Source organism: Burkholderia ubonensis subsp. mesacidophila (assembly GCF_002097715.1).
GTDB lineage: Bacteria > Pseudomonadota > Gammaproteobacteria > Burkholderiales > Burkholderiaceae > Burkholderia > Burkholderia mesacidophila.
This window is the reverse complement of sequence record NZ_CP020738.1, coordinates 3,196,405-3,252,898: the sequence shown is the minus strand read 5'-3', so window position 1 is coordinate 3,252,898 and position 56,494 is coordinate 3,196,405. Positions and strand designations below refer to the sequence as shown.

At 67.4% G+C, this 56,494-nt stretch carries 52 protein-coding genes and 2 pseudogenes (1 of these 54 cut by a window edge); 30 read left to right on the top strand and 24 right to left on the bottom strand.

All coding sequences use genetic code 11. The features are described 5' to 3' along the window. Positions 1-43 precede the first annotated feature (43 nt). The 3 genes from B7P44_RS32185 to B7P44_RS32175 all read left to right on the top strand — a co-directional run bounded on the left by B7P44_RS32185 (position 44) and on the right by B7P44_RS32175 (position 3,315). On the top strand, positions 44-1,360 hold the full coding sequence (locus B7P44_RS32185; RefSeq protein WP_084909844.1) for a lipase family protein: 1,317 nt from the start codon (positions 44-46) through the stop codon (positions 1,358-1,360). 226 nt (positions 1,361-1,586) lie between these two features. Further along, positions 1,587-2,717 (top strand): 3-deoxy-7-phosphoheptulonate synthase, encoded by a 1,131-nt coding sequence (locus B7P44_RS32180; RefSeq protein ID WP_084909843.1) that lies wholly within the window; start codon positions 1,587-1,589, stop codon positions 2,715-2,717. Between the two features lie 169 nt (positions 2,718-2,886). Next, on the top strand, positions 2,887-3,315 hold the full coding sequence (locus tag B7P44_RS32175) for a PRC-barrel domain-containing protein (RefSeq protein WP_084909842.1): 429 nt from the start codon (positions 2,887-2,889) through the stop codon (positions 3,313-3,315). A gap of 69 nt (positions 3,316-3,384) precedes the next feature. Here the strand turns inward: B7P44_RS32175 and B7P44_RS32170 are convergent, their stop codons facing one another. Both B7P44_RS32170 and B7P44_RS32165 read right to left on the bottom strand, forming a co-directional pair. Further along, positions 3,385-3,765: a hypothetical protein gene (locus tag B7P44_RS32170; RefSeq protein ID WP_084909841.1), complete on the bottom strand. Its 381-nt coding sequence runs from the start codon at positions 3,763-3,765 to the stop codon at positions 3,385-3,387. An 89-nt stretch (positions 3,766-3,854) separates the two neighbouring features. Continuing rightward, positions 3,855-4,130, bottom strand: coding sequence for a hypothetical protein (locus B7P44_RS32165; RefSeq protein ID WP_084909840.1), 276 nt, complete (start codon positions 4,128-4,130; stop codon positions 3,855-3,857). Between the two features lie 562 nt (positions 4,131-4,692). On the opposite strand from B7P44_RS32165, the gene B7P44_RS32160 reads away from it, so the two are divergent. Together B7P44_RS32160 and B7P44_RS32155 are read left to right on the top strand one after the other, a co-directional pair. Continuing rightward, entirely contained in the window at positions 4,693-5,457 is a 765-nt protein-coding gene (locus B7P44_RS32160; RefSeq protein WP_084909839.1) for an alpha/beta fold hydrolase, read from the top strand. 113 nt (positions 5,458-5,570) lie between these two features. Next, a complete protein-coding gene (locus B7P44_RS32155) occupies positions 5,571-6,050 on the top strand; it encodes a hypothetical protein (RefSeq protein ID WP_084909838.1) in 480 nt (159 codons plus the stop codon). A gap of 67 nt (positions 6,051-6,117) precedes the next feature. On the opposite strand, the gene B7P44_RS32150 is transcribed toward B7P44_RS32155, so the two are convergent. Both B7P44_RS32150 and B7P44_RS32145 read right to left on the bottom strand, forming a co-directional pair. After that, positions 6,118-6,819 (bottom strand): hypothetical protein, encoded by a 702-nt coding sequence (locus tag B7P44_RS32150; protein WP_084909837.1) that lies wholly within the window; start codon positions 6,817-6,819, stop codon positions 6,118-6,120. Positions 6,820-6,970: 151 nt separating this feature from the next. Beyond that, the gene (locus B7P44_RS32145) at positions 6,971-7,354 is read right to left on the bottom strand and encodes an SH3 domain-containing protein (protein ID WP_084909836.1); all 384 of its coding nucleotides are present in this window, start codon (positions 7,352-7,354) and stop codon (positions 6,971-6,973) included. 316 nt (positions 7,355-7,670) lie between these two features. Between B7P44_RS32145 and B7P44_RS32140 the strand changes: the two genes are divergently transcribed. The 3 genes from B7P44_RS32140 (at position 7,671) to trhA (ending at position 10,790) form a co-directional block, all read left to right on the top strand. Continuing rightward, positions 7,671-9,749, top strand: coding sequence for a carbon starvation CstA family protein (locus tag B7P44_RS32140; RefSeq protein WP_084909835.1), 2,079 nt, complete (start codon positions 7,671-7,673; stop codon positions 9,747-9,749). Between the two features lie 12 nt (positions 9,750-9,761). Further along, on the top strand, positions 9,762-9,968 hold the full coding sequence (locus B7P44_RS32135; RefSeq protein WP_059598899.1) for a YbdD/YjiX family protein: 207 nt from the start codon (positions 9,762-9,764) through the stop codon (positions 9,966-9,968). A gap of 201 nt (positions 9,969-10,169) precedes the next feature. Then, positions 10,170-10,790 carry a PAQR family membrane homeostasis protein TrhA gene (trhA, locus tag B7P44_RS32130; protein WP_084909834.1) on the top strand — a complete coding sequence of 207 codons (621 nt, stop codon included), beginning with the start codon at positions 10,170-10,172 and terminating at the stop codon, positions 10,788-10,790. 33 nt (positions 10,791-10,823) lie between these two features. Here trhA and B7P44_RS32125 read toward each other — a convergent pair whose 3' ends face one another. The 9 genes and pseudogenes from B7P44_RS32125 to B7P44_RS32085 form a co-directional block, all read right to left on the bottom strand. Next, a complete protein-coding gene (locus B7P44_RS32125) occupies positions 10,824-12,212 on the bottom strand; it encodes an MFS transporter (protein ID WP_167389834.1) in 1,389 nt (462 codons plus the stop codon). Positions 12,213-12,316: 104 nt separating this feature from the next. Then, positions 12,317-12,682: a DOPA 4,5-dioxygenase family protein gene (locus tag B7P44_RS32120; RefSeq protein ID WP_084909832.1), complete on the bottom strand. Its 366-nt coding sequence runs from the start codon at positions 12,680-12,682 to the stop codon at positions 12,317-12,319. Between the two features lie 160 nt (positions 12,683-12,842). Next, complete coding sequence (locus tag B7P44_RS32115; RefSeq protein WP_084909831.1) at positions 12,843-13,271, bottom strand: hypothetical protein; 429 nt, start codon at positions 13,269-13,271, stop codon at positions 12,843-12,845. Positions 13,272-13,320: 49 nt separating this feature from the next. After that, a complete protein-coding gene (locus B7P44_RS32110) occupies positions 13,321-14,808 on the bottom strand; it encodes an efflux transporter outer membrane subunit (RefSeq protein WP_084909830.1) in 1,488 nt (495 codons plus the stop codon). A 9-nt stretch (positions 14,809-14,817) separates the two neighbouring features. Continuing rightward, entirely contained in the window at positions 14,818-15,732 is a 915-nt protein-coding gene (locus tag B7P44_RS32105) for an HlyD family secretion protein (protein WP_084909829.1), read from the bottom strand. A 16-nt stretch (positions 15,733-15,748) separates the two neighbouring features. Continuing rightward, the gene (locus B7P44_RS32100; RefSeq protein WP_084909828.1) at positions 15,749-15,943 is read right to left on the bottom strand and encodes a DUF1656 domain-containing protein; all 195 of its coding nucleotides are present in this window, start codon (positions 15,941-15,943) and stop codon (positions 15,749-15,751) included. After that, a complete protein-coding gene (locus B7P44_RS32095; protein WP_084909827.1) occupies positions 15,933-18,038 on the bottom strand; it encodes an FUSC family protein in 2,106 nt (701 codons plus the stop codon). The genes B7P44_RS32100 and B7P44_RS32095 overlap by 11 nt, the downstream gene beginning before the upstream one ends. A 111-nt stretch (positions 18,039-18,149) precedes the next feature. Then, a complete protein-coding gene (locus tag B7P44_RS32090; RefSeq protein WP_084909826.1) occupies positions 18,150-19,073 on the bottom strand; it encodes a LysR family transcriptional regulator in 924 nt (307 codons plus the stop codon). A 249-nt stretch (positions 19,074-19,322) separates the two neighbouring features. Next, positions 19,323-19,538: pseudogene (locus tag B7P44_RS32085) on the bottom strand (nuclear transport factor 2 family protein); the annotation flags it as partial. Between the two features lie 419 nt (positions 19,539-19,957). Here B7P44_RS32085 and B7P44_RS32080 point away from each other — a divergent pair. Together B7P44_RS32080 and B7P44_RS32075 are read left to right on the top strand one after the other, a co-directional pair. Then, on the top strand, positions 19,958-20,332 hold the full coding sequence (locus tag B7P44_RS32080; RefSeq protein ID WP_084909825.1) for a hypothetical protein: 375 nt from the start codon (positions 19,958-19,960) through the stop codon (positions 20,330-20,332). Positions 20,333-20,335: 3 nt separating this feature from the next. Next, positions 20,336-20,842, top strand: coding sequence for a hypothetical protein (locus tag B7P44_RS32075; RefSeq protein ID WP_084909824.1), 507 nt, complete (start codon positions 20,336-20,338; stop codon positions 20,840-20,842). Between the two features lie 111 nt (positions 20,843-20,953). On the opposite strand, the gene hpnH is transcribed toward B7P44_RS32075, so the two are convergent. Together hpnH and ispH are read right to left on the bottom strand one after the other, a co-directional pair. Then, complete coding sequence (gene hpnH, locus B7P44_RS32070; protein ID WP_084909823.1) at positions 20,954-22,114, bottom strand: adenosyl-hopene transferase HpnH; 1,161 nt, start codon at positions 22,112-22,114, stop codon at positions 20,954-20,956. A 12-nt stretch (positions 22,115-22,126) separates the two neighbouring features. Next, on the bottom strand, positions 22,127-23,068 hold the full coding sequence (gene ispH, locus B7P44_RS32065) for a 4-hydroxy-3-methylbut-2-enyl diphosphate reductase (protein WP_084909822.1): 942 nt from the start codon (positions 23,066-23,068) through the stop codon (positions 22,127-22,129). 435 nt (positions 23,069-23,503) lie between these two features. On the opposite strand from ispH, the gene B7P44_RS32055 reads away from it, so the two are divergent. After that, positions 23,504-24,691 (top strand): glycosyltransferase, encoded by a 1,188-nt coding sequence (locus B7P44_RS32055; RefSeq protein ID WP_084909821.1) that lies wholly within the window; start codon positions 23,504-23,506, stop codon positions 24,689-24,691. Between the two features lie 76 nt (positions 24,692-24,767). Here B7P44_RS32055 and B7P44_RS32050 read toward each other — a convergent pair whose 3' ends face one another. Next, a complete protein-coding gene (locus B7P44_RS32050; protein WP_084909820.1) occupies positions 24,768-26,192 on the bottom strand; it encodes a phage tail protein in 1,425 nt (474 codons plus the stop codon). 108 nt (positions 26,193-26,300) lie between these two features. Next, a complete protein-coding gene (gene hpnA, locus B7P44_RS32045; protein WP_010090176.1) occupies positions 26,301-27,308 on the bottom strand; it encodes a hopanoid-associated sugar epimerase in 1,008 nt (335 codons plus the stop codon). Between the two features lie 154 nt (positions 27,309-27,462). Here hpnA and B7P44_RS32040 point away from each other — a divergent pair, with 154 nt between their 5' ends. The 3 genes from B7P44_RS32040 to B7P44_RS32030 all read left to right on the top strand — a co-directional run bounded on the left by B7P44_RS32040 (position 27,463) and on the right by B7P44_RS32030 (position 30,139). After that, on the top strand, positions 27,463-27,759 hold the full coding sequence (locus B7P44_RS32040; protein ID WP_084910143.1) for an acylphosphatase: 297 nt from the start codon (positions 27,463-27,465) through the stop codon (positions 27,757-27,759). Between the two features lie 7 nt (positions 27,760-27,766). Beyond that, positions 27,767-28,663, top strand: coding sequence for an EamA family transporter RarD (gene rarD, locus B7P44_RS32035; protein ID WP_084909819.1), 897 nt, complete (start codon positions 27,767-27,769; stop codon positions 28,661-28,663). 354 nt (positions 28,664-29,017) lie between these two features. Then, the gene (locus B7P44_RS32030; protein ID WP_084909818.1) at positions 29,018-30,139 is read left to right on the top strand and encodes an OpgC domain-containing protein; all 1,122 of its coding nucleotides are present in this window, start codon (positions 29,018-29,020) and stop codon (positions 30,137-30,139) included. A 70-nt stretch (positions 30,140-30,209) separates the two neighbouring features. Here the strand turns inward: B7P44_RS32030 and B7P44_RS32025 are convergent, their stop codons facing one another. Further along, entirely contained in the window at positions 30,210-30,419 is a 210-nt protein-coding gene (locus tag B7P44_RS32025) for a hypothetical protein (RefSeq protein WP_084909817.1), read from the bottom strand. A 113-nt stretch (positions 30,420-30,532) separates the two neighbouring features. Then, positions 30,533-32,050 carry a peptide MFS transporter gene (locus B7P44_RS32020; protein WP_084909816.1) on the bottom strand — a complete coding sequence of 506 codons (1,518 nt, stop codon included), beginning with the start codon at positions 32,048-32,050 and terminating at the stop codon, positions 30,533-30,535. Positions 32,051-32,551: 501 nt separating this feature from the next. Between B7P44_RS32020 and B7P44_RS32010 the strand changes: the two genes are divergently transcribed. From B7P44_RS32010 to B7P44_RS31980, 7 genes are all read left to right on the top strand, one after another. Then, positions 32,552-33,133 (top strand): cupin domain-containing protein, encoded by a 582-nt coding sequence (locus tag B7P44_RS32010; protein WP_084909815.1) that lies wholly within the window; start codon positions 32,552-32,554, stop codon positions 33,131-33,133. A gap of 178 nt (positions 33,134-33,311) precedes the next feature. After that, a complete protein-coding gene (locus tag B7P44_RS32005; RefSeq protein ID WP_084909814.1) occupies positions 33,312-34,925 on the top strand; it encodes a peptide ABC transporter substrate-binding protein in 1,614 nt (537 codons plus the stop codon). Between the two features lie 11 nt (positions 34,926-34,936). After that, positions 34,937-35,875, top strand: coding sequence for an ABC transporter permease subunit (locus B7P44_RS32000; protein ID WP_084909813.1), 939 nt, complete (start codon positions 34,937-34,939; stop codon positions 35,873-35,875). 13 nt (positions 35,876-35,888) lie between these two features. Continuing rightward, entirely contained in the window at positions 35,889-36,791 is a 903-nt protein-coding gene (locus B7P44_RS31995; protein WP_084909812.1) for an ABC transporter permease, read from the top strand. Position 36,792: 1 nt separating this feature from the next. Further along, positions 36,793-37,785, top strand: a complete 993-nt coding sequence (locus tag B7P44_RS31990) for an ABC transporter ATP-binding protein (RefSeq protein ID WP_084909811.1) — start codon at positions 36,793-36,795, stop codon at positions 37,783-37,785. Next, the gene (locus B7P44_RS31985; RefSeq protein ID WP_084909810.1) at positions 37,782-38,801 is read left to right on the top strand and encodes an ABC transporter ATP-binding protein; all 1,020 of its coding nucleotides are present in this window, start codon (positions 37,782-37,784) and stop codon (positions 38,799-38,801) included. Before B7P44_RS31990 ends, B7P44_RS31985 begins: the two co-directional genes overlap by 4 nt. Positions 38,802-38,955: 154 nt before the next feature. Next, on the top strand, positions 38,956-40,395 hold the full coding sequence (locus tag B7P44_RS31980; protein ID WP_084909809.1) for an OprD family porin: 1,440 nt from the start codon (positions 38,956-38,958) through the stop codon (positions 40,393-40,395). 60 nt (positions 40,396-40,455) lie between these two features. Here B7P44_RS31980 and B7P44_RS31975 read toward each other — a convergent pair whose 3' ends face one another. The 3 genes and pseudogenes from B7P44_RS31975 to B7P44_RS38000 form a co-directional block, all read right to left on the bottom strand. Continuing rightward, positions 40,456-41,448 (bottom strand): DedA family protein/thiosulfate sulfurtransferase GlpE, encoded by a 993-nt coding sequence (locus B7P44_RS31975; protein ID WP_084909808.1) that lies wholly within the window; start codon positions 41,446-41,448, stop codon positions 40,456-40,458. Positions 41,449-41,608: 160 nt separating this feature from the next. Continuing rightward, positions 41,609-41,881 carry a hypothetical protein gene (locus tag B7P44_RS31970; protein WP_084909807.1) on the bottom strand — a complete coding sequence of 91 codons (273 nt, stop codon included), beginning with the start codon at positions 41,879-41,881 and terminating at the stop codon, positions 41,609-41,611. A 269-nt stretch (positions 41,882-42,150) separates the two neighbouring features. Next, a pseudogene (locus tag B7P44_RS38000) lies at positions 42,151-42,351 on the bottom strand (hypothetical protein); the annotation flags it as partial. A gap of 149 nt (positions 42,352-42,500) precedes the next feature. Between B7P44_RS38000 and B7P44_RS31960 the strand changes: the two are divergent. The 3 genes from B7P44_RS31960 (at position 42,501) to B7P44_RS31950 (ending at position 48,132) form a co-directional block, all read left to right on the top strand. Next, positions 42,501-43,028, top strand: a complete 528-nt coding sequence (locus B7P44_RS31960) for a GNAT family N-acetyltransferase (protein ID WP_084909805.1) — start codon at positions 42,501-42,503, stop codon at positions 43,026-43,028. Positions 43,029-43,513: 485 nt separating this feature from the next. Beyond that, positions 43,514-46,543, top strand: a complete 3,030-nt coding sequence (locus tag B7P44_RS31955) for a YadA-like family protein (RefSeq protein ID WP_084909804.1) — start codon at positions 43,514-43,516, stop codon at positions 46,541-46,543. A gap of 545 nt (positions 46,544-47,088) precedes the next feature. After that, positions 47,089-48,132 (top strand): helix-turn-helix domain-containing protein, encoded by a 1,044-nt coding sequence (locus B7P44_RS31950; RefSeq protein WP_084909803.1) that lies wholly within the window; start codon positions 47,089-47,091, stop codon positions 48,130-48,132. Between the two features lie 252 nt (positions 48,133-48,384). On the opposite strand, the gene B7P44_RS31945 is transcribed toward B7P44_RS31950, so the two are convergent. Further along, positions 48,385-49,407, bottom strand: coding sequence for a helix-turn-helix domain-containing protein (locus B7P44_RS31945; RefSeq protein WP_084909802.1), 1,023 nt, complete (start codon positions 49,405-49,407; stop codon positions 48,385-48,387). Positions 49,408-49,865: 458 nt separating this feature from the next. On the opposite strand from B7P44_RS31945, the gene B7P44_RS31940 reads away from it, so the two are divergent. Together B7P44_RS31940 and B7P44_RS31935 are read left to right on the top strand one after the other, a co-directional pair. Next, positions 49,866-51,434, top strand: coding sequence for a thioredoxin fold domain-containing protein (locus B7P44_RS31940; protein ID WP_084909801.1), 1,569 nt, complete (start codon positions 49,866-49,868; stop codon positions 51,432-51,434). Between the two features lie 143 nt (positions 51,435-51,577). Further along, a complete protein-coding gene (locus tag B7P44_RS31935; protein ID WP_084909800.1) occupies positions 51,578-51,943 on the top strand; it encodes a 5-carboxymethyl-2-hydroxymuconate Delta-isomerase in 366 nt (121 codons plus the stop codon). Between the two features lie 126 nt (positions 51,944-52,069). On the opposite strand, the gene B7P44_RS31930 is transcribed toward B7P44_RS31935, so the two are convergent. After that, the gene (locus tag B7P44_RS31930) at positions 52,070-53,473 is read right to left on the bottom strand and encodes a GntP family permease (protein ID WP_084909799.1); all 1,404 of its coding nucleotides are present in this window, start codon (positions 53,471-53,473) and stop codon (positions 52,070-52,072) included. Between the two features lie 327 nt (positions 53,474-53,800). On the opposite strand from B7P44_RS31930, the gene B7P44_RS31925 reads away from it, so the two are divergent. The 4 genes from B7P44_RS31925 to B7P44_RS31910 form a co-directional block, all read left to right on the top strand. Beyond that, entirely contained in the window at positions 53,801-55,267 is a 1,467-nt protein-coding gene (locus B7P44_RS31925) for a sigma-54 interaction domain-containing protein (RefSeq protein ID WP_084909798.1), read from the top strand. A 40-nt stretch (positions 55,268-55,307) separates the two neighbouring features. Next, entirely contained in the window at positions 55,308-55,835 is a 528-nt protein-coding gene (locus B7P44_RS31920) for a BON domain-containing protein (RefSeq protein WP_084909797.1), read from the top strand. A 61-nt stretch (positions 55,836-55,896) separates the two neighbouring features. Then, complete coding sequence (locus tag B7P44_RS31915) at positions 55,897-56,184, top strand: hypothetical protein (RefSeq protein ID WP_193834345.1); 288 nt, start codon at positions 55,897-55,899, stop codon at positions 56,182-56,184. Between the two features lie 104 nt (positions 56,185-56,288). Further along, positions 56,289-56,494: the 5' portion of an H-NS histone family protein gene (locus tag B7P44_RS31910; RefSeq protein ID WP_084909796.1), read on the top strand. 85 nt of this gene lie beyond the right edge of the window; only the first 206 of its 291 coding nucleotides appear in the window; its start codon is at positions 56,289-56,291; its stop codon lies off the right edge, out of view.

Sequence of the window (56,494 nt, the reverse complement as noted above, 5' to 3'; positions counted from 1 at the left end):
AAAAGCAAATATTCCGAACAAGCTCACATAAGGACTACCGCCGATGTCCTCCAAACGTTTCATGACTGTTGCGGCCGCCGTGTCTGCCCTGCTGGCCATCGCCGCGCCACCGGCCAGCGCCGGAGCGCCGACCGTGTCCGATCCGTTCTACACCTATACCGGCGCGACGCCATTGGCATCGATTCCACCGGGCACGGTGCTCAAGACGCGGAACGTCAACTACCACGTGGCCGGCATTCCGACGGCGCTGACCGCCCAGCAATTGCTGTATCGCACGAATAACGCGCGCAACCAGCCTGTCGTCAACGTGACGTCGGTCATCCGGAGCCCGGTCAGCAACGGTCAGGCCATCTCGTACCAGTCGGCTTACGATTCGTTGAACCCTTACGACGAGCCCTCGCTGGTGATCGCCGGAGACCGGGACGTCACCAAAGTCATCAACGTGGGGACCCTGCTCTACAGCGCGGAATCGATTCCGCTGTCGACACTGCTGCTGCTGGGATACAACATCATCGTGCCCGATACGGAAGGCCAGACGGCGAACTTCGCCGCCGGTCCCGAATACGGCATGACGACCCTCGATTCGATCCGCGCGGCGCTCAATACGCCGTCGACCGGGCTGATTCCGTCCAGCAAGGTTGCGATGATCGGCTATTCCGGCGGCGCGATCGCGACGAACTGGGCGGCGCAGCTGGCGCCGAGCTACGCGCCGGACATCAACAAGCAGCTCGTCGGCGCGGCGGAAGGGGGCTTGCTGGTCGCCCCCGCCCACAATCTGCGCTATGTCGACGGCAGCATCGTCTGGGGTGGCGTCGCCGCGGCTGCGCTCGCCGGGCTGTCGCGAGGCTATGACTTCGACCTGACGCCCTATCTCAGCGACACCGGCGTCGCCGTATTCAAGGATATCCAGAGCCAGTCGCTCGCGTATATCCTGCCGAAGTACACGGGATTGCATTGGGGAACGCTGTTCAAGCCGCAATACGCGAACGACATCAACAGCATTCCGGCATACGTGACGTATGCGAACAAGGTGAATGCCGGGCTTGCCGCGTCGCCGACGATCCCGATGTATATCGGTCAGGGAACGGCAGGCGTGCTGGACGGCACTTTCAGCAACCAGGTGGGCGACGGCGTGATGCTTGCCTACGATGTGCGCGCCCTTGCACAGAAGTTCTGCTCGAGCGGCGTGCCGGTCGTGTACACCGAGTATCCGCTTGAACACGCCGGGGCCATCGTGCCATGGGTGGCCGGGATGTTGCCGTGGCTCTACGACCGCTTCGGCGGGAAAACCGCACCGAGCAATTGCGCGCTGACTGCGCTCCTGCCGAGCAATTCGCTGGCGCCGGAGACGCTGCACTAGACGTGACGCGCGATGCGGTGAATGACCGCCAACGCATGATTGATCGCGTGCTGTTTTGTTTTCGAAAGGGACGGGCGATCCTCTGCGGATCGCCTTTTTCGTCCCCCGTCTTGCGCATTTCTCCGCTGCGACCCTCAGCCGCCCCGCCCGCGATCGCTGCCGTTACGGCCGAGTGCCATAATCGAGCCTGCTGACCATTCCAGAAGACGTCCCCCGGAGAATTTCCATGCAGAACCTCGACAATCCTTCGCACGATCGCGAGGTCGGCGTCGCCGACGCGACGCAGGACACCACACGCATCGACGACGTCCGCATCGGCGCCGTGCGTCCGCTGATTTCCCCGGCGCTGCTGCAGGACGAGCTGCCGGTGCCGGCCGCCACGCAGACGCTAGTGGAAGATACCCGCAAGGCGATCGGCGACATCCTGCACGGCCGCGACGACCGGCTGCTGCTCGTCGTCGGCCCGTGCTCGATCCACGACCACGACCAGGCGCTCGACTACGCGCGCCGCCTGAAGATCGCCGCCGACGCGCTGAAGGACGACCTGCTGATCACGATGCGCGTGTACTTCGAGAAGCCGCGCACGACGGTCGGCTGGAAGGGCTACATCAACGATCCGCGGCTCGACGGCAGCTTCCGCATCAACGAAGGGCTGCGCGCCGCACGGCAGCTGCTGCTCGACGTCAACGCGCTCGGCCTGCCGGCCGCCACCGAATTCCTCGACCTGCTGAGCCCGCAGTACATCGCCGACCTGATCGCGTGGGGCGCGATCGGCGCGCGCACGACCGAGAGCCAGAGCCACCGGCAGCTCGCGTCGGGCCTGAGCTGCCCGATCGGCTTCAAGAACGGCACCGACGGCGGCGTGCAGGTCGCGTCGGATGCGATCATCGCCGCGCGCGCGAGCCATGCGTTCATGGGGATGACGAAGATGGGCATGGCCGCGATCTTCGAGACGCGCGGCAACGACGACGCGCACGTGATCCTGCGCGGCGGCAAGAACGGCCCGAACTACGACGGCGCGCACGTCGAGGCGAGCTGCGCGGTGCTGCGCGCGGCGGGCCTGCGCGAGCAGGTGATGGTCGATTGCTCGCACGCGAACTCGAACAAGTCGCACGAGCGGCAGATCGAGGTGGCGCAGGATCTCGCGCGGCAACTGGCGCAGGGCGAGCACCGGATCATCGGCGTGATGGTGGAGAGCCATCTCGAGGCGGGGCGGCAGGATTTGAAGCCCGGTGTGCCGTTGAAGTATGGCGTGTCGATCACCGATGCATGCCTGAGCTGGACGCAGACCGAGCCGGTGCTCGAGGTGCTTGCCGAGGCGGTGCGGCATCGAAGGGTGTATTCGCGGAACGCGTGACGCGAGGGCGGGCGAGCCTTGAGCATCGACGCTGATCTTCGCTCGTCGCTCCGGCGTTGCTGCGTCATGGTGTCCGATGCAGCGCCACGAGAGTGGCGCTAACATGGCGACAGTGTTGCGCCATGCAACGCTCCCGACACCAACGACAAACGAACCGGAGTCCATCAACATGGCTTTCCACAAGACAATCGTCGCAGCCACCGTGCTCGCATCGAGCCTCAGCGCCCACGCGCAGATCGCGGGCACGCAGCCGCTCAGCGTCACCGTCGAGCAATCGCAGGCGCTGCTCGAAGGCTGGAGCGTGAAAAAGAGCGTGCTCGGCAAGCATGTGTACAACGAGCAGAACCAGAAGGTCGGCACGATTCGCGACCTGATCGTCGCGCCGGACGGCTCGATTTCCGCGGCGATCGTGTCGGCGGGCGGTTTCCTGGGCGTCGCGGCGCACGATGTCGCGGTGCCGATCGCGTCGCTCGACGTGCGCAACGGCAACATCTATTTGCCGGGCGCGACGAAGGAAGCGCTGAAGGCGACGCCGGCGTTCCAGTATGCGAAGGTGCCGTCGCCGCCGAAGCCGAAGCAGGTCGACGAAAAGCACTGAACCTGCTTCGCAGATGACGCGCGCGGCCCGGTTTGCAATGCAATGCACCGGGCCGCGCGCCGCTTTCGCTCACGCGCGGTCGTAACGTTTCATCTTCAGCACGCGCGACACCTGGCCGGTCGTGAATCCGCTGTTGCGCACATGCTGCTGGTAGTCGAGCGGCACGGTCAACGATTCGCTGACGACGAACAGGCCGACGAAACGAAACGCGTCGGTCTCCATCTTGATGAACACCGGAATCGCGCCGCCCTGGTTGGCGAGCGTCCTGCCGGCGGCTCGCGCGGACGCGCTGCCGTCGCAGATGATGACGTCCGGCGCGTGCGGATTGAGGTCCGTGCGCAGGCAGGCGGCCACGACCTTGCCGTTCTTCGTGGGCAGGAAGGCTTGCTTGCTGCCGCCACAGGCCGTGTGGATGAATTCGCGGGTGTAGTTCTTGTTGATCTCAAACATGTCGAAACTCCTGGGTCGTCAAATGCGAGGCATGCGGACACGCATCCCCGCGGATCGCAGCGTCGGCGTCGTTCGACGCGCGCTGGAAGTCAGGCCGGATTGGCAGGCGACACCGCACGCTCCCGCGTGATCCACTCGCTCAGCATCCGCAGCATCACCTTGCCTTTTCGCGTGATCGAGAACTTGGGGTCGCCATTGTCCCGATCGATGAGTTCCGCAAGTCCCACGTCACGGAGCATGGTCATGTCGAGCGTTCCCCGCTCGACTTCGACCGGCGCCTGTTCAAGCAGCATCAACGCCGCCATTTCGTGCGCGCTCAGCCGCGGCATGCCGGCCGGCGCTGCAGCCATGTGAAGCTCGTTCATCAGTTATCCTTTCTTTAACCGCGCACGACCAGCGTGCGGGTCATGTCGTTCACGATGCGCGAACGAAGCGTGGCCTCGGAAGGCGGACGAAAGGCAAGGGGCTGCGTCGCGTGCGAGCGCTGCGTTCGCGGTTGCCATGCGCGCATGAAGCGCCTGGCAAACCGTGCACGTGCAAGGACGCTCGGGAGAGGTAACGACGGATGCGCACCGCTCGCCTTTCGGCAAGACGATGGCTCGGGAAAGAGCAGGCGTCCTGCCTGTCAGGTGGGGAAGCGACTTGGGGGGCGAGGACTTCGGATGGTCATGTCACCAGCTCTCGATGGGATTATCGAAACATTTTAGTGAGTCGCCATCCGGTGACAAGTAAAAAGGTTGTAAAGGGTGGCTCCCGAATCAGCTCACCTTACCGCCGTGGCGCGCGATATCGGTACGAAAAAAAGTTCATCGCCCATTCCGGAGCGCGCGGGGAATGTGGCAGAGTCGTTTGATTCACTCGAAGTCCGTTTCGAACAACAGCCGATTGCACATCTCGGAATCGGCAAATAAAGGTTGAACATCGAGCATGAAAACATTTGCTATTGGAAAGGGCCGATGGGGGCTCAGATACCACGACCTCCCGGGGCAGGGGATCCCGACACTGTTCATCCACGGCCTCGGTTGCGCGTCCTCTTGCGACTATCCGGGCGTGGCTGCGGCCCCTGCGTTGTCCGGGCGTCGAATGTTGCTGGTCGATTTGCTCGGGTCCGGGTTCAGCGATCGCCCGACGGATTTCTCCTATACCGTCGAAGACCATGCGAAAGCGATTGCGGCGCTTGCCGACCACCTGTCCTTTCCGGAATTGAATCTGTTCGGGCACAGCATGGGCGGTGCGGTCGCCATCGTCGCTGCGGGTTTGCTCGGCCCACGGGTGCGGCATCTTGTGCTCGGCGAGCCCAATCTGGAGCCGGGCGGCGGCTTCTTCAGCCGAAAGATCGCAGCCCTGACGGAAACCGACTATGTGCAGACGGGGCATGCGGAACTGATCTCCGCATCGGCGGGAGACGGCAGCGACGTCTGGGCTGCTTCGCTGCTGGCCAGTGCACCCTATGCGGTGCATCGTGCTGCGGTGTCGCTCATTGCAGGCAGCGATCCCAGCTGGCGGGACCAGCTCTGTTCGTTGGCCATGCCGAGAACCGTCGTGTTTGGCGCGCGCTCGCTGCCCGATCCGGATACCGGGCGTCTTGCGGCGGAAGGGGTGAATGTCGAGATCGTGGAAGAGGCCGGTCATTCGATGGCCTGGGAAAATCCTGCGGGACTCGCCCAGGCTATCCGTCAGTCGCTCGGGTAGGCAGAAGACGCGCCGCTTCTCTCAAGTTTCGTGTGACGAATGCCGTAATAAAGCTGTATGGAACCTCACGTTCAGCTGTCACGATTCGTTCACTAAACACAAGGAAGCACGACATGAAGATCGACTCCTCGCTGGTCGCAGGCCCGGCACAAGCCGCGGCGAACCTCGCGACGGCCGGCGCATCGGGCAACCAGCAAGCCACCGCCACCACCGCTGCCAGCTCCACCGCTGCCGGCTCCACCGCATCGTCGGGCACGAGCGCAAGCGCGAAGGCAAACGCCGCGAATCCCGCGTCGGCCGATGGCGCCACGCCGCTGGGCGGTGCGAACAGCAAGGCCGAAGACCCGGTGGTCAGGCAGCTGAAGGAGTTGATCGAGAAACTGCAGAAGCAGCTCGCGCAGCTGGAAGCCCAGATTTCGAAGGCGGCCGAGCGGGCGAAGAAGGACCCCGCGGCCATGGTCGAACAGCAGTCGCTGAGCGCGCAGGCCGGCGAGATATCCGCCGCGCTGCAATCCGCGGTCGCCAAGCTGGTGGAAGCGCTGCGCAAGTCGTCCAGCAATCCCGCGGGCAACATGGTCTCGGAGCAGGCCTGACGCGAAGCCGTTTCGGCTTCACATCCCGCGCTTCACATCCCTCATCAACCCGCCGCCGCGGCGGCGCTCATAGCGGATGCGCGGCGCCAGCCTGCGCCAGCAACTGCACGGCGGCCGGGTCCGGCATGCCGTTGGCGTCGATCGCCCCTGCCGTCGTCAGCGCGACGAGGTCGCTGTCGACGCCGGGCTGCCCGACCACGAACGGCGTTGTCAGGAACGCCGCAGTCGTCAGCGTGACCGCGTAGCGCTGCTGAAGATTCGCGACGACCGCCACCTGCGCGGCCTGCACGTCGGACTGGTTTTCCAGCACCTGCTGGACATGCGTGCTGTTCGGCAGGTTGGCGATCAGGCCGGCCGTGGTCGTGCCGAGCTGCGATGCGAGGTAGACGAGTATCAGGTCGGTCTCGGGCGTCGTATTGAAGGTGCCGCCGGCGAACGCGAGCGAATGCAGGGTCGTGCCGCCGGACGTCGCGGTGAGCACGCACGGGAGCGTCGCGTTGAACGTCAGGCTGTAGTTCCCGCCGCCGTCCGACAGGGCGGAGCCCGAACCCTGCGCGCAGCGGGCGACGACCGTCGCGCTGGCCAGCGCCGGGCCGGTGGCGGCCGTGCCGGAGACGGTGATGGTCTGCGTGCCGTTCCCGTTTCCGTTGAAACATCCATCGTTGAAGCCGAAGCAGGCTTCGCCGCCGCACGCGGACAGCGCCGCGAGCGAAGCCACGCAAAGTGCGCCCAGCGCGGGGCGGGAGACGCGCGCATCGTGAAGGTTCATGGCGGCTGCTTCCGACGATGGGAAGGGGAAGCGCCCGGCCGGGTGCATAGCGACGGCCGACGCTGCGTTCAATTCTAGGTTCTATTCCGCGGAACTGCTTGCCGCCGGCGAGCGGTTGTTCTCCTGATAGCCGGCTGCCGAAAGCACTCGACTATTGATTCCCGCCCAAGTGACCGCCCAAGCTCAGGCGGCCTTCCTCGACCCATCCTTCGAAATCCTCCCCCGTCTTGCCGTTCACGTACATGATCTGATACCAGCTCTTGTACGGCTTGAAGACGGTCACGCTGTCGCCGGGAACGATGAAGATCTGTTTGGTCACGCACTGGGCGTCGGGCGCCGAATGGAAGTAGGCGCGTCCCGATCCGATGACCTTCGCGGAAAGCGGCGGCCTGAAGTTGTCGTCGGGGCCGCCGGTTGCCTCGTTGAGTTGACGGCAGTCCACCGGGGTTTTTGCATGGGCGTACATCGGGGCGATGCTGGCGCACAGCGCGAAGAGGGCGGCTGCCTGGATGCTTTTCGAAATCTTGGTATTCATAGTTGGTCCGGAGAGGCAGGGCAAAGCGAGTCTTCGACCGGTCATCAAAGCCCGGCAAGTTTAACGGCAGACAAAGCGGAAATTCCAATCAAAAATACTGCCTTTGCTTCAGCGAATGCCCTTCAAGATGCATGCTGACGGCCAAGGCTTGCATTCAATCTACGTAATTCTACGTAGCCTTGCATACGTAATTATCCGCTTGTAAGTGGCTCCCCGAACGCGAATACTACGAGCCCACCATGCCGGCCTTTGCGAGGTCGGCATGACGCGCATTCCGACAAACGGGCGCGCGATATTGATAACCACAGGAGACACCATGAATCGGGCTTCCAGCACCCTGATCTGGATTGCGGTCGCGCTATTGGGCGCGTTCGCGTTCGGCACCATCGCGCTCGCGCACGGCGAGCGGGTCAGCGCCCTCTGGATCGTGATCGCCGCAGTCTGCGTGTATCTGATCGCGTATCGCTTCTACAGCCGCTTCATCGCCAGCAAGGTCATGCAGCTCGACGGGCTCAGGATGACGCCTGCCGTCCGGCACAACGACGGCCTCGACTACGTGCCGACCAACAAGTACGTGCTGTTCGGCCACCACTTCGCCGCGATCGCCGGCGCCGGGCCGCTCGTCGGGCCGGTGCTCGCCGCGCAGATGGGCTACACGCCCGGCATGCTGTGGATCCTGGCGGGCGTCGTGTTCGCGGGCGCGGTGCAGGACTTCATGGTGCTGTTCATCTCGACGCGCCGCGACGGCCGCTCGCTCGGCGATCTCGTCAAGATGGAGCTCGGCACGGTGCCGGGCGTGATCGCGCTGTTCGGCGCGTTCCTGATCATGGTGATCATCCTCGCGGTGCTCGCGCTGATCGTCGTGAAGGCGCTGACCAACTCGCCGTGGGGCACGTTCACCGTCGCCGCGACGATTCCGATCGCGCTGTTCATGGGCGTCTACACGCGCTACATCCGTCCGGGCCGCATCGGCGAAGTGTCGATCATCGGCTTCGTCGGGCTGATGGCGGCGATCTCGTTCGGCCAGAACGTGAGCGCTTCGCCGACGCTCGCCGCATGGTTCACGTTCAACGGCACGCAGCTCACGTGGATCCTGATCGGCTACGGCTTCGTCGCATCGGTGCTGCCGGTGTGGCTGCTGCTCGCGCCGCGCGACTACCTGTCGACGTTCCTGAAGATCGGCACGATCGTCGGTCTCGCGATCGGCATCCTGATCGTCGCGCCGGAGCTGAAGATGCCCGCGCTGACGAAGTTCGTCGACGGCACCGGCCCGGTGTGGTCGGGCAACCTGTTCCCGTTCCTGTTCATCACGATCGCGTGCGGCGCGGTATCGGGCTTCCACGCGCTGATCTCGTCGGGCACGACGCCGAAGCTGCTCGACAATGAAACCAACGCGCGCTTCATCGGCTACGGCGCGATGCTGATGGAATCGTTCGTTGCGATCATGGCGCTGGTTGCCGCGTGCGTGATCGAGCCGGGCATCTACTTCGCGATGAACGCGCCGGCCGCCGTGCTCGGCACGACGCCGGAGGCGGTTGCGAACACCGTCACGCAATGGGGCTTCATGCTGACGCCGGACATGCTCACGCAAACCGCGAAGGCCGTCGGCGAGACGACCATCATCGCGCGCGCGGGCGGCGCGCCGACGCTGGCGGTCGGCATGGCGCACATCCTGCACCAGGTGATCGGCGGCGAAGCGATGATGGCGTTCTGGTATCACTTCGCGATCCTGTTCGAAGCGCTGTTCATCCTGACCGCCGTCGACGCGGGCACGCGCGCGGGCCGCTTCATGCTGCAGGACCTGCTCGGCACGTTCCACCCGGCGCTCAAGCGCACCGAATCGCTGCCGGCGAACCTGATCGCGACCGCGCTGTGCGTCGCGGCATGGGGCTACTTCCTGTATCAGGGCGTCGTTGATCCGCTCGGCGGCATCAACACGCTGTGGCCGCTGTTCGGCATCTCGAACCAGATGCTCGCGGCGATCGCGCTGGTGCTCGGCACCGTCGTGCTGTTCAAGATGAAGCGCGAGCGCTTTGCGTGGGTCACGCTCGTGCCGACCGTGTGGCTGCTGATCTGCACGCTGACGGCCGGCTGGCAGAAGGTGTTCGATTCGAACCCGAAGGTGAGCTTCCTCGCGCATGCCGCGAAGCTGCAGGCGGCCGTTGACGAAGGCAAGGTGCTGGCGCCGGCGAAGTCGATCGCGCAGATGAAGCGGATCATCTTCAACGACTACATCGACGCCGCGCTCGCCGGGCTGTTCATCTTCGTGGTGATCAGCATCGCGGTGTACGGCGTGCTCGCGATCCAGCGCGCGCGCCGCGAAGCGAAGCCGACCGTGCGCGAGACGCCGTACGAGTCGATGCCGGCCGCGCAGGCGCTCGGCAGCGGACGCTAAGGGGAAGCCGCGATGTTTACCGATCTCGGCAGTGATCTGCGCAGCGCAGGGCGCTACCTCGGGCAGGCGTTGCGGCTGATGGTCGGCCTGCCCGACTACGACACCTACGTCGCGCACATGCGCGAGACCCATCCGGACCGCGAGCCGATGACGTACGAGGCGTTTTTCCGCGAACGTCAGAATGCAAGGTACGGGTCGGGGGCGGGGAAGTGCTGTTGAACCGAACCCGGTGAAGCGGTTTGGCGTTGAGAGAAAGAGCGTCGTGACGCACGTCACGGCGCTTTTTCTTTATCCGACGAGCGGCTCGCGCTTCGCACCGTCGTCCGTGCGTCGAGCTTGATCCGCCCGCAACCCGGCCTGGTTCCTCGGCCGGTATCATAGACCTGTTTTCCCGATGAACCCGCGCAGGAGGATGACGTCGTGCATGTCGGTGAGCGTTTCAACAGCATTACCCATCTCGTCGGCGCGGTGCTTTCGGTGGCGGGGCTGGCAACCCTGGTGACGATGGGCGCGCTCGAGGGCGACGCCTACAAGGTGGTGAGTTTCAGCGTTTACGGCGCGATGCTCTGCGTGCTCTATGCGATCTCGACGCTCTACCACAGCGTGCGCAAGCCGCGTCTGAAAGCCATCCTGCAGAAATGCGACCATTCGGCGATCTACCTGCTGATTGCCGGCAGCTACACGCCCTTCACCCTCGTCACGTTGCGCGGGCCGTGGGGCTGGTCGCTGTTCGGCGTGAGCTGGGGGCTTGCCGCGTTCGGCATCGTGCAGGAACTCACCCTCGGGCGGCGCACCCGCATCGTTTCGATGGTGCTGTACGTGCTGATGGGCTGGCTCGCGCTCGTTGCCGTCCGCCCGTTGATCCATGCACTGCCGCCGGTGGGGACCGCCTGGCTCGTGGCGGGGGGCGTCATCTACAGCGCCGGCATCTATTTCTTCATCAACGACGAGCGCATTCGCCACGGGCATGGCATCTGGCACCTGTTCGTTCTGGCGGGCAGCCTGTGTCAGTTCGTCAGCGTGGCGTTGTACGTCGCGTGACGCATGCCGCCGCGGTAATCAGGCGCCGCACCGCTATCCGCGTTCCGCCACGCGGATGCGCGCCGCCGGTTCATCGGCCGCCGCCACCGCGCGCGTCGCGATCCACCATGTCGCCGCGGCGAGCGCGGACAACCCGATCGCGACGCCCAGCGTGAGCCGCATCGCAACCTGAAACGGCTGCAGCGTCGCAATGAACGCGCCGAAGATCGCGACGCCGAGGGCGGAACCGCTCTGTCGCGCGGCGTTCAGGACGGCCGCCGCGATGCCCGCGCGGCCTTTCTCGACGGTGCCGAGCGCGGGCGAGGTCGCGGCCGGCGAGATGAAGCCCGACGCGAACCCGATCGCCAGCATCGGGCCGATCGCAAGCCAGTAAGGTGACGTCGCGCTCGACAGCATCATGCCGAGCGCCCCTGCCGCATACAGGCCGAACGCGGCGCACATCGGCCAGCGCCCGCCGAAGCGCCTGACGAGCCGGCTCGACAGCAGGCCCCCGGCCGCGACCATCGCCGTCATCGGCAGGAACGCAAGCCCGGCATCGAGCGGCGCCGCGCCGCGAACCTGCTGGTAGAACAGGCTGAACGTGAACAGCAGGCCGTAGAACACGAACGCGGACGCCATCGAGACGAAGGTCGATCCGGTGAAGAGCGGGCTGCGAAAGAAAGCCAGCGGCAGCATCGGATCGCGCCCCCGCGCCTCGATCGCGATCAACGCGATCCATGCGGCGCAGCACACGGCGATGCCGGCAACGATCGGCGTCGCGCGCCAGCCGAGCGACGGCCCCTCGATCAGCACGCCGATCAGCGTGCCGAGCGCGACGATCGACGCGGCCTGCCCCATCCAGTCGACGTGCCGGGTCCGCTCGGCATCCGCGTGCGCAGCCGAGCGTGCGAGCCCTACGCCGGCCAGCCCGATCGGCAGGTTCACGAAAAAGATGCTGCGCCAGCCGAACAGCTGGATCAGCAGCCCGCCGATCAGCGGGCCCGCGGCCATCGCGACCCCGCCGCATCCCATCCAGACGCTGACCGCCGACGCGCGCTCGCCCGGATCGGGATACGCGCGGTTGATCAGCGCGAGTGAGCACGGCACCAGCATCGCGCTGCCGACGCCTTGCAGCACGCGCGCCAGCGCGAGGGCCGTGAGGTTCGGCGCGAAGCCGCACAGCACCGACGCGGCGACGAACATCGCGAGCCCCGCGACGTAGACCTTGCGCGCGCCGAACCGGTCGCACAGGGTGCCGCCCGTGAGCAGCAGGCTCGCGAACGTCAGCGTGTAGGCGTTCACGATCCACTGCAGCCCGGCGACCTGGCTGTCGAGCGTCCGGGCGATTTCTCGTAACGCGACGTTGACGATCGACGCATCGAGCAGGACGAGCGTGTAGCTGACGCTGGTCGCCGCCAGGACTCGGCGGGCGTTGGCATGCATGTTGGCTTTCATCGGATTCCCGCGCGGGGATGCGTAAAAAGCCAATGTATCGATGCGATAGCCGACGACGTTTCACCGCGGCCCGAAACGTGGATGTCGCCGCGTCAATCGGCCAGCCCCGCCAGATTCAATTCATACGACTTCCCGATCCACACCGCCGCATCGCGATGATCGCGCAGTCCGTCATCGGTATTCGGATGCAGGAAGATATCGAGCGCGCCGTGATTCAGCACGAGCCACGGCACGATGTCGGCGAAGTGCGCGGCAGCGAACGCGATCTGGTACGACCAGGCCGGATGCGGCCCGACCAGGCGCTCGTGGAAACGGCCGAGGTCGATGATCGCGCCGAAGCGCTGCTCGACGACTTGCCGGAAGGCCCAGGCCGCATCGCGGCTGGCGGCGTCGAAGTAGACGTGCGCGTGCCAGCTGTCGATGGCGGCGACGTCGATGGAGGTGGCGTGAGCGTGCATGCTGGAAGACAAGCGTGAGCGCCGTCGCGTCGGCAACGGCCGGAGCGCCATTATCGCGCCGCGCGGCGCGGCCTGCAGCGACCTGCAGCAACCTACGCTGCTGCAGCCACCACGGCGGCTCGAGGATGACGACATACGGCGGCGCATCGTACTGGCGCGCTCACGCCGGGCGAGCCTGCGCGGCCGCGCCGTCCGTGTCCGTCAGCCGTGCCGCGAGCGCGGCGGCCTCGTCGAGCGACGCCACCGCCTCGTGCGGAATCCCGAACGCCTTCACGGCCGTCTCGCCCAGTGCGGCGATCGATATGCGCCGCTCGGGGTCGGGCTCGACGCTGATCAGCGCCTTGCACACCGCGCCGAGCGCCGCCTTGTTCTGCTTGAGCCATACCGCACGTTGCTTGCGGTCCTCGTGCGTCTCGTCGGCGTCGAGCGACACGTACACGACGACGAACGGCGCACCGTGATGCATCAGCGCATCGATCTCCTTCTCCCATTGCGGCGCGTAGCCCGGCGTCGCGGCCTGCGCGCGGAACACGCAGAACGGAAACCGGCTGATGTCGTGCACGACGAATTCCTGTGGATCGAGATTCATGGCAATTCTCCCGTGAAGGATGACGATAGGAACGCCGGCGCGCGGGGCGTCAGCGTGCGGGGCCCGGCGGCGTGCCGTCGGCCTGCGCGACCGGCACGACCGGCGCGTCGTTGCGCCAGCCTGCGCCGAGCGCCTTGTACAGCGCGATCACGCCCTGCACCTGCGCGAGCCGGCTGACCGCGAGCGCATCGCGGGCGCGGTAGGTCGCGCGCTGCGCGATGAGCACCGACAGGTATTCGCTCAGCCCGTTGCGGTAGAGCCGCGTCGCGCGCGACTGCGCATCCTGGCTGCTGCCGACCGCCGCGACGAGCGCCGCTTGCCGGTCGCGCTCCGCGTAGATTTCGGCGAGCGCGTCCTCGACTTCGCGGAACGCGACGCGGATGCGCTGCTCGTACGCGAGCCGCGCCGCTTCGGCGCCGGCCCGTGCGGCGCTGACGCCGGCTTGCGCGCGGCCGCCGTCGTAGAGCATTTGCGTGCCTTCGAGCGCGATCGACCACGCGACGCTCGCGCTCGTGAACAGGTCCTGCACGAGGCGCGCGGTCGTGCCGAGGCTGAGCGGGATCGCGAACTGCGGGAACTGCGCGGCGCGCGCGACGCCGATCTGCGCGTTCGCGGCCGCGAAGCGCCGCTCGGCGGCGCGGATGTCCGGCCGCTCGCGGATCACGTCCGACGGCAGCGTGACGGGCAGCTGCGGTGCGACGGGCAGCGTCGCGCCGGGCGCGTTCAGCGCGTCGCGCAGCGTGCCGGGGAAGCCGCCGGTCAGCACGCCGATCGCGTGCGTGAGCCGCGCGACGTTCGCCTGCAGCGGCGGCAGCACGGCCTGTGCGAGCGCGAGCTCGGCGCGCGCCTGCGCGACCTCGAACGACGTGCCGAGACCGTGCCGCTCCGAGCGTTCGGTCAGCCGGCGCGTCGCGTCGAGGCTCGCGACGTTGTCGGTGGCGATCTGCAGCCTCGCCTGGGTCGCGCGCAATTCCGCGTAGTCCGACGCGAGCTCGGCGAGCAGGCTCACCAGCACCGCGTGGCGATCGTCGTCGATTGCGTCGACCTGCGCGTCGGCGGATTCGATCGCGCGCCGCGTGCCGCCGAAGAGGTCGAGTTCCCACGACGCGTCGAAGCCGAGCCGGTAGGTGCGCGATTGGCCGATGCCCGGCGGCCCGTCGAGCGCGCGCGACGCGCGCAGCGCGTTCGCGGTGCCGCCCGCGGAGACGGTCGGGCCGAGCCGGCTCGCGATCTGGTCGCGCTCGGCGCGCGCCTGCAGCAGCCGCTGGCGCGCGATCGCGAGGTCCTGGTTGCCGTCGATCGCCTGCGCGACCAGCCGGTCGAGCAGCGGATCGCGGAACGCGCGCCACCAGTCCTGCAGCTGCGCGGGGTCGGCCTGCACGGCGCTGTCGCCGCGCTCGATCCAGCCGGGCGGATGCGCCGGCTGCGGCGGCCGGTAGTCGGGGCCGACCATCGTGCAGGCGGTGAGCGCGGTCGCGCAGGCGGCGACGCCGAGCGCGGCGCCGAATCGTGTCGAGCGGAAAGGCGTGCGTCGCATCGGAGCCGCCTACATCCACGCGTGCAGCCACGTCGCGAGCTGGCCGCGCGGCGTGCTGCCGGGGCCGGGCGCGGCGACTTCGACGCTGCAGGTCATGCCGGCCGCGAGCAGCACGCCCGCCGGCACGTGATCGAGCTCGATGCGCACCGGAATCCGCTGCGCCAGCCGCACCCAGCTGAAGTTCGGGTTGACGGTCGGCAGGCCGGTTTCGTCGAGCGCGCCGTTTTCGTCGGCGATGCCGCGGCCGATGCTCGTCACGTGGCCGCTCAGCAGCGGATCGAAGCCCATCAGCCTGATCTGCGCGGGCGCGCCGGCGGCGATGTGGCGCAGCTTCGTCTCCTCGAAATAGCCGGTGATCCAGAAGCTGTGCGCGTCGAGTACCGAGATGTCCGGCTTGCCCGCCACCGCGTAGTCGCCGTGGCGCAGCCGCAGCTGCGTGACGTAGCCGTCGACCGGCGAACGCAGCGTCGCGCGCTCGAGATCGAGCTTCGCGACGTCGAGCGCGGCGAGCGCCTTGCGGTACTCGGCCTGCGCGATCGACACCGCGCGGCCCGAACGCTGGATGTCCTCTTTCGGCACGAGCTCGTCGAGGCCGGTGCGGCGGCGCGCCTCGTCCTGCTTCTGGCGCACCGTCTCGGCGCTGGCGGCAACCTGCGCGTCGGCCTGCTCGACCGCGAGCGCGAAACGCTGCGGGTCGATCCGGTACAGCACGTCGCCTTTCGACACGCGCTGGTTGTCGACGACGGCGACGTCGATCACGGTCCCCGACACTTCCGGGGCGATCCGCACGACATGCGCGCTGACGCGCCCATCGCGGGTCCAGGGGGCGAGCACGTACGCGCGCCAGAGCGCGGCGACGAGCGCGATCGCGACGCCGACCGCGGCGAGCGTCAACAGGGAACGGGTCAGGGGCTTGAGCGACATGACGCAGATCGGTGAGCTAGAGGTAGAGAACCAGCGCGGCGACGAGCACGAGCGAGACCGCGAACTCGAACAGCGCCGGATGCCAGACCCGGCGCAGCAGGCCGACGCGGGCGAGCGCGGCGCGCACGGCCATGTAGAGCGGCACGGTCACGCACGCATAGACGAAGAACGGCGGCAGGTAGATGCCCACCACGGCGAATTCACTGAGCATCGCGAACGGTCTCCGCAACGGGGGTGAAATAGGCGGCGTGCGTGTGCAGCAGCACGTACACGTCGGCGAACGCGGCCATCAGGCGTTTCAGCTCGGCGCCGCGGCCGGGATGCGCGGCGGCGAGCCCGGCGAGCACATGCGCGGCCCGGTGCGCGTGCCGGGCCGCGCGCACGGGTTGCGCGGCGCGGCGGGCGAGCCGCGCGAGCGCGGTGCGCGCGCACTGTCGCGCGGGTTCGGGCAGGTCGTCGTGCGCGACGACGCGGCGGATGCGCAGCAGTTCCTTGCCGACGTGCAGCGCGGCGAGGCCTTCGACGGTCGACTGCGTCATCGCGGCCGGCTGGCTCGCGAGCAGCGCGCCGAGCTGCGCGATCCGGTGCTGCTGGCGCTGCTGCCAGCCCGCCGCGGCGGGCTGGCGGCCGGCGAGCAGCGCGAGCGCGTCGTCGCGGATCGTGCGGCGCAGCCGCGCGGTGTCGGCGGCGAGGTTGCGCGGCAGGATCAGCTGGAACGTGAGCAGCGTGATGAACGTCGCGAGCACCCAGGCGACCGACTGGTTGAGGAACAGGCCGAGGTCCGGACGGAACGGATTGGTCGCCGCGTTCAGCGTGTTGAACGCGACGAGATACGCGAGGCCCGCGAGCGCCGTCTTCGGCACGCTCGTCGCGTAGATGCCGGGCAGCCAGAACAGCGCGAGCGCGACGACGAGCAGCGGAAAGCCGTCGATGCGCGGCAGGATGCCGAACGCGCAGACGAACGCGGCGGGCACCGCGGCAATCGTGCCCTTGATGAGGGCCTTCGCGCCCGCGGCCGGGTTGCCGGCCGTCGCGAGCAGCGCGCAGTAAGGCGCGACGACGAGCAGCATCATGTCGCCCTGGTTCCACGCGGTCGCGATCCAGAACACGCCGGTGATCACGATCGCGCACATCGAGCGCACGCCGTTCTCGAGCGCCGAGCGCACGTCGCGATGGAAGCGCACCGGCGCGGGCCGGCGCTGCGGCCGCGGCCGCTGCAGCTCGGCGAGGCCCTCCAGCGCGGCGCGATAGTCGTCGATCTGCTCGCACAGCCGCTCGCCCGCGATCAAGAGCGCCGCCTCGTCGCGCGGGTCGGCGATCACGATCGCGTTGAGCGCCGCCCTGAAGCGCAAGCGCGCGTTGCCGAGCAGCGCGAGCGCGCGCAGGGTGCCGGCCGGGCCGTCGGCGAGCGCGTCGGCGGCGGCCTGCCACGCGGCTTCGAGGCGCGGCTGCAGGCGGGCGATCGCGCGTGCCCCCGGGCTGTCGGCGGGCAGCGGCGGCGTGCCGCCCGCGAGCGCGGCGAACAGCGACGCCATCCCGTGCCGCACCGCCATCGCGCGCTGCGCGAGGTCCTCGGATTCGGCCTTGCCGAGCGCGAGCAGGTCGTCGATGCCATACACGCCGGCCAGCAGCGCGAGCCGCTGGTCGTCGCCGGGCGCGGCGGCGATCCCGCCGCGCTGCACCGCGATCGCGCGGGCGGCGGAGGCGGCGAGCCGCGCGACCAGCGCTTCGAGTTTCATGCGGACGCCGCGGGTGGCGAACAGCATCGACACGAGGCTCAGGCACAGCACGCCGATCGCGACCGTCGAGCCGCGGCCGATCACATGTTCGAAGGTCAGCTCGGGGCGCTGCATCGCGCCGTAGGTCGCGAGGCCGATCGTGTAGCCGGCGACCACCGTGCCCGACGCGCGAAAGTGCCGCAGCAGCGTCATCCCGGCGACGCACAGGCCGAGCCAGAAGCCGAAGCCGAGAATGAACAGCAGCGGTTTCTGCGCGAAGAAGCCCATCAGCACGAACGCGACGAGCATCCCGGCGATCGTGCCGACCACGCGCCACACGCCCTTGCCGATCACCGCGCCCTGCACCGGGTTGATCACGAGCAGTACGGTCGACGCGGCCGAGTACGGCGTTTCCAGTTCCAGCAGGAATGCGACGCCGAGCGCAAGCGCGGCGGCGGCGATCGAGCGCGCGACATAGGCGCCGCGCGGCGTGAAGATGTCGATGCGCGCGAGCAGGGCCGCCGTCGCTCGACTCAGGCGCCCGGGCGGGGCCGGCGCGGCGGCTGGCGGATCGGCTGTGTTACGCACTGCTTGAGCTCCGCGATGAAGAACGCAAGCAGTCTACGGGCCGGGCCTGTGATCAGAACAGTGATGTCTTCGCACTCGATGCGTGCGTTCGACGCACGGGTCGGGCGGACGTCATGTGTGCGCCGGCTGCAGTGCCGACGGGCCGGCACACAGTCCGCGCACGACGCGGCGCAGCCATTGATGCGCGGGATCGCCCTGGAAGCGTGGATGCCACGCCTGCGTGATCAGCACGGTCTCGAGCGGGATCGGCAGCTCGAATATGCGCACGCCGAGCCCCGCCTGTACCGCGCTGCGCGCGAGATGCTCGGGCAGCGGCAGGATCAGGTCCGATTCCAGCAGCGCGAACACGGCCGCGTACGGCGTCGGCAGGACGAGCTGCACGCGCCGTTCGAGCCCGCGCTCGGCGAGCGCGGCGTCGATCGGCCCGGACGACTTGCCGCGCCGTGATACGCCGATATGCGGCCAGCGCGTGATGCGCTCGGGCGTGATGTCGTCTTCGAACACCGGATGCGCGCTGCGCGCGAGCCCGACGAACGTCGTCGTGAAGAGCGGCTGGACGCGAATCTCGGGTCCGAGGCGGCGCGATGCGCTGATGAACAGGTCGATGCGGCCGCTGCGCAGCGCGTCGTCGTCGACGTCGTCTTCCTCGGGCATGAAGCGGATCATCGCGCGCGGCATCCCGCGCGCCATTTCGTCGAGCAGCCGGCTGCTGTGCATGCCGACGAAGATGTCGTGTGCGCGCACATTGAACTGCCTGTCGAGCTTGCGCAGATCGACTTCGGCGCTCGCCGCGAGCAGCTGCGATGCGCGCTCGACCGTCTCGCGTACGATGCCGCGCAGTTCGAGCGCACGCGGCGTCGGCACCATCCTGCGTCCGGCCTGCACGAAGACCGGATCGCCGATCGTTTCGCGAATGCGCGCGAGCGTGCGGCTCATCGCGGGCGGGCTGAGGTTCATGCGGCGCGCGGCACCGGCGACGCTGCCCTCCTCGAGCAGCGCGTCGAGCGCGATCAGCAGGTTCAGGTCGGGTCGCATCGGTTCCTCCGGATCATCGCGTGCAAGCCGCGCAACGGTCGTGCGCGAGGCAGTCGACGGGCGTCATTGCGGCACATGCATTGTTTGTGCGCGGCGTCCAGGGAGAACAGGATGCGCTCGCATTTCGCTGCGATATGGCCCAATCATAGGATGATTGAATGTGTGCGAGTCTTGCACGACGCAAGGCTCGCTGCAAGCGATGCGGCCGTTGCCTGTCGCCGCGCATGCGCGGACAGGCTGCCGTGCGCGTCACGGCCGGGGCCGCGATTCGGCCACGGCCGCCAGCAGCGACCGGAAACCGACCCATCCCCAGTAGACCCGGTGACGGACGATCACCCCTTCCTCGATATCCATCACCTCGACGAGGTCGACCTGATCGCCGCCGGGTGCTTCACGCGGATAGTCCCACGCCGGTTGCCGGCCGTTCGAGAAGAGCAGGCCGGTCCGGTACCAGCGTCCGAGGCGGCCCGGCGCCTTGCGGAAGGTGACGATGACGATCAATTTAGCGATGCCGGAGTTGCGCACGTTTCAACGCGATCCGAAACGTGGATGTCGCGAGGTAGCCGCGCGGGATACATGCGATGGCATGCGTCCTTCGGAACCCGGGGCGAAACGCTCAACAAGCCATTTCCGAAAACGAAAGATGCGCGCGCGCAGCAGGTCGAATGGTGCGAATGCCGCGCTCAGGTAATTGATTGATTTAGGGAATTCGCTCGCGCCGAGTCCGCTGAGCGGCAAGGGCTTGCGGGATTTTTCCAAAGCAGGAAATTTGAATTGCGAAACCGGCTATTCAAGCAGGTCGGCATGCGGTCTACGATGGTTTCGACGCATCGGTGCATGAGACCGATGCAGATCGTTGCTGAAACAACCATCAAGAGGTCGCTATGAAATCGCTCGTTCCCGCTCTTGCCTTGTCCGCCCTCGTCGCGCTGCCGACCGCCGCCTTTGCGCAGTCGACCGGCGCGAACGGGGCCGCGGCTGCCGCGCCGCAAAGCTGGTCGGCGGCGCGCGCCGAAACCGATGCGCAGCTCGCGCTGCTGGCGCGCGTCGGCTATCGCGCAACCACGGAGGGTAACCAGAACTATCCGCTCGCGATGCAGCGCGCGATTGCCCGTGTCCTGAATCCGGCGCCGGACCGGTCGCGCGAAGAGAAGGCCGCGATGGAAGCGCGCGCCGCGAACGACGCGCAGAGCGGACACCCGGTCAAGGCGTTCTTCGTGAAGACCGCGTATTACCTGAAGGGCGAGAACACGTTCTGATCCATGAAGCCAGTGAAAAAGACCAAGGGCGTCAAGGGCCGCCGGCCGCTGCCCCGCGAGTGGCTGCTGCCGTTGCCGCCGGCGCACGTGCGCGACATCTCGCTGAAATGTCACATGGCGCTCGTCGCGCTGCGCGGCAATCACGGGCATGAGGAATTGCTGCTGCGCCTGCGCACGAGCGTCTATCTGGTGTTCGTGTCGCTCGCCGACGTTCGCTCGCACGCCGCGAGCCTCGAGCTGTGTCTCGAAGCGGAGCGCGTGCTCGATGCCTGCGCGGAACGTGCGGCGAACGGCGACGCATGGGCGCTGCGCGACGACGAGTGCGCGGCGCTGGAGCAACTGCTGACTGTGCACGACGCGTGCGTCGAGACGCTGTCGCGCAGCCGGCTCGCCGATCTGTGGCGTCATGTCTGCGCGTTCGCGCAATCCGGGATTCAGGCGCCGCTGGCGCTGGCCGTCGCGAAGATCCGCGAGCGCGAAATGCACGCAATGCACGGCATGGCCGCCTGATCGACAACTGCCCCCAGAAAAGACAAAAGGGTGCGACGGGATTGCTCCGTCACACCCTTTTTTGTGCTTACGATGCGCGCGACGATCGTCGCCGCGCGCATCGTAAGCGGCTTAAGCCGCCGCGGCCGGCTTCGCCGGCTTCTGCAGCTTGCCCTTGCCGGCGCGCTGGATTTCCTCGAGCTTGATCTCGACGTGGCGCGAGAACACGTACTCGGCCGGACGCTGCTTGTCGATCGGAATGTCCGGCGCGAACGCGCCTTCGGTCTTGATGCCCTTCCGGCTCACGGCGAACGCCTTCAGCGGATGCGCGATCGTGTCCATCACGGCGGTCGCCTCGAAGCCGCAGTGGACCATGCAGTCCGCGCACTTCTCGTAGTTGCCGACGCCGTAGTTGTCCCAGTTCGTGTCTTCCATCAGCTCCTTGAAGGTCTTCACGTAACCTTCGCCGACCAGATAGCACGGCTTCTGCCAGCCGAACACGGTACGCGCCGGGTTGCCCCACGGCGTGCACTTGTAGGTCTGGTTGCCGGCCAGGAAGTCGAGGAACAGCGACGACTGGCTGAACGACCAGCGCTTGCCGCCTTCGCCGCGCTTCAGGATTTCGCGGAACAGGTTCTTCGTCTTGTCGCGGTTCAGGAAGTGCTGCTGGTCCGGCGCGCGCTCGTACGCATAGCCCGGCGACACGGTGATGCCGTCGACGCCGATCGGCCCCAGCGTGTCGAAGAACTTCGCAACGCGCTCGGGGATCGCATCGTTGAACAGCGTGCAGTTGATGTTCACGCGGAAGCCGCGGCGCTTCGCTTCCTTGATGGCCGCGACCGCCTTGTCGTACACGCCTTCCTGCGACACGGAATGATCGTGCATGTCCTTGTCGCCGTCGAGGTGGACCGACCAGACGAAGTACGGATTCGGCTCGTAGTCGTCCATCTTCTTTTCCATCAGGAGCGCGTTCGTGCACAGGTACACGAACTTCTTGCGCTTCATGATGCCCTTGACGATCTCCGGCATCTCCTTGTGGAGCAGCGGCTCGCCGCCGGCGATCGACACGATGGGCGCGCCGCACTCGTCGACGGCCTGCAGGCATTCCTCGACGGACAGGCGCTGGTTCAGGATCGGGTCCGGATAGTCGATCTTGCCGCAGCCGTTACAGGCGAGGTTGCAGCGGAACAGCGGCTCGAGCATCAGCGCGAGCGGATAGCGTTTGTTGCCGGACAGGTGTTGGCGCATGATGTATGCGCCGACGCGGACTTGCTGGAGCAGCGGAATAGACAAGAGTTGTCCTCCTTAAACTTCGCGGGCGACAGCTTGCGTGAGCTTCGCCGGCAGCTTGAATTCGACTTTTTCCTCACGGCCCGCCATCGTCGTGACCTCGACGGGCCCCAGCGCGCGCAGCGCGCCGATTACATCCTCGACCATCTCTTCGGGCGCCGACGCGCCGGCGGTGAGACCCACCGTCTGCGCGTTGGCGAACCATTCGGCCTTCACTTCCGAGCCGTCGGCGACGAGATAGCTCGGCACGCCGCTTTCGGTGCCGATCTCGCGCAGCCGGTTCGAGTTCGAGCTGTTCGTCGCGCCGACGACGAGCAGCACGTCGACCTGCGCGCTCAGCTCGCGCACCGCCGCCTGGCGGTTCTGCGTCGCGTAGCAGATGTCGCGCGTGTCCGGGCCGACGATGTCGGTGAAACGGCGCTGCAGCGCTTCGATGATGCCACGCGTATCGTCGACCGACAGCGTCGTCTGCGTGACGTACGCGACCGGCGTGTCGACAGGCAGCGTCAGCGTGTCGACTTCGGCCTCGCTCTGGACGAGCGTGACCTCGCCCGGAATCTGGCCGATCGTGCCTTCGACTTCCGGATGGCCGGCATGGCCGATCAGGATCAGCCGGCGGCCCGCCGCGACGTACTGGCGGCCCTGCACGTGCACTTTCGTGACGAGCGGACAGGTCGCGTCGAGCACGTCGAGCCCGCGCGCTTGCGCGTCGTGCTCGACCGTCTGGGCGACACCGTGCGCGCTGAAGATCGCGACAGCGCCGTGGGGCACCTCGTCGAGTTCCTCAACGAATCGCGCCCCTTTATTACGCAGATTTTCTACAACGTGCCGGTTATGGACGATTTCATGACGCACATAAACCGGCGCGCCGTGCTGTTGCAGCGCGCGATCGACGATCTCGATCGCACGGACAACCCCCGCACAAAAGCCGCGGGGCTGGGCAAGGATGACTCGCATAATTGAGCGAACTCCGACGACAGACGCGGGGTTCGAGAGAGCCGGCATGCCAGCTCGATCGCCCCGACTTGATGTTATGAATGCAGGAACGACCCGGCAGGCCAGGGCCCGGCACCCCGAATTAATCGCGCATTTTAACTCTATCCACAGGTCCTTGCTCTGGTGCTGTTCCGATCGTGTTGCAATCGTGTTGTAAACGCGGGACGGGCGGGTCGGCGCCCGCCGGCGCGGAACCCAGTAAACTAGGCGGTTTCGCAGGCTTCCTTTCGGTTGCCTGACGTCGAGCATATTTCAAGGCCTCTCGATGACCGTCGATTCCTACGAGTATTACCCCGTCGCGCCGCGGCGCGCATGCGCCGTCTCCGGCGTTTTAAATCCGACCCTGATTGCGGCGTCCGGCTCCGCTACGGGCGGCGCCCGCCGGGAGGCGCGCCGATGATGCTGGCGATCGTGTTCCTGCTGTCCTGCCTGTCGTTGCTGATCTGGCTCGTCCTGCTCGTCGCGCGCGGCGGCTTCTGGCGCGCGCAGCCGGCGCGACCGCTGCCGCCCGACGCGCGCGGTGCGGCGGCCGAGGCCGGCTGGCCGGCCGTCGTCGCGGTCGTGCCGGCGCGCAACGAAGCCGACGTGATCGCCCGCGCGGCGACTTCGCTGCTCGAGCAGGACTATCCCGGCGCGTTTCATCTGATCATCGTCGACGACCACAGCGACGACGGCACCGCCGACGCGGCCCGCGCGGCGGCGCTCGCGATCAACCGCGCCGACCGCCTGACCGTGCTGACCGCGAAGCCGCTGCCGGCCGGCTGGTCGGGCAAGGTGTGGGCGCAGTCGCAGGGGATCGCGGCGGTGCGCACGCTCGGCCTGCCGGCCGACTACCTGCTGCTGACCGACGCCGACATCGGCCATCCGCCGGACGCCGTCGCGCAGCTCGTCACGCGCGCGCAGGCCGAGCAACGCGATCTCGTGTCGCTGATGGTGCGGCTGCGCTGCGATTCGTTCTGGGAAAAGGCGCTGATCCCGGCGTTCGTGTTCTTCTTCGCGAAGCTCTACCCGTTCTCGTGGATCAACGACCCGCGCAACAAGACGGCCGGCGCCGCGGGCGGCTGCATGCTGGTGAAGCGCACGGCGCTCGAGGAGGCGGGCGGCATCGAGTCGATCCGCAACGCGCTGATCGACGACTGCAGCCTCGCCGCGCAGATCAAGCATCGCGGCGGCGGCCGCCATCCGATCCGGCTCGATCTCGCCGACCGCAGCGTGTCGCTGCGTCCGTACGACAGCTGGCGCGACATCTGGAACATGATCGCGCGCACCGCGTTCACGCAGCTCCACTATTCGCCGTGGCTGCTGGCCGGCACGCTGCTCGGCATGACGATCATCTACCTCGTGCCGCCCGTCGCGGCGCTCGCCTACGGCGCGCGCGCGTGGCCGGCCTGGCTCGCATGGGCGTCGATGTGCACCGCCTATGCGCCGATGCTGCGCTACTACCGGCGCTCGCCGTGGTGGGCGCCCGCGCTGCCGCTCGTCGCGGCGTTCTACGTCGGCGCGACGTTCGCGTCCGCGTGGCGCTACTGGCGCGGCAAGGGCGGGCAGTGGAAGGCGCGCGTGCAGGCGCCGGTGGATCGCTGAGCGCGCGGGCCCGATGTGAAAAAGGGCGGCGCAAGGCCGCCCTTCGATGGCCATCCCACGGATGGCCGCCCCATGCTTACCGCTGGGTGAGCATCATGTACATCTGAATCACCACGTCCGGCGAGAACGTGAACGGCACCCAGCCGAAACCGGTGTGGCGCGCGACCAGCAGGCGGTCGCCGTTCGCTTGCTTCTGCACCGCCATCATCGGATTCTTCGTCGACACGAACCGCCAGCCGGCCGGGATGCCCGCCGGCTGTTCCGGCTGCATCGACGCGCGCGCGTGCGCGAGTTCCTCGATCAGCTGGCTCAGCTGTTCGGGCTGCAGCGTGATCGATTCGCCGTTGACGGTCAGCGTGATCTCGTTCTGCGACGGGCGGGCCACGTGCAGCGTCGATTTCTCCGCCGCAGCGGCGGGGGCCTCGGAAGTCGCCAGCGCTGACGCGGATTCCGGTTCCGCGGCGGGTTCGGCTTCGGTTGCCGCGGGCGCGTCGGTGGCCGGCGCGGCGGCTGCTGCCGGTGCGTCCACGATTTCCACGGCTTCCACCGTCTCGACGGCTTCAACGGTCTCCACCGCTTCCGCAGTTTCCGTCGACGCGGCTCCGTTGACGACGGCTTCGACGAGCGCTTCGGCGTCGGCGATGGCTTTTTCATGACGCTGCGCGGCGGCTTCGGCTTCCGCGATCGCCAGCGTGTGGCGCTGCGTGATGGCTTCGGCTTGCGCGGTCGCCTCCGCATGGCGCTGCGCGGCGGCTTCGGCCTGCGCGATCGCTTCGGTGTGGCGCTGCGTCACGGCGTCGGCTTGCGCGGTCGCCTCGGCATGGCGTTGTGCGGCGGCTTCGGCCTCGGCGATGGCTTCGGCGTGGCGTTGCGCGACGGCTTCGGCCTGCGCGGCGGCGTCGGCCTGGCGTTGCGCGGCGGTTTGCGCGTCGGCGATCGCATTCGTGTGGCGCTGCGAAGCGGCTTCCGCCTCGGCGATCGCGACCGCGTGACGTTGCGCAGCGGCTTCGGCTTGCGCGGTGGCGGCGGCATGGCGCTGTGCAGCGGCGTCGGCTTCGGTCGCGGCGGCGTAGTGACGCTGCGCGGCGGCCTCGGCTTCGGCGATCGCAGCCGCATGGCGCTGCGATGCGGCTTCGGCGTCCGCGTGGCGTTGCGCGAGCGCTTCGGTCAGCGCGGTCGCTTCCGCGTGGCGCTGCACGGCGGCATCGGCCTGCGCGGTGGCCTCGGCGTGGCGCTGCGCGGCGGCTTGCGCTTCGGCGCTTGCCGCGGTGTGGCGCTGCAGCGCGGCTTCGGCCTCGGCGGCCGCTTGGGCATGGCGCTGCGCGGCGGCTTGCGCGTCGGCTTCGGCCGCGGCATGACGTTGGGCGGCCGTTTCGGCTTCGGTCGCGGCGGCGCGCGCGAATGCTTCGGCGCTGCGTGCCGCCTGCTGGGCGGCGTGTTGATCGTGCAGGAGCTGATCGACGCCGGCATTGAGCGCATCGATCTGATCGTTCAGGTTCATGCGTGCTTTCTCTACGTAAGACCCGCGATTTTACCTGCTGCGCCGATGCCGGTCCGCGTACGACGTGTAACAAAGTGCGCAAAGCGGCGCGATGCGCGCCGCTTTGTGTTATTTCAGGTAGCCCGCCGAACGGAACCAGTCGAGCGCGTCGCGCAGCCCGTCGCGGTACGGCCGGGCGCGATAGCCGAGCTCCCGCTCCGCCTTCGCCGACGTGAAATACATCTTGTTCTTCGACATCCGCAGCCCGTCGACGGTGACGAACGGCTCCTTCTTCGTGAACTTCGCGACCGCCTCCGCGCCCACCGCGAGCGGGTACAGCGGCCAGCGCGGCAGCGCGAGCGTCGGCGCCTTGCGGCCGGTCATCTGCGCGATGTCGGCGAGCATCTGCTGCAGCGGCAGGTTCTCGCCGCCGAGGATGTAGCGCTCGCCGATGCGGCCGTGCTCGAGCGCGAGGAAGTGGCCGTTCGCGACGTCGTCGACGTGCACGAGGTTCAGCCCCGTGTCGACGAACGCGGGAATCTTGCCGAGCGCCGCCTCGACGATGATGCGGCCGGTCGGCGTCGGCTTCACGTCGCGCGGGCCGATCGGCGTCGACGGATTGACGATCACCGCGGGCAGCCCTTCGTCGGCGATCATCCGCTCGACCGCGCGCTCGGCGAGCACCTTGCTGCGCTTGTACACGCCGATCGCCTGCTCGGGCGTGAGCGGCCGGTTCTCGTCGGCCGGGTCGCCCGCGCTCGTCACCTTCAGCGTCGCGACGCTGCTCGTGTAGACGATCCGCTCGACGCCCTCGGCGCGCGCCGCGCGCATCGTCGCGACCGCGCCCTCGAGGTTCGCGCGCTCGATCTCGAGCGGATCGGGCGCCCACAGGCGATAGTCGGCGGCGACGTGCAGCAGGTAGCGCACGCCGCGCAGCGCGGTGCGCATCGACGCTTCGTCGCGCATGTCGCCGGTGACGATCTCGGCGTCGAGATCCGCGACGTTCGTGCGCGGGCTGGTCGGGCGCACGAGCACGCGCACCGCGTAGCCCTTCTGCTGCGCGATGCGCGCGACGGCCGAGCCGACGAAACCGGACGCGCCGGTGACCAGAACGAGATCGCGGGATGTATCAGTCATGCAAGTCGAGTCCTCATGGCCGCGCGCGGGCGGCGCGGCGGTTGTGCATCGTGCGAGATTGTACGTGTTCGGCGCGGGGCGGCGGCGGGCACTGACATGGTGCGGCCGGCGCGACTACAATGCCGGGCTTGGATGCAACAGGAAGGTGAAGACGATGAGCCGCGACGACCATGACGAACGGATTGAAACCTACTACGTGCGGGTGCGCGGCGTCGTGCAGGGCGTCGGCTTCCGTCATGCGACGGTGCGCGAGGCGCACGCGCTGAAGCTGCGCGGCTGGGTCGCGAACCTTGAAGACGGCACCGTCGAGGCGACGCTCCAGGGCCCCGGCGCGCAGATCGACCGGATGCTCGCGTGGCTGAGGCACGGGCCGCCGGCGGCGCGCGTGACCGAGGTGACGTTCGAGGAGCGGCAGACCGACAAGCGCTACGAACGCTTCCAGCAGCAGTGAGCGGGCGATGACGGGATATCCGGAGGCCGGGCGCGGGCTCGTGCTGTCGGTGACGGCGTCGATGCTGTTCGCGCTGTTGTCCGCGTATGCGAAGCTGCTTGCGCCGCTCACGGGGCTCGACATCTTCGCGTGGCGGATCCTGTGGACCGCGCCGGGCGCGCTCGCGCTGATCGCGCTGCGCGGCCGCTGGCCGGCCCTGGTTGCGCTGGTCGCACGAGCCGCGCGCGACTGGCGCCTGCTGACCGCGCTGCCCGCGAGCGCGGCGCTGCTCGGCGTGCAGCTGTGGCTGTTCCTGTGGGCGCCGCTGCACGGGCGGATGCTCGAAGTGTCGCTCGGCTACTTCCTGCTGCCGCTGACGATGGTGCTCGTTGGCCGCTTCTACTATCACGAGCGGCTCGATCCGCTGCAATGGGCTGCGATTGCGTGTGCGGCGCTCGGCGTCGCGCACGAGGTGTGGGCGACGCGCGCGTTCGCGTGGCCGACGCTTGTCGTCGCGCTCGGCTATCCGCCGTATTTCGTGCTGCGCCGGCGGATCAACGCCGATTCGCTGGCCGCGTTCGCCGTCGAGGTGGCGCTGCTGTGCCCGGTCGCCGCCGTGATGGCCGCGACGAGCACGACGCCGCTCGCCGGCCATCCCGCGCTGTGGGCGGCGCTGCTGCCGGGGCTCGGCGCGCTCAGCACGCTCGCGCTGGCGAGCTACCTGAAGGCGAGCCGGATGCTGCCGATGGCGCTGTTCGGCATCCTCGGCTACGTCGAGCCGGTGCTGCTCGTCGTGGTGTCGCTGCTGCTGCTCGGCGAGACGCTCACGGTCGCGAAGCTCGCGACCTACGGGCCGATCTGGGTCGCGGTCGCGCTGACCGCGTGGCACAGCGCGATGCTGATGCGGCGCCTGCCTGTCCGCTGAACGCGGCGCGCGACGCCATCGGATACCGTCCGCAGGCTGACCGCCAACTGACCGCGCGCTGACGTCGCGCTGACCGCGCCGACGGTTTCACCCGCGCGTCGCGTCGCAGATCCCGCCGCTGTAATCGAACCGAAGATTCGGTTGCACTTTGTTACTTAGGGTCTCCCCTGAGCGGCCACTAGACTGACCTGACCGTCATTCCTTCGTATGCCGCTTTCCGATGAACGGTTCTCTCCGTGCCCGGCCAGCCGGGTTGGCGCGACACGAGCATACGCGTATCGCCGCCGGCCGCGCGCGCCTTCCGAATCCGACCGACTCCGGCGCGCGCCGCGCCGCCGATCCGCGAGCGCGAACATGTCCGTGAGCGCGCCGTCCTCCGCCCATGCGCCATGCGGCGGCCGCCTGATCGAAGTCGATTTCTTCCGGGGCGTCGTGCTGTTGATGATCGTCGTCGATCACATCGGCGCGAGCGTGCTGTCGCGCGTGACGCTGCACGTGTTCGCGCTGTGCGACGCCGCCGAGGTGTTCGTGTTTCTCGGCGGCTTCGCGACCGCGAGCGCATACGGCGCGATCGCGGAACGGCACGGCGCGCGTGCCGCGCAGCGGCGGTTCGTGGGCCGCGCGATGCAGATCTATCGCGCGTTCCTCGCGACGTCGACGCTGATGCTCGTCGTGTCCGCGGTGCTCGACCATTACGGCATCGACGCGCCGAACCTCGCGCTCGACGACGTCAGCGTGATGCTCGCGACGCCGTTGACGGGGCTCGCCGAGCTGCTCACGTTCCAGCGCCAGCCGTATCTCGCGGCGGTTCTGCCGATGTACGTGCTGTTCGCGCTGGCGGCGCCGGCGCTCGTGCCGTGGGCGCGCCGGCGCCCGTGGCTGCTCGCCGCCGCGAGCGTGTCGTCGTGGCTCGCCGCGGGCTGGCTCGGCCCCGAGCTGCTGGATAGCGACACGTTCCACTGGACCTTCAACCCGTTCGCGTGGCAACTGGTGTTCGTGGCCGGCGTGCTCGCGCGCTGCCAGCCCGTCTACCGGCGCGTCGCGCTCGGGCGGTGGGCTGCCGCGGCAACCGGCGTCGCGTGCGCGATCGTGCTGGCCTGCGCGAGCGTCAAGCTGTTCTCGGGCCTGCCGCTGCCGGAGGGGATGATGAAGCGCGACCTGGCGCTCGCGCGCGTCGTGAACTTCGCGGCGATCGCGTGGCTGATGGCGGATTGCGTGCGCTACGGCTGGGTCGCGCGGATCGCGCAGGCGGTGCGCCCGGTCGTCGCGGTCGGCCAGCGCGGACTGATGTGCTTCGTCGCGGGGGCGGCGATCTCGCTGACGCTCGATTCGCTGCTGCATCCGGCGCCGCAAGGCGCGCGCCTGCTGCATGTGATCGGCGTCGGAGTGGCCGCCGATGCGTGTGCGCTGGGCCTGATGATGGCGCTCGGGAGTTCGGGGACGTGGCTGGCGCGGCGGCGCGGGGCGGCCGTGTGAACGGCGCGAGCGATGCGCGGGGCGCCGTTGGGCCGGACCGGCGCAAGCCGGCCGGTGGCGCGTGCGGACCTTAGTGAGGTGAGCCGATACGGGAGCGGGGCGCGGGCGGTGCGTCGTCGGTGTCCGCTTCGCTGCGATCGTCGTCGGTGGCGTCGGCGTTCCGTTCGGCGAGCACCGCGTCGGCTTCGGCGGCTGCCTTCGCGGCGCGCAGCGCGGTGCAGCGTTGCGCGCGCCGGATATCCGACAGCATCCTGAAGAGTCGCGTCGTTTTGCTTTTCATGATGTTCTCCTGCCTGTCGCGCGTCTCGTCGGAAGCGCTCCCTGCAACCAGTGTAGGACGGGCGCAGGGAATCGGCAGGAGAATGTGGCGCGCACGCAGCGCGCCAAGGGATTTCACTGAGCCGCGACGGCTGCCGTTGCCGACGTGGTCTCTTCGCGGCGCTCTTCGACGCAGCGCTGATGCTGGCGCGACAGGCGCTTCATCAGCGGCAGCAGCAGCAGCGCGATCAGCATGCCGAGCGCCGCGAGCCAGCCGAGCTTCTCGAACAGCGACAGGTAGAGCGGCAGCGATTCGGTCGCCGGCAGGTCGTGCGACGGCATCTGCGCGAAGTTCGCGATCACGCTGCCCAGGTACTGCGACACGCCCGTCGCGACGAAATACGCGCCCATCATGAAGCCGCTCATGCGCGCCGGCACGTAGCGGGCGATCATCGCGAGACCGAGGCCGCTCACCAGCAGCTCGCCGAGCGAGTAGAGCGCGTAGCCCCACACCATGAACCACGACGACACGCGGCCGTCGACCGCGTAGCGGCCGCTGATCGTGAACACCAGGTAGCCGGCGGCGACCGCGCCGAAGCCGAGCGCGTACTTCAGCGCGACCGGGATGTCATGGCCGCGCTTCGAGAACGCGTTGTAGATCAGCACGAGCACCGGGCTCAGCAGCATGATCGAGATCGGGTTGAGCGCCTGGAATTGCGCGGCGCTCCACGTGAACAGCGTCGTGCCGAACAGGATGAAGCGCGGATCGACGTTGCGCAGCGCGAACAGCGTGAGCGACGTCGACATCTGCACGTAGAAGATGAAGAACAGGATCACCTGGGCGATCAGCACGAGCGCGGCGATCAGGCCGGCGCGCTCCGAGCGTTCCGACTTCGCGATCATGTACGCGAAGATCGCGAGGATCGCGGCCGCCGCCGTCCACACGCTCGCGACCGCGAGCTGCTTGTGCTCGAGCACGTACATCGTCACGAGCGCGAGCGCGACGCCGCCCGCTGCGACCGCGCCGAGACGGCGCCACTGGATCGGCGCGTCGTCGGGCTGCGAGCCGATGTGCGCGAGCGTGCGATGCATCAGCACGAAGTTGAGGATCGCGAGCAGCATGCCGCCGCAGCAGACCGCGAACGCGGTGTGCCAGCCCCAGTGGTCCTTGATCCACGGCGTCGCGAGCATCGACACGGTCGAGCCGATGTTGACGGCCATGTAGTAGATCGTGAATGCGCTGTCGATGCGTGCGTCGTCGCCTTCGTAGATCCGGCGCACGAGGTTCGCGGCGTTCGCCTTGAACAGGCCGTTGCCGACCACGATCACGCCGAGCGCCGAGTACATGTAGGCGAGCCGGTCGTTCGGCATCGCGAGCATCAGGTAGCCGGCGCACAGCACCGCGGCGCCGATGATCATCGTGCGGCGCGCGCCGAGCACCTTGTCGCCGATCCAGCCGCCGATCGACGGCGATGCGTAGACGAGCGCGGTGAACGCGCCCCAGGTCAGGTTCGCATGGCTGTCGGTGAAGCCGAGCTTGTCGATCATGAAGAGGACGAGGAGCGCGGCCATGCCGTAGTAGCCGAAGCGCTCCCACATCTCGATGAGGAAGACCGTCGTAAACGATCGGGTTTTGGAAACAGGTGAGTGCATGTCAATCTCGGTTCAAGCGGGCGGCGCGGATCGCGCGCTGCCAAGGGTCGATCTGGTGCCTGCGCGTATCGGCCGGGTAGGCAGCGCGAAGGCGGCGGCAAAATCGGGCGGGCTGGCTCCCGGCGGGGTCAGTCGGCTCCCGTGACAGGTGGCGCGAGGCCTCGGCCGGCGCGCGACTGGTAACGTTGACAGGTGCGCCACGTCAGGTCCGCGCCACACCGGGAAATCCCTGACGTGTCAGGAGCTTTCAGGAAGATTCGTCTCATCATGTCTTTGTAAGCTTGTGTCAAGAGCCTCGGCAATATCCCGGAGAGCCGCTTGCAGCTTGCCTGTGAAGGCGTCGAGTCTGGCAAGATAGCGCGTTTTGCGGCCTGGGCCGAACGGTGTTTAGCGCACCGTGCGCAACGCCTGAGACATACGTAAACCCGAAGACTAAGCTATATCGATCTAACTTAGTTATTTTCCATCAAACATTTTTTGACGACCCCTTTTCGGCCTGTTATGGTTCCCCCCACTGAAAACACGCGGCCAGCCGAAGCTGGCGCCGCTCTGGGCAGCAAGATTCGCGCGTTGCGCCAGCGACTGAAACGCACGCTCGATGAAACGGCAACAGCCGCGGGTATTTCGAAGCCGTTTCTGTCGCAGGTCGAACGCGGGCTCGCGTCGCCGTCGCTGACGTCGCTGGCCGGTATCGCGCAGGCACTCGGCGTGACGGTGCAGTACTTCGTCGAGACGCCGAGCGAGGAGCGGTCGGTGTGCCGCGGCGAGCAGTTGCGCTTCTTCGGGTTTGCCGATTCGGCCAACCTGTTCGCGCGGCTCACGAACGTGACGGAAGGGCGTCAGCTCGAGGCGATCCTCGTGCGATTGCCGCCCGGACAGACGCGGTCGGAAGTAACGACGCATGCAGGAGAGGAATTCCTGTATGTGATCGATGGGGAAGTGTCGTTGACGCTGGAAGGCAGGACGTTCGTGCTGCAAGCCGGCGACAGCGCGCACTATCAGTCGACGGTCCCGCACAGTTGGGCCAACACCGCGAAGATCGAGTCGGTGGTGGTCTGGGTCGGAACGCCGAGGCTGTTCTAACGCACAGGTATTCCTTCGTTCCAGCGACGGATTACCTGTCGAAAGGAACGTAAGGAATACTAAGATGCCATACGAGATTCACGGGCCTCCTCAATCGCTGCTCACTGCAGCGTCCTACGTGTAACCCGCGGCGTCCCGCCGCGACGCACGCACCGAAAACCCACCAAGTACTGACACGATGAAATCCTTGCATGCCATGTCGGCCGTGCTGGCCGCGCTCGCCCTGACGACGCAGTCCGCGTCCGCCGTTACCGTTCCGTCGAACGTCGCGCTCGCCGCGCAACAGGACCTGACGCGTCAGGTGCCGGCCGAAGTCGAATCCCTCGACCCCGCGCACATCGAGTCGTGGACCGGCAACACGATCGGCCTCGACCTGTTCGAAGGGCTCGCCCGCATCGACGCGGCCGGCCAGGTCGTGCCGGGCGTCGCGCAGTCGTGGGAGCGCAAGACGCCGGAAACGTGGGTCTTCAAGCTGCGCCGCGATGCGAAGTGGAGCAACGGCCAGCCGGTTACCGCGGCCGATTTCGTCTATGCGTGGCAGCGCCTCGTCGATCCGAAGACGGGCTCGAAATACACGATCCTCGTCGAGTTCGTGAAGAACTCGAAGGACATCATCGCCGGCAAGGCTGCGCCGTCGACGCTCGGCGTGCGCGCGGTCGACCCGTACACGGTCGAGGTGACGACCGACGTGCCGGTCGCGTTCTTCCCCGAGCTGACCGCGATGGTGCCGCTCGCGCCGGTGAACAAGGACGTCGTCGCGAAGTTCGGCGACGCATGGACGCGCCCGGGCAACATCGTCAGCAACGGCGCATACCAGCTCGTCGACTGGCAGCCGAACAACCGCATCGTGATCACGAAGGATGCGAAGTACTGGAACGCGCCGAAGGTCGTGGTCAACAAGGTCACGTACCTGCCGATCGAGAGCGACGAGACGGCGATGCGCATGTACCAGGCCGGCCAGATCGACTACAGCTACTCGATCCCGTCGGGCATCTTCCAGCAGGTCAGCAAGCAGTTCGGCGGCGAACTGCGCCCCGGCCTGCAGCTCGCGACGTACTACTACTACCTGAACAACAGCGACGCGGCGCTGAAGGACAAGCGCGTGCGCCAGGCGCTGTCGATGGTGATCGATCGCGACGTGCTGACGTCGAAGCTCACGCAGGCCGGCGAGAAGCCGATGTACGGGCTGATGCCGAGCGGCACGAAGGGCGTGCAGTCGTTCACGCCGGAATGGGCGTCGTGGCCGATGGCCAAGCGCGTCGAGACCGCGAAGAACCTGCTGAAGCAGGCCGGCTACTCGGATGCGAAGCCGCTGTCGTTCACGCTGACCTACAACACCAACGACCTGCACAAGAAGGTCGCGCTGTTCACCGCGTCGGAATGGCGCACGAAGCTCGGCGTCAACACGAAGCTCGAGAACGTCGAGTTCAAGGTGCTGATGAAGGAGCGGCATGACGGCAAGGTGCAGATCGCGCGCGACGGCTGGTTCGCCGACTACAACGACGCGATGACGTTCTTCGACCTGATCCGCTGCGGCAGCTCGCAGAACACCGTCGGCTACTGCAACAAGCAGGCCGACACGCTCGTCGACGAAGGCAACCAGAAGCTCGACGACAAGGCGCGCGCCGCGCTGCTCACGCAGGCGCACGACGCGGCGATGAACGACACGCCGATGGTGCCGCTGTTCCAGTACTCGGCCGACCGTCTCGTGAAGCCGTACGTCGGCGGCTACTCGCTGAAGAACGTGATCGACATGCGTGCTTCGCAGGACATGTACCTGATCAAGCACTGAGTGGAGCGATCATGCTGGCCTACGCTTTGAGACGCACGTTGTGGGCGGTGCCGACGATCCTCGCGGTCATCACCGTCTGCTACCTGCTGCTGCATTTCACGCCCGGCGGTCCGTTCGATACGGAGAAGCAGCTGTCCGCCGCGACGCTCGCGAACCTGAATGCCAAGTACCACCTCGACGAGCCGCTGTGGAAGCAGTACCTGCTGTACCTGGACGCGCTGCTGCACGGTGATCTCGGCCCGTCGTTCCGCTATGTCGACTGGTCGGTCAACGATCTCGTGAAGAAGGCGCTGCCGGTGAGTCTCGGCGTAGGCGGCATCTCGATCCCGCTCTCGATCGGGTTCGGCGTGCTGCTCGGCACCGTCGCGGCGGTGCGCCGCGACAGCTTCATCGACCGCGTCGTGATGCTGATCGGCAACTTCGGCAACGTCGTGCCGCCGTTCGTGCTCGGCCCGGTGCTCGTGTGGATCTTCGCGATCCTGCTGAAGACGTCGGCAGGCAACGGCTGGCTGCCCGCGGGCGGCTGGGGCGACGGCGGCTGGCAGTACCGGCTGCTGCCGATCGTGCTGCTGACGTTCATCAACGTGTCGCTGCTGGCGCGCGTGATGCGCGGCTCGATGATCGAGACGCTGTCGAGCAACTACATCCGCACCGCGCGCGCAAAAGGGCTGCCCGGGTCGACGATCGTGATGCGCCACGCGCTCAAGCCCGCGCTGATGCCGGTCGTGTCGCTGTTCGGCACGGTCTGCATCTCGTCGATCACGGCGGCCGTCGTCACCGAGTCGGTGTTCGCGCTGCCGGGGCTCGGGCAGCTCGTCGTGAACGGCGCGATCAACCGCGACTACACGCTGGTGCTCGGCCTCGTCGTGCTGACGACCGTCTGCGCGGTGCTGTTCAACCTGCTGGTCGACCTCGCGTATGCGTGGCTCGATCCGCGCATCCGTTATTGAGCGAGGCATAGCGATGACCCCGACTTCTCCCGTCGTCGGCCTGCCCGCACAGACCGACACGCCGCCGCGTTCGCGCTCGCCGCTCGCGCTCGCGCTGGCCCGCTTCCTCCACAACCGCGCGGCGGTGCTGAGCCTCGTGCTGCTCGTGCTGGTCACGCTCGCGTGCTTCGTCGGCCCGTGGCTGCTGTCGGCCGATCCGGCCGCGAGCGACTGGGCCTCGATCAGCCTGCCGCCGACCTGGGCGAACCAGCACTGGTTCGGCACCGACGAGCTCGGCCGCGACCTGCTCGTGCGCACGCTGATCGGCGGGCGCGTGTCGATCGAGGTCGGCCTGCTCGGCACGCTCGTGTCGGGCCTGTTCGGCGTCGCGTGGGGCGCAACCGCGGGCTTCGCGGGCGGCCGCGTCGACGCCGTGATGATGCGCATCGTCGACATGATGTACGCGATCCCGTACTTGCTGATCGCGATCCTGATGATGACGCTGTTCGGCCGCTCGTTCATCCTCGTCGTGCTGACGATCAGCGCGTTCTCGTGGATCGACATGGCGCGCGTCGTGCGCGGCCAGACGCTGTCGCTGCGCAACCGCGAATTCGTCGATGCGGCGCGCGCGATCGGCGTGTCGCCGGCGTCGATCGTGCTGCGTCACGTCGTGCCGAACCTGCTCGGCGTGGTCGTCGTGTACGCGACGGTCTCGGTGCCGAACATCGTGCTGACCGAATCGGTGCTGTCGTTCCTTGGTCTCGGCGTGCAGGAGCCGATGACGAGCTGGGGCGTGCTGATCCAGGACGGCGCGCAGAAACTCGAATCGATGCCGTGGCTGCTGCTGGCCCCGGCCGTCATGCTGTGCGTGACGCTTTACTGCGTGAACTTCGTCGGCGATGGCCTGCGTGACGCGCTCGACCCGAAGGATCGCTGAAATGGCTGCACTACTCGAAGTCGACAACCTCGGCGTGCGCTTCACGCGCAGGGACGCGCCGCCGATCGACGCCGTGAGCGGCGTCTCGTTCAGCCTCGAAGCGGGCAAGACGCTCGGCATCGTCGGCGAATCGGGCTCGGGCAAGAGCCAGACCGTGATGGCGCTGCTCGGCCTGCTCGCCGGCAACGGCACGACGAGCGGCGCGGCCCGCTATCGCGGGCAGGACCTGCTGGCGATGGACACGCGCGCGCTGAACGCGATTCGCGGCGACCGGATCGCGATGATCTTCCAGGACCCGATGACGTCGCTCAATCCGTTCCTGACGATCGAGCGGCAGATGACCGAAACGCTGCAGCTGCATCGCAAGCTGTCGCGCAAGGATGCGACGAAGCGCGCGATCGAGGCGCTCGAATCGGTGCGCATTCCCGACGCGGCGCGCCGCATCCGCATGTATCCGCACGAGTTCTCGGGCGGCATGCGGCAGCGCGTGATGATCGCGATGGCGCTCCTCTCCGAGCCGGAAGTCCTGATCGCCGACGAGCCGACGACCGCGCTCGACGTGACCGTGCAGGCGCAGATCATCGACCTGCTGCGCGAGCTGAACCGCGAGCGCGGCACCGCGATCGTGCTGATCACGCACGACATGGGCGTGGTCGCCGGCCTCGCGGACGACGTGATGGTGATGTACGCGGGCCGCACCGTCGAATACGCGCCGGCCGAGTCGATCTTCGCCGCGCCGTCGCATCCGTACACGATCGGCCTGCTCAACGCGCTGCCGCGGCTGACCGATGCCGACGACGCGCCGCTCGTCGCGATTCCGGGCAACCCGCCGATGCCGGGCACGGCGAGCGCCGGTTGCGCATTCGCGAAGCGCTGCCAGTACGCGCAAAGCCAGTGCGGCTCCGCGCGCCCGGCGCTCGAAACCTACGGCGCCGCGGGGGCGGTGCGCGCGTGCCACCGGCCGGTGGCCGAACTGACGGGAGGACTGCGATGAGCGTCGATGAACGCCGCAACGCCGGCGCGACGGACGACACGCTGTTGTCCGTCGAGGATCTGAAAGTACATTTCCGCGTGCCGCTCGGCGGCTATCCGTGGTCGCCGAAGGGGACGCTGCGCGCGGTCGACGGCGTGTCGTTCGACGTGAAGCGCGGCGAGACCGTCGGGCTCGTCGGCGAATCCGGCTGCGGCAAGTCGACGCTCGCGCGCGCGCTGATCGGCCTCGTGCCGATGACGGCCGGCACGGTGCGCTGGCGCGGCGACGCGGTCGCGCCCGACCACCTGCGCGGCACCGCGATGCGGCGCGAAGTGCAGATGATCTTCCAGGATCCGCTCGCGTCGCTCGATCCGCGCATGACGATCGAGCAGATCGTCGCCGAGCCGCTCGTCACGCACCAGCCGGGCGTCGGCCGCGCCGAGGTGCGGCGCCGCGTGGTGTCGATGCTCGAACGGGTCGGCCTCAATGTGCATCATTTGTTGCGTTATCCCCATGAATTCTCCGGCGGGCAGTGCCAGCGCGTCGGAATCGCACGTGCGCTGATCGGCGAGCCGAAGCTCGTGATCTGCGACGAACCCGTGTCGGCGCTCGACGTGTCGATCCAGGCGCAAATCGTCAACCTGCTGCGCGATCTGCAGCGCGAACTGTCGTTGTCCTATCTGTTCGTCGCGCACGATCTCGCGGTGGTGAAGGCAATCAGCCAGCGCGTGCTGGTGATGTATCTCGGCCGCGTGATGGAGTTCGGCGCGCGGCACGACGTGTACGGTGTGCCGCAGCACCCGTACACGCGGGCGCTGCTCGACGCGGCGCCGACACCGGAGCCCGCGCGGGAACGCGCGCGGCGGCCGATGCTGCTGGCGGGCGAGATGCCGTCGCCGCTCAATCCGCCGTCCGGCTGCGCGTTCCGCACGCGCTGCCCGGACGCGATCGAAGCGTGCGCACAGGACATCCCGCGGCCGGAAGTACGGCACGGTTCTGCGGCGAAGGTCGCCTGCATCCGTGCGGGTGCGGGCTGAAGCACATATAAGCAGGCAGGTCGACAGGGGTAGGTGCGGCGCGAACGACCTTCGCGCCGCGGGGACAGGCGCGTCCTTGATCGGGCGCGCCGGGGTGGGACCGGGAGCGTATCGCGACCGGCGCAGACAACATCAACACAAGAAGAGAACCAGGATGACAAAATACAGGAAGATCGGAACGACATCGAAAATGCTGCTCGCGCTGGCCGGCGTCTCGCTGACGGCTGCGGCCTACGCGGACGACGCGGCGCCGCTGACGGTGGCGCAGGCAGCGCCCGGCGCCATCGTCGCGCAGGCGTCCACGCCGAACGCGATCATCAACGCCGAGGCCACGCAGGCCGTCACGCCGCCGGACGAGCCGTCCGCGCAATCGAAGTCGAACGGCTTCATCGCCGACAGCCACCTGAACTTCCTGTTCCGCAACTACGCGGACGTGCTCGACAACAAGGGCGGGCCGCACCGCCACGCGTGGGTCCAGGGCGCGATGGCGAACTTCGAGTCGGGCTTCACGCAGGGCCTGATCGGCTTCGGCGTCGACGCGTCGGTGTACGCGGCGCTGAAGCTCGACGGCGGCAAGGGCGCCGGCAACATGGTGCACGTCGCGAAGGGCGGCGGCGGCTCGAACCAGCTCGCGTGGGCCTATCCGGGCATCTACGACGTGAAGGCGCGGATCTCGAACACGGTGGTCAAGTACGGTCTGCAGGCCGTCGACAACCCGTTCATGGAACAGCACGACAACCGTGCGCTGCCGCCGACGTTCCTGGGCGCGACGATCGTCAGCAACGAATTCAAGAACGTGATGCTCGAGGCGGGCAGCTTCACGAAGACCGACGCGCGCGGCCGTACGACGCTGACCAACCTGACGAGCCAGTACGGCGGCACGCGCATCGACCGGCTGACCTACGCCGGCGGCACGTGGGACTACTCGCCGGACGGCGAGCTCGCGCTGTACGCGAACCAGGCGGACGACGTGTGGCGCCAGTACTACGCGTCGATCAAGCACAGCATCGGCAGCCCGAAGACGGTCAAGTGGACGGGCTTCGCGAACGTCTACTCGACGCACGACACGGGCGACAAACGCCAGGGCGAGATCAACAACAATGCCTACAGCCTGTCGCTGGCCGCGCAGCACGGCCCGCACGAACTGCTGCTCGGCTATCAGCAGGTGCTCGGCGACCAGTTCTTCGACTACCTGAACGAGACGAACGGCATCTTCCTGACGAACTCGATGGACGTCGACTACAACGCGCCGCACGAGAAGTCGCTGCAGCTGCGCTACACGTTCTACGGCAAAGACGCGGGCCTGCCGGGCTTCAAGGCGATGGTGTGGGGCGTGACGGGCTGGGGTGCGGACGGCAGCAAGATGGCGTCGCAGGATCCGTCGAAGTCGAGCATCTACTGGGTCAACGGCGGGCCGGTGCAGGGCCGTCACCACGAGTTCGGCTTCATCCCGTCGTACACGTTCCAGAGCGGCAAGCTGAAGGACACGAAGGTCACCTTCATCGCGATGTGGCACGTCGGCTCGACGCACACCTCGGACGCGACCAACCGCGAGTACCGTCTCGTCGTGAACGTGCCGGTGAAGGCGTTCTGATCGCGAGCAGACGCGTCGCGCAAGCGGCCGCAGCGGCGGCCTCGCGCGTTCGAGCCGGCGTCAGGCCGGCTTGTGAAAGCCGGCGACGGGATCGTTCGCCGCCGGCGTGTCTTCCGCGAGCGACGAGAGCTGGCGGCCGGTGTCGCGCCACGCGTCGAGGCCGCCGCGCAGCGCGAGCGCATGGGTGAAGCCCGCGTCGGTCAGGCGCTTCGCCATCAGCGCGGCCGACACCTCGTTCGGGCACGAGCAGTAGACGACGAACTTCTGCGTGAGCGGATAGCGGGCGACGATGTCGCCGATATGACGCTCGTCGGCGAACTGCGCGCCCGGGATCGCGAACGGGTCGAGCTTGCGGTGCTCGTCGGAGCGCACGTCGAGGATCACCGGCGCGGCGACGTCGCGCAGCAGCGCGTCGAGCTCGTCGACGCCGATGCGCGCGTTCGCGAGCTGGCGGATCAGCGCGCGGCGGCGCATCCAGCGCACCGCCGCGTAGACGGCCAGCAGCGCGACGATGACCAGCAGCACCGCGCGGCCGAGCCGGCTCGCGCCGGCGAACAGCCAGTCGATCTGCCGGTAGAACACGAGCCCGGCCGCCAGGCCGACGATCGTCCACAGCGCCGCGCCGAGCGCGTCGTAGCCGGCGAACGTGCGATAGCGCGTGTGCAGCGCACCCGCCATCGGCACGGACACGAGCGACAGCCCCGGAATGAAGCGGGCGACGGCCAGCACGCGCACGCCGTAGCGGCCGAAGAAGCGCTCGGTTTTCCTCACGCAACTGTCGCGCGACAGCGACAGCCGGCAGATCGTCTTCAGCGTGACGCCGCCGTAGCGGCGTCCGGCGACGTACCACACGGTATCGCCGATCAGCGCGCCCAGCACCGACAGCGCCAGCACCGTTACGAGCTGCGAACCGATCATCTCCGGGTGCAATGCGGACATCGCGCCGAACAGCACGAGCGTCGGCATCGCCGGCACCGGCAGCCCGACCGCGGCGGCCAGCACGTTGGCGAATACGAGAAGCGGCCCGTACTGGGCGACGAGGTCACGGAGCATCACGGCTGTCCGAAAAGGCAAAAGCGGGCAAATGCGCGGAAAGCGCATAGATGGGCCGATTATCGGCCATTTTCAAGACAGTGGCGGGAAGCGAATGAATCAGACGAATCGAATGCGAAGGTGAGCCGGCGCATCGTGCGCGGCTCACCGGCCGGCAGGATCAGGAGGGGCTGCGCGCGAGCGACGCCGCGCCGTGGTGGTTCTCGCCCGGCAGCTCGGCGCCTTGCGAACGGATCGCCGCGACCAGCTCGGCCGGCGTGATTTCGTAACGGACCTCGCGGTGAATGCCGGGCTTGCGCTCGTCGATCTCGATCAGCAGCACGCTCTTGCCGTCGCTGGTCGCTTCGAGTCGCAACGACCGCAGTTCGCGGCCGTCGGCCGGGTCGTGTTCGGTGAGCAGGGTCATTGCCCCGGATGAGCCGGATGTGCGCATCGAACGTATCCTCGTGTCGTGTGTGCCGTAAAGGCGAAGATGTCGTTTTTGCAAACAGCTTGACGGAGTTTAACGCGAACCGGCGGCAAATATGGAGCATTTTCGTGCGGTGCGAAATCAGGGTGGCACCAGCCATCCGTCTGATGATCGGCGCGGTCCGGGCGGGTGCTGCGATCGCAGACGCCCGGCGCACCCGGGCGGGTGCTGCGGTGCTTCGCCGCGTGGCATCGGAAGCCGGATCGCTGACCGAGGGGGCGGCCGGTTTCGACGCGGCCGGTGTTGGCGAACTTCAGCGTGACCATGCAGGCGCCGGAATGCGCGCGAGCGCGTGCATGCAGTTCGTAAGGCAGCGCGTCCACCTGGCTTTTCGTCGTGCGCCCCGCGAGCGCCGGCAGCGGCTCGCCGTTCGGCGACCGGAAGTTGAACGCGCTTGTCAGGCCGCCGCGCGTGACGTTGCGTGCGCAACGAATCACGAGCGGCAGGAAATGCACGATCCGTCGCGCGATGCAGCGTGATTTCGTCGGCTCGCGACCGTATCCGGCGCGGCCAATTCGGATAAGCTCGACGTTTTCCCCCGGCATGCCGATGACGTTCGCATGCCCCTTTGCCCGATAGCCTCATGACCGACATCACGATTCGACACAGCGAGACGAAGGACATCGACGCGATCCGCCAGATCGTCGCCCACCCCGCGGTCTACGCGAATACGCTGCAAGCGCCGTTTCCGTCGCTGGAGAAATGGCAGGAGCGCATCGAAGGGATACGTCAGAAGGGCTTCAGCCTCGTCGCCGAAATCGACGGCGAGGTGGTCGGCCATCTCGGGATTCAGCCGGAAGCGAATCCGCGCCGCCGCCACGTTGCCGGGTTCGGGCTGATGGTCAAGGCGTCGCATCACGGGCGCGGCGTCGGCGGCCGGCTGCTCGCCGCGATGATCGATCTCGCGGAGAACTGGCTGAACGTCACGCGCATCGAATTGACGGTGTTCGCCGACAACCGGAGCGCGATCGCGCTGTACGAGAAGCATGGTTTCCGGATCGAGGGCGAATCGCCGGACTTCGCGTTGCGCGACGGCGTGTACGCCACCGTGTGTCACATGGCGCGGCTCAAGCGCAACGTTGGCTCGGCGGCCGGCAGCGGTCGCGAATAACCGAGCGTGGCCGGCGCGCCGCCTGAACCGGTTCCAGGCATCAATTTCGCGCGGTGCCCGGCGGCGCACCGGAATCGACTCAATCGACGCCGTGCCTGACAAGCGGCGTTATCGACCTGAATGACGTCGATCCGACGTCGTCCTCGCCTTTCCTTCCTCCCCCGTTCCGAAGCTTCGTCCCGTACCGGGACGGGCGGCGTCTGCGCGTCGGCATTCGAATTTGAAATGAGATTTTTTAAAGCACCAAATGAGACAAAACGATGGGGCGGCAATTGCTTATTTTTCTCTATTTTCGTTTAATGAAAGGTTTTAATTTAAATAACATATTTTGATTGCAAATTTAACCATGCCTGACAAATATTGCAGCTGGTTTTTACATTTTCTGAAGATTGTTGTGTGAGGTAATAAATAGAATCCATTTCCGGTTAGTGCGGAGTAAATCTAAAGCGACTCCGATTTATCGACGAAAATAATGGATTCCAAAGATGAATAAATGCTACAAAACGATCTGGAACGAGACATCCGGCGCCTGGGTGGCGGTGCAGGAAGGGGCTGCATCGCACGGCAAGGCAGGCGGCCGCAAGCGCGTACGGGGGCTTCGCGTGATTGCGGGTATTGCATTTTCTATTTCCGGATTGACGCTCTCCGCGTATTCGGAAGCACAAACGGCAGTTTCAGGAACGTCAGCCAATAGCGGCGGATCCGGTTCCGCGGCCAGCATCGATTCAACCTGTTCCCAGAATTTCGTCGATCGCCAGAATCCGGGAAACCAGTCCGCCACACCCGGTTCGCAATATATTCTGCAAAACGGCTGCAGTACGGCTATCGGGAATAACGCGAATGCGCAAAAGGCGTCGGTTGCAATCGGCGACCGCGCCAGCGCGTCGGATTCCGGCATTTCCATCGGCGTCGGCGCGAGCACGACGAAGAATTCGGCGATCGCGATCGGCACGGTCGCGCTGGCAACCGGCAACACCAGCTTCGCGCTCGGCCGCCAGTCGGCGGCGACCGCCGATTACGCGACGGCGATCGGCAACGTTGCGTACGCAAGCGGCGAAAGCGGGATTGCGATGGGGCATTCCGCGTTCGCCCAGGGCTACCGGTCGATCGCGATCGGCTCGTCCGACTCGCGGGCGGCGGGCAACGACGGCGTGTCGAGCGGCGCGACCTACAACCCGGCGACGCAAACCCGCGCGAGCGGCATCGCGTCCGTCGCGCTCGGCGCAGGGGCGGTGGCCGCGCCTGACGGCAGCATCGCGCTGGGCGCGAACAGCGTGGGCGCCGCCAACGCGACCGGCCCGGCCCGGTTCAGCGGCGATGCGATCGCACCCGGCGGCGCGCTGTCGGTCGGCAGCACGGGGGCGGAGCGGCAGGTCCGCAACGTCGCGGGCGGCACGGCGGGCACGGATGCGGTCAACCTCAACCAGCTGAGCGCGGTCGCGAACAGCGCGGTGCAATACGACGATGCAACCAAGGGCAACGTGACGCTTGGCGGCGCGACGAGCACGGACGGCGGCGTGACGGGCGGCACGAAGCTGACGAACGTGACGCGCGGCGCCGTGTCGGCGACGAGCACCGACGCGGTGAACGGCAGCCAGCTTTATCAAACGAACCAGCAGCTGTCGAACGTGGGCACGCAGGTCGCGGGCAACACGACGAACATCGCGGCGCTGCAGCAGGACGCGCTGCAATGGAATGCGACGCTCGGCGCGTATGACGCGAGCCACGGCAGCGGCGCGCCGCAGCAGATCGCCAACCTGGCGCAAGGCGTGAAGGGTACCGACGCGGTCAACGTCGATCAGCTGAATGCCGCGGTGAAGACCGGCGTCGGCCAACTCGATTCGCTCGCCGTGAAGTATGACGACGCGAGCAAGCAGCAGGTGTCGCTCGGCGGGGGCAACGGCGGCGCTCCGGTGCGCGTGACGAACGTCGCGGAAGGCGGCGTCTCCGTCGGCAGCACCGACGCGGTGAACGGCTCGCAACTGCGCCATGCCACCGACAGCGTGGCGGCGGCGCTCGGCGGCGGCGCCACGGCGAACACGAACGGCTCGATCAATGCGCCGAAGTACGACGTCGGCGGCGCCACCTTCAACAACGTCGGCGACGCGCTCGGCAACATCGACACGCGCGTGGCGGGCAACACGACGGCGATCGCGGGCTTGCAGCAAGACGCGCTGCGATTCGATCCGGGCGTCGGCGCGTACAACGCGGCGCACGGCGGCGTGGCCGCGCAGATCACCAACGTGGCGGACGGCGGCATCGCGGCAGGCAGCAAGGACGCGGTGAATGGCGGCCAGTTGTACGGCGTGAAATCCGACCTCGAACAGCAGATCACGAACGTGTCGAACCAGGCCGGCGACGCCGTGAAGAACGTCGTGAAATACGACGTGGACGCGAACGGCAACCGCCTGAATTCCGTTTCGCTCGTCGGCGGCAACGCCGCATCGCCTGTCGTGCTGAAGAATGTCGCGACCGGCGTGGACGATACCGACGCGGTGAACGTGAAGCAACTGAAGAGCGTGCAGTCGAGCATCAATCAGCTGGGTGCGATGGCGGTCACGTACGACGACAGCTCGAAGGGCGTCATTACGCTCGGCGGCGCCGGCGGCACGAAGATCACGAACGTGCAGGCCGGTACGCTCGGCGCAACCAGCACGGATGCCGTGAACGGCTCGCAGCTCCACGCGACGAATCAGCAGGTCGCGAAGAACACGACCGACATCACGAACCTGCAGGAGAACGTGACCAACGTCACGAACGGCAAGGCGGGCCTCGTGCAGCAGCAGGACCCGAACGGCCAGGTCACGGTCGGCGCGGGCACCGGCGGCACGTCGGTGAATTTCGCCAACAGCGCCAACGCGGATCGCGTGCTGACGGGCGTGGCGGCGGGCGTCAACAGCAACGACGCGGTGAACGTCGGCCAGCTCAACAGCGTGCTCAAGGACGTCAGGACCAGCCAGGAGATCAAGGCCGCAGTCACCGATGCGAATACGAGCTGGATCGCGCACGCGGATGCGGGCGCGTTCGGGGCGACGGCAACCGCGAGCGGCAAGAACGCCGTTGCGGTCGGCCAAGGCTCGGTCGCGGATCGCGACAATTCGTTCTCGGTCGGCGCGAAGGGCAACGAGCGCCAGGTCACCAACGTCGCGGCCGGTACGGCGCCGACCGATGCGGTGAATGTGCAGCAATTGAACGACAATGTCGCCGCCGCGTCGGGGGCATCGCGCGGCTACACGGATCAACGCATCGGCCAGGTCTACAACGACCTGAACAACGTCAAGAAGGACATGTTCGGCGGCGTGGCGTCGGCGATGGCGGTTGCCGGTCTTCCGCAACCGACTGCGCCGGGGCGTTCGATGGTGTCGGCGGCCACGTCGAACTACCGTGGCCAGCAAGGCTTCGCGGCGGGCTACTCGTACCTGACGCAAAACGACAAGTGGGTCGTCAAGGCGTCCGTGACGGGCAACAGCCGCTCGGACTTCGGTGCGGTCGTCGGCGCGGGCTACCAGTTCTGACGGAGGCCGCCTCGTGACGACGCGTTTTCGTCGAGTGCGCGGCCCGCCGATGTTGCGTGCCCGTTCGGGCGAGCAATGTTTCTGCGCGCTGCAGCAAAGGGCCTGACGCCGGATTGGCTGCACAATCCCGCCGCTGGTCGTCTCTCGTGCAACCCGGCAGCCGTGCGCTTCGTCGCTCGGCGCTTCCGTCGGGATCGAACGGGACGCGATCGCGGCGCTCGCGATCAGCGTGTATGGGCACCCGACGGGAGCGGGTGCCGGGTGTGTCGCCGAGTGTGTCGACTACCCTGCTTTGCCGGCGACGGCGGCGGATTGTTCGGGCCGCTTCCGTTCGCTTCACCGGCTGCACGCATGGCGTGCATTCCCCGGACGATCGTGCCGCGATGACTGAGAGCGGCGCATGCAGGCCGGCCTTTCGGCAACGGCTTGCGGCGCCGGATTCGCGGCGCTGGACCGTGGATTTCTGCGTCGGCGACCGTGCCGCGTCGCCACCCACGATTCACGACAAGAAAGATCGCAATAGAAAACAGAAATGCGAGGGGATCATGGCTTCCGGGGAAGTCTTTCTATCGACCGAACGCGTCGAGCCGTCGCTGCGCGACGAATACTGGCGCCAGGTGACGCGGCCCATCGTCGACACGACGCCGATTGCCGGGCATGGAGACGCACGGCTGACCGGGACGCTGGCGTCGCGGATGCTGGGCGAGCTGCTGATGTGGCGGACGTCGTTCAATGCGCAGCAATACCGGCGCGACCGCCGGACCATCCAGCAGAGCGGCTTCGACCAGTACGTCGTGCAGCTCGTGCGCTCGGGCGCGCTCGTCGGCGATTTCAACGGCGTCGAAGTGCGCGCGTGTCCGGGCGACATCTACATCATCGATCTCGGCCAGCCGCTGTGCAGCCGGGTGGACGCGGGCGAGAGCGTCGCCGTGTTCGTGCCGCGCGAAGGGCTCGAGAAGGCGTCGGGCGGACGCGACCTGCACGGCATGGTGCTGCACGCGAACCGGGCGATCACGCGTCTGCTGGCCGATTATCTGGTGGGCATGTACGAGCTGGGCGAGCAGGCGTCGCCGGCGCAGGCGATCGCGGTGCAGGACGCGATGGTGGCGCTGCTCGCGGCCGCGCTCGCCGAGGCGGCGCCGCTCGCCGGCAAACGGCCGGTCACGCACGGCGACGCGCTGCGCCGGCGCATCGTGCAGCACATCTCGCAGCACGTTACCGATCGCGACCTGAGTCCCGATACGCTGATGACGCACTTCCGCATTTCGCGCGCGCACCTGTACCGGGTGTTCGAGGCGGACGGCGGCGTCGCGCGGTTCATTCGCGACCGGCGTCTCGATCTCGCGTATCGGGCGCTCGTCGATCCGCGCTCGAACGGGCAGACGATCAAGGAAGTCGCATTCCGCTACGGCTTTTCGAGCAGCGACATGCTGGTGCGGGCGATGCGTCAGCGCTTCGGTGCCACCGCGCGCGAGATTCGCACCGAGCACGGGGAGCACGTCGAGGCCATCCATGATCTGTCGAGCCTGCACGTGCACTTCGCGCGCCATGCGACGCCCGTGATCCCGTTGCAGGGAGGCCGGGACTGAAGGCGGCAGGCCCGGGTGCGTTCGCGATGCGGCGGGAAGCGTGCACGGTGCGGGAAAGAAGCGGGAAAGAAGCGGGAAAGCGGCAAAAAAGAAGCCACGCGAAGGTGGCTCAAGAATGGCACAAATATTCCCGGACGCGGGGAGCGTCCGGGCCCGGAATTGTTACATTCTTTGAGCATCGGTTGCATCACGGCGTGCTTCGATTTGTCTCGTGTTTACCCTGATGACGTCCCATATCGACGCGATGCGGATTCAGGCAGCGGCCGCGCGATAGTTCGCGAAATGATCCTGCAGCGTGAACAGTCCGTCGCGCGGCGTCACCGATGCCATCCGCTCGCGTTTCGCGTCGCTGGGCGTGACGCCGAAGTGCGCGCGGAACGCCCGCAGGAACTGCGCGTTGCTGGCGAATCCGCATTCGGCGGCGATTTCCGCGATCGTCCGCTCGCGGCCGCGCGGATGCCGCAGCGCCATGTAGGCCGCGTCGAGGCGCTTGTCGCGAATCACGCGGCTCACGCCGCCGTCGTCGGCAAAGGCCCGGTACAGATGGGCGCGCGAGATCCGGAACCGGCGCATCAGCAAGTCGGGGCCCAGCTCCGGCCGCGTCAGGTTCGCGTCGATGAATTCGACGATGCGGTCGCGCAGCGCATCGGCGAGCGCCGACGCCGCTTCGCGTCCGGCGATGTCTTCTCCGGCGAGGCCCGCGGCCAGCAGCGAGGTCATCGCGTCCTGCGCGGCGAACGATTCGCTCGGCGACAGGCGCGCCGATACCGCCTTCAGCCCTTGCAGGTAATCGACGAGCAGCTTCGTCATCGGCCGTCCGGCCTTCAGCACGGCGCCATGCAGGTCGCGCCGCCCCAGCGCGTGCTCCAGCGCCTTGCGCGGCACCGACGTCGTCAGCGTCGCGCCGGCCTCGACCCGGCTGTCGAGTGTCTGCGCGAGATCGATCACGCAGATGTCGCCGGGCCCGGCCGCGACGTTGCGCCGGCCGAACACGCCTTTCAGCGATCCCGCGGTGATCGCCTGGATCACGTAGTGATCGAGTCCGCCCTGCGCGATCACGCGCCGGTCGCGCCGGTATTGCTGCGCATTGAAGCTCGTCTCGCCGATCAGCAGCTCGCCGACCAGCCGGCTCTGGATCGAGCCCTCCAGCACGGCGTTCGCGTCGTCGTCGAGCGGCGTGGTGTCGAACACGGGCAGCGTGACTTCGCGCCAGAAATCATTGCGCAACCCCGGCTCGACCGCATCGGTGCAAATGATGATCTCTGGCTGCGTCATGACAGTCCCGGCCCCGGATTCGGTGATTTATTGGTACGCACGCGAATACGGCGAATGGACACGCATGAACGGATTCATGCCGGCTGCGAAGGCGCGCGAATTTTCGACGGCGCAACTATACACGGTTCAATGCAGCCGAATATTTCAGGTTTGAATTCATGCGAATGCCGGAGTGAGAGGCGGTAATCCGGATTGAGTCGCATGAAAAGGCGTGGCAGCCCGAGCGCGCCTGGGCGTGACGTGACGGTGCGGGAAAGGCGATCCGGATTTTCAAATTCATATCCATTCGAGAATTCATTCGTTTTCTTCTGGATGCGCGATCTGTATCGTTCTAGGATTTGTCGGCACGGCGGATGCATGCCGGATGCCTGCCAAATATTGGGAACGTCGGCGTCAATACGCAGGCATTCTGGAATGCCGCGTGCGCGGCCATCACGAAATCAACGGAGACTGCATCGATGCAAACCTCTCTTCGGAAACTGACCGCCGCGTGGCTGCTCGCGACGGCAAGCGCGACATTCGCGGCCGACGCGCCGCGCGAGCCGGTGCACGTGCCGCCCGGCATCGCGTGGCAGCAGGGCGACGTCGACGCCGCGTTCGCGCTGGCGAAACGGACCGGCAAGCCGCTGCTGCTCTACTGGGGCGCGGTATGGTGCCCGTCGTGCAATCAGGTGAAGTCGACGGTCTTCAGCCAGCAGGCGTTCCGGGCGCGCTCGTCGTTCTTCGTGCCGGTCTATCTCGACGGCGACACCGAGAGCGCGCAGAAGGTCGGCGAGCGCTTCAAGGTGCACGGCTATCCGACGATGATCCTGTTCCGCCCGGACGGCACCGAGGTCACGCGGCTGCCGGGCGAGGCCGATCTCGACCGGTACATGCGCGCGCTGTCGCTCGGCATGAACGCCGCGCATCCGGTGCGGCAGACGCTCGGGAACGCACTGAAGGGCGGCGCCCCGGTGACGCGCGACGAGTGGCGCATGCTGGCCGACTATTCGTGGGAGACCGACGGCGCGCTGCCGGTGCCGGGCGAGCGCGTCGCGGAAACGCTGCAGACGCTCGCGCAGCGCGCGCGCGCCGCCGGCGCGACGGGCGACGCGCAGCGGCTCGAGCTGAAGTCCGTGGTGGTCGCGGCGTCGGGCGATCCGGCGCAGGCCGGCGCGCTCGACAAGGCGGCGGGCGCCGACGTGCTGCGCGCGGTGCTGCGCGATGCCGCGCTGTCGCGCGCCAATGCCGACGTGCTGGTTGCCGCGCCTGCGGGCGTCGTCGCGTATCTCGGCGGCGACGACGCGCGGCGCGCGCAGTTGCGCGGCGCATACGACGCGGCGCTCGAGCGGCTGTCGGTCGAGCGCACGCTGTCGTCGATCGATCGCCTGATGGCGCTGCACGGGCGCGTGCTGCTCGCGCGCGGCGACGCGCGCAAGGGCGCGCCGCTCGATGCGCCGGCGCTCGTCGCGACGGTGCGCCGGCAGACCGCGGCGGCGATCCAGGGCGCGGCGAACGTCTACGAACGACAGGCGTTGATCAGCGAGGCGGCCGACACGCTCACCGACGCCGGGCTGCTCGACGATTCCGATACGCTGCTGAAGGCCGAATTGCCGCACTCGGCGACGCCCTATTACTTCATGTCCGGGCTCGCTGCCAATGCGAAGGCGCGCGGCGACAAGGCCGCGGCGCTCGACTGGTACCGCAACGCATACGACCGCGCGACGGGGACCGCGACGCGGCTGCGCTGGGGCGCCACCTATTTCGCGAACGCGGTCGAGCTTGCGCCGGACGACGCGGCGCGGATCGAAGGCATCGCGAGCAGCGTGCTCGCGCAGGCCGGGCAGACGCGGGACGCGTTCTATGGCGCGAACCTGCGTGCGCTGACGAAGGTGGTCGCGCAGCTCACGCGCTGGCGTAACGGCGGCGCGCACGATACGTCGGTCAGGTCGGTGGTGAAACAATTCGACGGCGTATGCGGGAAGCTGCCGGCGGGCGACCCGCAGGCGGCCACGTGCGAGCGGCTGATTCAGCCGGTGAAGGCATAGGGTTCGTCGGCGATTGCGTTTGCGTTTGCGTCTGCGTGCGATTCGGGCGAGTCGTATCCACGGGTAACATGGGCGTCGTTCCGCGCGCCGGACCGACATGAGCGGTTCGGCGCGGCGGCGATTTCAATCACGACCATGACGCCATGCCACATCTGACGCTTGAATACTCCGGCAACCTCGACGGGTTCGATGTCAACGCCACGCTTGTCGCGCTCAACGAAGCGATTGCGCGTTCCGGGCATTTCAATGAACTCGACATCAAGAGCCGCGCAACCCGCTTCGACGATTTCGTCATCGGCACGGCGAGCGCGCCGCGTGCGTTCGCACACGCGAAACTCGCGATCCTGAGCGGCCGGTTCACCGACGCGAAGCGCGACCTGTCCGAGCGGGTGCTGTCGGTTTTGGCGCAACGCTGCCGCGCGCCGTCCGGAACGCATGTGCAGTTGAGCGCGGAAATACTGGACCTCGAGCGCGAGTCTTACGCGAAGGCGATCGTCGAGCCGCGTTGACCGGGCTGTGGGATGCGCAGCCGGAGTGGGCGGCGGGGCGTTCGCAGGCCGGCTGTGTCGGCCTGCCTGTCCTGGGGAGCGCACCGATCCGGTGTGAAGCCGGATCGGCCGATAGCGGCGTGGCGCTTACACGAGCCCCGTCGTGTAATACACCGCGATCACGAAGAACACCGCGAGCGTCTTGATGATCGTCACCGCGAAGATGTCGCGATACGACTCGCGGTGCGTGAGGCCCGTCACCGCGAGCAGCGTGATCACCGCGCCGTTGTGCGGCAGCGTGTCCATGCCGCCGCTCGCCATCGCGACCACCCGGTGCAGCACGTCCATCGGGATGTTCGCTGCCTGCGCGCCCTTGACGAACAGGTCCGACATCGCGGCAAGCGCGATGCTCATGCCGCCCGACGCCGAGCCCGTGATGCCGGCGAGCGAGCTGACCGACACGGCCGCGTTGACGAGCGGGTTCGGAATGCTTTTCAGCGCATCGCCGACGACGAGGAAGCCCGGCAGCGCGGCGATCACGCCGCCGAAGCCGTATTCGGACGCGGTGTTCATCGCGGCGAGCAGCGCGCCGCCGACCGCTGCCTTCGATCCGGCCGCGAAGCGTTCGCTGACGCGCTTGAACGCGGTGGCGACGACGAGCAGGATGCCGAGCAGCAGCGCGGCCTCGACCGACCAGATCGCGACCACCGTCTTGATCGACGTCGTCACCGGCGTATGCACGCCCGGCAGTACGTCGGGCGCGACCGTGTACGACGCGGCGCCGTACCACGTCGGGATCAGCTTGGTGAGCGCGAAGTTCGATACGCCGACGAGGATCAGCGGCAGGATCGCGAGGAACGGGCTCGGCAGCGATTCGGTCGCGACGCGCTCCGGCTCGTTGACGAGCGACGTGCCGTAGCCTTCGCCCTTCGCCATCGCGGAGCGGCGGCGCCATTCGAGATACGAGAGGCCGACGACGATGATGAACAGCGAGCCGATCGTGCCGAGCGCCGGCGCGGCCCACGCGGTCGTCTTGAAGAACGTGGTCGGGATGATGTTCTGGATCTGCGGCGTGCCGGGCAGCGAATCCATCGTGAACGAGAACGCGCCGAGCGCGATCGCGCCGGGCATCAGCCGCTTCGGGATGTTGCTCTGGCGGTACAGCTCGGCCGCGAACGGGTAGACCGCGAACACGACGACGAACAGCGACACGCCGCCATAGGTGAGCAGCGCGCACACCGCGACGATCACCGCATTCGCGCGCGAGCGGCCGATGTAGCGGATCGCCGCGTGGACGATCGACTCGGAGAAGCCGGACAGTTCGATCACCTTGCCGAACACCGCGCCGAGCATGAACACCGGGAAATACAGTTTGACGAAGCCGACCATCTTCTCCATGAAGATGCCGGAGAAGACCGGCGCGACGGCGGCCGGCTCGGTCATCAGGACCGCGCCGAGCGCGGCGATCGGCGCGAACAGGATTACGCTGTAGCCGCGGTACGCGGCGAACATCAGGAACGCCAGCGCGGCGAGAACGATCACGAAGGACAAGAGAGTCTCCTAATGGCTTTGGTTTTGTTCGGTCGTGCGGCGCGCCGCGGACCGGCTCAGGTTCGTGCAGGTTTCGTGCCACCGGCCGCGATGCGCCGCCGGACGCGGGTCCGCCGGTGGCCGGCGGGCCCGCGCCGGCCAATCTTCAGGCGATTCTACATAAATCGTCTCCGTGTGGAGACGGATTGGCCGTCCGGATGACCCCGATATGCTTGCCGAACGTGAACGGGCAAGGCGTTGCGGGCTGTCTCCGGAATGAGATAATCCGTCTCGTTCCGGAGACGGGCCGGACGATACCCAAGAGCAATACACGGAGACGACGACACGATGATGAACGACTGGGCCCGCTTGCCCGTCGATTACGGCGACGTGCTGCGGCGCGCCGCCGAATCGCTGTTCAGGACGTTCGAGGATTCGAGCGCCGGCACGCTGATCGTCGACCACGACGCACGCATCGTGTGGATGAACGAGCGCTATGCGGCGCGCTTCGGTTTCGCCGATCCGCAGCAGGCGGTCGGCCTCGATTGCGAGGCGGTGATTCCGCACAGCCTGATGCGCGAGGTCGTGTCGACCGGGCAGCCGATCCTGCTCGACATCATGGAGACGGGCCGCGAGCCGCTCGTCGTGACCCGTCTGCCGCTGAAGAACGAGGCCGGCGAGACGGTCGGCGCGATCGGCTTCGCGCTGTTCGACCAGTTGAAGACGCTCACGCCGATCTTTTCCCGTTACGTGCAATTGCAGCAGCAGCTGCTCGCGACGCAGCGCTCGCTGGCGCAGGCGCGCCGCGCGAAATACACGTTCGCGAGCTTCGTCGGCACGAGTTCGGCGAGCCTCGAGACGAAGCGCCAGGCGCGTCGCGCCGCGCAGGTCGATTCGCCGGTGCTGCTGCTCGGCGAAACCGGCACCGGCAAGGAACTGCTCGCGCATGCGATTCATGCGGCGTCGGCGCGCGCGCTCCAGCCGCTCGTGACGGTCAACGTCGCCGCGATTCCCGATGCGCTGCTCGAGACCGAATTCTTCGGCGCGGCGCCCGGCGCCTATACGGGCGCCGACCGCAAGGGGCGGGTCGGCAAGTTCGAGCTGGCCGACCGCGGCACGCTGTTCCTCGACGAGATCGGCGACATGCCGCTGCCGCTGCAGGGCAAGCTGCTGCGCGTGCTGCAGGACAAGGAATTCGAGCCGGTCGGCTCGAACCGCATCGTGCGCGCCGACGTGCGGATCATTGCGGCGACGTCGGCCGACCTGCCGGCGCTCGTGGCGGCCGGCCGCTTCCGCGCCGATCTCTATTACCGGCTCAACGTGCTGACGATTCACGCGCCGCCGTTGCGCGAGCGCGCGTCCGACATCGCGGCGCTCGTCTACGCGACGCTCGAGGAGCTCGCTGCGCAGCACGGCCGCGCCGCGCACTGCGAGCTCACCGACGATGCACTGCGGATGCTGTGCGCGTATCCGTGGCCCGGCAACGTGCGCGAGCTGCGCAATACGCTCGAGCGTGCGCTGATGCTGTCCGACCGTTCGGTGATCGACGCGCGGGCGCTCGCGCCGTTTCTCGGCCCCGCGCGCGCGCAGCCCGACGGCATGCCGTCCGCGCAGGCGGCGGCCGAACCTGAAGCGGGCGCGGCGCCTGCCGCACCCGTTGTGTCGTACGCGGACGCATTGGCCGCATGGGAGCGCCAGTTCCTCGCCGACGCGCTCGCCGCCTGCAACGGCAGGGTGGTGGAGGCGGCCGCGCGCGTCGGCATCGGGCGCGCGACGTTCTATAAGAAGCTGGCGGCGCTGGGCATCGACTGGTAGCGCCGCGCGTTTTCGGCGCGGCTGGAACGAGGAGGCGACGATGAAGCGAACCTGCATCGCGTGGTGGGTGGCCGTGACCGTGGCGGCGCCCGCGCTCGCGCAACCGGATGCGGCGGGCGAACAGACGATGCGGCGCAATTGGTACAACGACCCTTTCGTCGCGTTGTCGCGCGACGTCGCCGAATGCCCGCTGCCGCTCGGGCCGTGGATGACCCGCGCGGAGATGGAGGACGACGCGCATTACCGCGCCGAGCGCGGCACGACCTGCTGGCTCGCGCATCGCTGCACGAAGCCGAATTCGTATATGTATGACGCGCCGATCGCGGATGCGGCGAAGGCGCACTTTGCCGGCTCGACGCGGCTGAGCGGCACGAGCTTGTGGATCACCGTGCAGCGGCGCTTCATCTACGTGGAAGGGTGCGCGGACACGTCGCTCGATCGCGCGGCGCTGCAACGCGAATTGGCGGCGCTGCCCGACGTCGAGCAGGTTTTCGTTCGCATCACCGACGATCCGCGCCGGTCGGTGCCGTACAAGACTCGCGCGCAACCCGACCGGGCGCCGAATTGACGAGCGTGCCGGGGCGCATGGCATACTCGCGACATTTAAAAAAAGGTTGACGGAAAGAACAATGAAACACATGCTTGCGTCGGTCTGTCGAAGGCCCGAAGCGTTGCTGCGGCGGGCCGGGGCGATTGCCTTGCTGGCGGTGCTCGGGGGATGCGGCGGTACTGCCCCGCTGTTTACTTCGGATGGCCGTCCGACCACGTTGGTGCAATGCACGAGCGGCGATTCCTGGGGCAATTGCACGGACAACGCGCGCGCCACCTGCAACGGTGAATTCGACGTGCTTCAGCAATCGGTCGACGGCGGCGTGCGGAGTCTTCTCTTCGCATGCAAGAGAAAAAGCGGTTATTGATCCCGTTTTCGCAGCCGGAGAAATCTCCCGATCGCGCAGGGCCCTTTTCTATTTGCTTCGAGTCACCTATTTTTCATAAATAACACTCAGGGAATCCCATCCATATGGCGACCTACCGGCAACTGACAGCGCAACTCGAAAAACTTCAGCAGAAGATCGATAAGGAACGCGAAAAGGCGATCACCGACGCGATCGCTGCGATCCGGGCGAAAATCGAGGAATTCGACATTACGCCGGAGGAGCTCGGTTTCCGTTCCACAGGGGCCCCTGTCAAGGCCAAGCGTCCGTTGCCGCCGAAGTATCGCAATCC

Coding starts and splice junctions, on each gene's coding strand:
- B7P44_RS32185 (WP_084909844.1), top strand. CDS start 44: ATGTCCTCCAAACGTTTCATGACTGTTGCGGCCGCCGTGTCTGCCCTG.
- B7P44_RS32180 (WP_084909843.1), top strand. CDS start 1,587: ATGCAGAACCTCGACAATCCTTCGCACGATCGCGAGGTCGGCGTCGCC.
- B7P44_RS32175 (WP_084909842.1), top strand. CDS start 2,887: ATGGCTTTCCACAAGACAATCGTCGCAGCCACCGTGCTCGCATCGAGC.
- B7P44_RS32170 (WP_084909841.1), bottom strand. CDS start 3,765: ATGTTTGAGATCAACAAGAACTACACCCGCGAATTCATCCACACGGCC.
- B7P44_RS32165 (WP_084909840.1), bottom strand. CDS start 4,130: ATGAACGAGCTTCACATGGCTGCAGCGCCGGCCGGCATGCCGCGGCTG.
- B7P44_RS32160 (WP_084909839.1), top strand. CDS start 4,693: ATGAAAACATTTGCTATTGGAAAGGGCCGATGGGGGCTCAGATACCAC.
- B7P44_RS32155 (WP_084909838.1), top strand. CDS start 5,571: ATGAAGATCGACTCCTCGCTGGTCGCAGGCCCGGCACAAGCCGCGGCG.
- B7P44_RS32150 (WP_084909837.1), bottom strand. CDS start 6,819: ATGAACCTTCACGATGCGCGCGTCTCCCGCCCCGCGCTGGGCGCACTT.
- B7P44_RS32145 (WP_084909836.1), bottom strand. CDS start 7,354: ATGAATACCAAGATTTCGAAAAGCATCCAGGCAGCCGCCCTCTTCGCG.
- B7P44_RS32140 (WP_084909835.1), top strand. CDS start 7,671: ATGAATCGGGCTTCCAGCACCCTGATCTGGATTGCGGTCGCGCTATTG.
- B7P44_RS32135 (WP_059598899.1), top strand. CDS start 9,762: ATGTTTACCGATCTCGGCAGTGATCTGCGCAGCGCAGGGCGCTACCTC.
- B7P44_RS32125 (WP_167389834.1), bottom strand. CDS start 12,212: ATGCATGCCAACGCCCGCCGAGTCCTGGCGGCGACCAGCGTCAGCTAC.
- B7P44_RS32120 (WP_084909832.1), bottom strand. CDS start 12,682: ATGCACGCTCACGCCACCTCCATCGACGTCGCCGCCATCGACAGCTGG.
- B7P44_RS32115 (WP_084909831.1), bottom strand. CDS start 13,271: ATGAATCTCGATCCACAGGAATTCGTCGTGCACGACATCAGCCGGTTT.
- B7P44_RS32110 (WP_084909830.1), bottom strand. CDS start 14,808: ATGCGACGCACGCCTTTCCGCTCGACACGATTCGGCGCCGCGCTCGGC.
- B7P44_RS32105 (WP_084909829.1), bottom strand. CDS start 15,732: ATGTCGCTCAAGCCCCTGACCCGTTCCCTGTTGACGCTCGCCGCGGTC.
- B7P44_RS32100 (WP_084909828.1), bottom strand. CDS start 15,943: ATGCTCAGTGAATTCGCCGTGGTGGGCATCTACCTGCCGCCGTTCTTC.
- B7P44_RS32090 (WP_084909826.1), bottom strand. CDS start 19,073: ATGCGACCCGACCTGAACCTGCTGATCGCGCTCGACGCGCTGCTCGAG.
- B7P44_RS32080 (WP_084909825.1), top strand. CDS start 19,958: ATGAAATCGCTCGTTCCCGCTCTTGCCTTGTCCGCCCTCGTCGCGCTG.
- B7P44_RS32075 (WP_084909824.1), top strand. CDS start 20,336: ATGAAGCCAGTGAAAAAGACCAAGGGCGTCAAGGGCCGCCGGCCGCTG.
- ispH (WP_084909822.1), bottom strand. CDS start 23,068: ATGCGAGTCATCCTTGCCCAGCCCCGCGGCTTTTGTGCGGGGGTTGTC.
- B7P44_RS32055 (WP_084909821.1), top strand. CDS start 23,504: ATGATGCTGGCGATCGTGTTCCTGCTGTCCTGCCTGTCGTTGCTGATC.
- B7P44_RS32050 (WP_084909820.1), bottom strand. CDS start 26,192: ATGAACCTGAACGATCAGATCGATGCGCTCAATGCCGGCGTCGATCAG.
- hpnA (WP_010090176.1), bottom strand. CDS start 27,308: ATGACTGATACATCCCGCGATCTCGTTCTGGTCACCGGCGCGTCCGGT.
- B7P44_RS32040 (WP_084910143.1), top strand. CDS start 27,463: ATGAGCCGCGACGACCATGACGAACGGATTGAAACCTACTACGTGCGG.
- rarD (WP_084909819.1), top strand. CDS start 27,767: ATGACGGGATATCCGGAGGCCGGGCGCGGGCTCGTGCTGTCGGTGACG.
- B7P44_RS32030 (WP_084909818.1), top strand. CDS start 29,018: ATGTCCGTGAGCGCGCCGTCCTCCGCCCATGCGCCATGCGGCGGCCGC.
- B7P44_RS32025 (WP_084909817.1), bottom strand. CDS start 30,419: ATGAAAAGCAAAACGACGCGACTCTTCAGGATGCTGTCGGATATCCGG.
- B7P44_RS32020 (WP_084909816.1), bottom strand. CDS start 32,050: ATGCACTCACCTGTTTCCAAAACCCGATCGTTTACGACGGTCTTCCTC.
- B7P44_RS32010 (WP_084909815.1), top strand. CDS start 32,552: ATGGTTCCCCCCACTGAAAACACGCGGCCAGCCGAAGCTGGCGCCGCT.
- B7P44_RS32005 (WP_084909814.1), top strand. CDS start 33,312: ATGAAATCCTTGCATGCCATGTCGGCCGTGCTGGCCGCGCTCGCCCTG.
- B7P44_RS32000 (WP_084909813.1), top strand. CDS start 34,937: ATGCTGGCCTACGCTTTGAGACGCACGTTGTGGGCGGTGCCGACGATC.
- B7P44_RS31995 (WP_084909812.1), top strand. CDS start 35,889: ATGACCCCGACTTCTCCCGTCGTCGGCCTGCCCGCACAGACCGACACG.
- B7P44_RS31990 (WP_084909811.1), top strand. CDS start 36,793: ATGGCTGCACTACTCGAAGTCGACAACCTCGGCGTGCGCTTCACGCGC.
- B7P44_RS31985 (WP_084909810.1), top strand. CDS start 37,782: ATGAGCGTCGATGAACGCCGCAACGCCGGCGCGACGGACGACACGCTG.
- B7P44_RS31980 (WP_084909809.1), top strand. CDS start 38,956: ATGACAAAATACAGGAAGATCGGAACGACATCGAAAATGCTGCTCGCG.
- B7P44_RS31975 (WP_084909808.1), bottom strand. CDS start 41,448: ATGCTCCGTGACCTCGTCGCCCAGTACGGGCCGCTTCTCGTATTCGCC.
- B7P44_RS31970 (WP_084909807.1), bottom strand. CDS start 41,881: ATGCGCACATCCGGCTCATCCGGGGCAATGACCCTGCTCACCGAACAC.
- B7P44_RS31960 (WP_084909805.1), top strand. CDS start 42,501: ATGACCGACATCACGATTCGACACAGCGAGACGAAGGACATCGACGCG.
- B7P44_RS31955 (WP_084909804.1), top strand. CDS start 43,514: ATGAATAAATGCTACAAAACGATCTGGAACGAGACATCCGGCGCCTGG.
- B7P44_RS31950 (WP_084909803.1), top strand. CDS start 47,089: ATGGCTTCCGGGGAAGTCTTTCTATCGACCGAACGCGTCGAGCCGTCG.
- B7P44_RS31945 (WP_084909802.1), bottom strand. CDS start 49,407: ATGACGCAGCCAGAGATCATCATTTGCACCGATGCGGTCGAGCCGGGG.
- B7P44_RS31940 (WP_084909801.1), top strand. CDS start 49,866: ATGCAAACCTCTCTTCGGAAACTGACCGCCGCGTGGCTGCTCGCGACG.
- B7P44_RS31935 (WP_084909800.1), top strand. CDS start 51,578: ATGCCACATCTGACGCTTGAATACTCCGGCAACCTCGACGGGTTCGAT.
- B7P44_RS31925 (WP_084909798.1), top strand. CDS start 53,801: ATGATGAACGACTGGGCCCGCTTGCCCGTCGATTACGGCGACGTGCTG.
- B7P44_RS31920 (WP_084909797.1), top strand. CDS start 55,308: ATGAAGCGAACCTGCATCGCGTGGTGGGTGGCCGTGACCGTGGCGGCG.
- B7P44_RS31915 (WP_193834345.1), top strand. CDS start 55,897: ATGAAACACATGCTTGCGTCGGTCTGTCGAAGGCCCGAAGCGTTGCTG.